The organism is Nonomuraea antimicrobica (assembly GCF_039536965.1).
GTDB lineage: Bacteria > Actinomycetota > Actinomycetes > Streptosporangiales > Streptosporangiaceae > Nonomuraea > Nonomuraea antimicrobica.
Genome location: NZ_BAAAZP010000101.1, coordinates 1 through 55,425 on the forward strand (window position 1 = coordinate 1; position 55,425 = coordinate 55,425).

Consider the following 55,425-nt stretch of genomic DNA (forward strand, 5'->3'; position numbering starts at 1 on the left):
CAACCCAACGAAGCCCTAGCAATCAACCGCTGAGGTCTCCATCAAAGCCGGGGCGGTTCACGCAGCTCACCGATCGCCTTGCCGAAGTACTCGGTGGTCCAGGTGATCACGGCGTTGGTGAGCAAGGTGAGACACCAGGCCTGCTCGGTCTGGTCCTGAAGGTGAGGCCGGACGATGGTGCCCTGCTGGGCGTAGTGCAGGTCGCGGCGCAGAGCATGCAGGCTCTCACCTTTGTTGAGCTGCCTTGAGATCTTGCGGCGGTAGACCGGATCGGACAGATGACGGGCGGTTATGTGGAATCTGATTTGTCAAGCGTGGCGCTACGGCTCGGCGGTGGATATCGACTGGCCGGTTCGGCGATGAACCCGGACAATCGTCTGTCGTGATGGGTATCTCCGGCTTCGAGCCGACCTTTCTCGTCGGGCTTGAAGCCATCCGCGAGGAACACGGACCGGGTCTGGCCGCGCTTGGTGGCCGGCGTCTGACTGGCTTCGCGCTCGTGCGTTTCACCGAGGACGGGGACTGGTATGCCGAGTGCCCCGTCGTCTTGGACTTCGACGGCGTCCAGGTAGAGATCAGCCATTCGAAGTTCGATGAACTGTCGATCAGCTGGAACACCATCAACACGACGACTGCGATCAGTGGCTGGGAGTGGTTCGAGCTGACTCCGGCGTGGTCCAGCGCCGACGAACGGCTCGAGCCGTTCGTCGGCCAGGAACTGCGCGAAGTTGCTCTCCTTGAATGGCGGCCATCAGGTCGTGACGTGGCGGCTGGCACCCTCGCGGTGGAGTTCGTCTTCAATACGGGCCGCTTCCACATCGCCAACGCTCTTGATGAGAACAGCATCGATCTCGGCGACGCCCATCCAGAATTCGTGCGGCACCCACTGGGCTGTGACGCGCAGCCTGACTAGGTTGGCCTCCGGGTTCGCCCCGAGCCCGTCCAGCACCCGGGTGTAGGCGCCCTCCAGCGCGCTGGCGAGCTCACCGACCTGGTTCAGCTACTCACCCGGATCGACGAGTTCCTGCGCAACGATGATGCCGTTACCGGTCGACTCGCCCGCTTCTGCTCCACCGGTTCCGACGACACCGGCATGACCGCCGCCTAACAACCTGATCGACGTCTTCAGCTTCACCGTCGAGCGCCTAAGCAGCGAAATCCCATGAATCTGGAACGGCGATGTCTTTCGCCGGACAGGTAGCGTGTGTCCGTGGCAGAGCACGAGTACAGAGCGGCCGACATAACCGTGCTCGAGTTCGACGCAGCAGTGCTCAAGCGGCCTGGAATGTACTTTGGCGTAGGACTGGATGATCCAAGACTCCTGGCTGTGGTGTTGTCAGCAGTCGCGCGCCATGCCCTGCACCCCGCCACCCGCGTCGCGGCGGAGCACTCGCTGTCCGCCCTGATCGACATCCTCGGCGACCTCCGCTTCAGATTGACGATGGACCAGCAGCACGCATGGCGAGACTCACCACCCCTGGGCTACTTCGGCTCCCTTCTGGGGCCCGAATGGTGGCTGCCGGCCGCCGTAGCAACGCTGTGCACCGAGACGTCAGTCGAGATGTGGTGCAGCGGCAGGGGCTTTCATCAGGAGCTTGCCGGCCTCCGCCCCCTCGCGGCGCCTCGGGTGTTCAAGCCGCCAGTCGGCAGCGGCACACGCATCACGTTCACTCTCAATCCGCACAACCTCCCGCCTGGGTCCGCCTTCCCCACCGACCTTGAGAGCCTCGACCCGCACGGCCAAGACTGCGTTGCGACGAACGAACCCGGTCTCCTCACCATTCGAGACCACCGTCACGACACTGCCACTGGTAGCCGTCAGTCCGGGGCGTCTCAGTAGAACTGTCACATCCGAGGTGGATGGGCATCTCTGCGTCACATCAATTGAGACGGGACACCAATCCGGCCCCTTGCTCCGTGCCGCTGTCCACAGCCGAAACCCGGCCTGGCGTGGCGGGCCGACACCGCCGATGATCTGCGCGAACTCAAACGCATGTACCTGGTTGCACGAGTCTTACCGACGCTCTTGTCGGTCGCCGCCCCGTTCACCCGCTTCCGTGGCGACCGCGCCGTTCCGTTCGCCCGCGAGCCGGCCCGGACCGTCCGAGATGTGGAGCGCGACCTGCGGTATCTGCCGGACGCGGGTCAGTGTCACCCGGTTCCGCTACGGTGATCCGCCATGGACGATCACTTTCCCCCGGCCGAGGACGTCCTGGTCCTCTCCGAGCCCCTGCGCCGAGATCTGCACCCCCGGCGGGGCGGCGCGCTCCCCGCGGAACCGAGCGTCTCCGACCGGGCGCTGGGCGAGGTCGCGCCCAGCGACACCGTCGACCCCGGCGCCGCGGACGTGGCGGCGAAGCTGACCGAGAAGCACCGCGGCCGCATCGAGGCCGTGCTGTCGGCGGGCAGGAGCGACAAGGCCCTGGTCGCGCACGCGCGGGCATACCTCAGCGGCGCCGATGACCCCGCCGGGGCGGCGGCGATCGCATCGATCGTCGACAGCACGCGGAACGGGAACGAGACGCCGCGAACCTTCACCTACGGGTGGATCGCCTCCCGCGGGCTCGCCTTCGCCGCCTGCGCGCTCGCCGAACTGAGCGGCATCACCTCCTCGACGGAAGACCTGCGCCCGCTGGACTCCCTTCGGCAGGTCGACTCGGTGAGCCTGCGCCGGGTCCGGGGGCTGCTGGCCTTCTGCCCCGAGGAGGAGTATCGGCGGGCGGTGGAACGCCTGGCCGCGCACCGCGGCACCCGCTCGCGGCGGTTCGTCGTCTCCTACTTGGTGCCCACCCGGCACGACTGGGTGGACGAGTGCTGCGCCGACCCGCCGTCCGCCGAGTGGGGCTCGAACGCCTTCTACCGCGAACGACTGTGGGCGTCGGTGAGCACGCCGCGGCACCTCGAACTGCTCGGCTGGAGACTGGAGGAGTCCGACTTCGACGCGTTCACGTACGGGATGCGCGCCACGATGGCCGACGGCTTGGGCCCGGCGGCCGCCCCGGTCCTGGTCGACGCCTGGGACCGGCTCAGGATCTACAAGCCGTGGCGGGAGCAGTTCGTTGAGCTGATCTCCCTCATTCCGAGCGACGAGGCGTTCAAGCTGCTGCTGGAGCGGTACGAGCGGGAGTTCGCGCGTGAGTACCTGCTTGCAGCGATGGAGCGCTTCCCCATACGGGCGGTACGGGTGCTGTCCACGGTGGCCGCGAGCGACTCGACGTCGGCGCTCCTCGCCGCCGGGCTGCTTCGCATGCACCTCAAGGCGCATCCCGAACTGCCCGGGCCGGACCCGGCGCCGCGGGTCCCGGACGCGCCCGGCGAGGACGTCCCGGCGGTGCTGACCTCGCCGGGGCGGGCGCCCCGGCTGCCCGCGTACGCCGATCCCGATGTCCTGCCGCAGGTGCTGCTCAAGGGCGGCGGCGGGGCCCTGCCTGCCGCCGCGACCAGGAGGCTCGTCGCGCTGGCCAGGAAGCCGGACGAGCGGCTGGACGCGGTCCGCGACGCCTGCGACCGGCGCTCGCTGGCCGACCTGGGCTGGGCGCTGTTCCTGTACGGCGACGCCTGGGCGCTGCCCGCGCTGGGATGGCTCGGCGACGGCCGGACGGCCCGCGACCTGGCCGCCCTGATCCCCGGCTGGGTAGCGCGGGGCACCAGGGCCCGCGCGGTCAAGGCGGTCGACGCCATCGCCCGGATCGGCACCGCGGAGGCGCTGCGGGTGCTGGACGAGTTGACGGAGACGGGCCCGGACCACGCGGTCCGGGACGCCGCGGCGAGGGCGCGCCCGTAACGACGCAGGTGCACCCGAGACGTGGTGGCACGCCCGTACCGCCCGCAGAGATCGCCGCCGGCGCGCCCGGCCGGCTCCGCGCGCTGGTCGAGCACAAACGGGAGCGGATCGAGGAATTGCTCGGGCATCCCGAGGGGGACGAGGATCTGGTCGTACGGGCCCGGCGCCACCTGGGCGGCGACCCTGGGTGGAGGCCGGAGGGCCGGTGCGGGCGACGGCCGCGACAGGCCCAGTCCCGCCGCCGCCACGTGCGGGCCGACGCCGCCGAGCACGAGGACAGGGCAAACCCGGCCCATCACCGACCAAAACGAACCTCAACGCCCTGCCGCTGATTTCTCACTCATCCTCCTCCCTGGCCACGAAGCGCCGCGCCCTCGCACGCGGGCGGGGGCGGCACTTGTTCGACGGCGGGGCGCGGGGTCAGGAGGGGGTGAGGCCCGGGTCGGGGTTGTCGGCCAGGGCCCGGACGGCGTCCGCGCGGGTCCGCCAGGCGACCTCCTCGGCGATCGCGTCGCGGCCGCCCTCCCCGGTCGTGGCGCTCGGCGGTGCCGGCGGTGCGGCCGTCCGGGGCGATCAGCCGGTAGCGGTGCTGGTCCCGCTCGCACAGCGTCTGGGTGAGCCACGTCGTGCTCGGTGTCCTTGGCCTTGGTGCGGGTGAGCAGCCGGTCTTTGTCCGCGACCGGCGGGGCCAGGCGCGTGCTGGCGGGCGGCGCGGCCGGCACGGCGTCCAACTCGGCTCGCCCGCCGGCCTCCGGGACGGCCGACCGGGCAGCAGCCGACCGGCCGACGGGGTGGCGGCGGGGGTGGCGGCGATTGGAAGCGTTGCGGTGCAGGTCCCGTCTCTCGGGTAACGGGTCGAGGCCGGCCGACTGGTAGGTGGCGACGGCGCCGACATTGGAGCTCGGGCAGCACACGACCACGCTGGACGAACCCAACTCCTGAAGTCCGCGCGCCGCGGCGACCGTGATCGCTCGGCCGTAACCGTGACCGCGGTCTGCCCGGTGCACCCCCATCGGCTCGATCAGCCCTGGCCCCAGCGGCAGGTCTCCGCTACCGAACGGGAGAAGTCGCCCGATGCATTCGTCCACCGGCGAGATCGCCCGCCGCCGGGTACCTTTTCAGCCGAGGCCCGCAAGCGTGACCGCGTCAGCTCCCGAATTCCTCGGCGACCCTCTGAACGATGGCCTCCATTTTGGGGTGCCGTTAACGAACGTGTCACCAGCCCCAAACGCGAATGATCATGCCGCGTGGTCGCGCTGCTCGACTTCGAGTTCGCCGTCGTCGCCCCCATCGCGATCGACCTCAACGAACTCATCAAGATCGCCTTCGGCCCCGGCGACCCCGGCGAACGCACCCCGCTGCAGCCCGTGGTCCGTCGCGTCGCCGCCGCGGAGCTGAACGCGGCGGGCGGCTCCGACGTGCTCACTGCCTTCGCCGAGGACGACGGCGGCAACTACGCCCCGCTCCCCCACCAGAGCTGAGCCCTGGGCCCGCCCTCTGTGCCGGGCGGGCCCAGGTGTGCCTGCTCCTCCAGATCACCCCGCCGATCGGGACCCGGTCTTCGCCTTCGCCTTCAGGGAGGTCTTCGAAACCGAAGGACTGCGGATCATCACAACGCCGCCGCAGACGCTGAGGATGGACGCCATCTGCGAGCGGGTCATCGGCACCCAATGTGGTGAACTTCTGGACCGGATCCTGCACCTCGGCGAACGCCACCTGGCCCGCGTGCTTCACGAATATTTGATCCACTACAACGGGCATCGGCCGTACCAGTCCCGGGCAGGCCCGTGCCGGTCCCGGCAACAATGTCCGCCGGACATCGCCACGCCGCCCTACCGCAGCTCAGACCGCGGACTCAATCTTCGAGCGGTACACGGGTCAGATCGTGAATCCTCCGTCGACGGTGAGCGTCGCCCCGGTGATGTACTGTCCGTCCTCTCCGGCCAGGAACGCCACGGCCGCGGCCACATCGGCCGGCGCCGCGTAACGGCCGAGCGCGGTGAACCCGTTGATCACTTCGGCATTGGGGCCGTCGGCGGGGTTCAACTCGGTGTCGGTAGCGCCCGGGCTCACCAGATTGACGGTGATCCCGCGCGGGCCCAGTTCGCGTCCGAGCGCCTTGGTCAGTCCGGTGAGCGCGGTCTTGCTCATCGCGTACAGGGAGAACCCGGGGAACACCACCCGATCGGCCACCATGCTGCCGATGGTGATGATGCGCCCACCGGCCCGCATGTGCGGCACGGCGGCCTGCGCGGCGACGAACGGCGCGCGGACGTTGACCGCGACCGTGTGGTCGAACTCCTCGAGTCTCACCTGTTCCAGCGGTCCGACGGGGAACCCGCCGGCGTTGTTGACCAGGATGTCCAGGCGACCCAGTTCGTCGGCGGTCCTGTCGATCGCGGCGGTCAGCGCTGCCGGATCGGCACTGTCGGCCTGGATGGCCACAGCCCGCCGCCCTGCTGCCTTGACCTGGTCCACGACCTCCTCAGCGCGACGCTCGTTGTTGTGAAAGGTGAGAGCCACATCGGCGCCCTGCTGCGCCAGACGCAGCGCCACGGCGGCGCCGATGCCCCGGCCGCCGCCGGTCACCAGGGCTACTTTGCCATCAAGTCGGTTGCTCATGGGTCGAGAGTCTGGCCGATCACGCCCCGGTACGGCTGGCAGTATTCAGACGTCACATTGCTACGGTCGCTGCATGGCGTCCGGCATGTCAGCGTAGGAAGTCGCGTCATACCTGGTTGCGATCGTCACACCATCGTCGATCGGAACGTACGCCGACGGGACTGGCTCGGTGGAGTCCCTCACGAATACTCACGTGCCGCTTGAACTGCACGGACGGAGTTTTCGGCAGGCACGGTATCCCACCCTCGCCGGTGCCCGCCGACGCGGTTGACATCTCCTTGATGCATATACAACACTGAGGGGTGTGAGTACCGCTTCCATTGACGAGATCGTGGGTGACTGCCTGGCGGTGCGCGTCCGGTTGATCGGCCGAGCGCTCACGAGCCTCTACGACAGCGCCCTTAGTGGTCATGGTTTGACCATCGCCCAGGTCAACCTCTTGGCCGCCCTGGGCAAGGTCGGCCCGTGTCCCCCGGCAAAACTTGGCGATGTGCTGCAACTGGAGAGGTCCACGGTCAGCCGGAATTTGAATCTACTGCTGAAACACGGCTGGATCGAGGTCCCGTCGTCTGATGCCAAGGGGATGCGGGAGGTTGTGCTCACCCGTGCGGGCCAGGCGAAAATCGAGTCCGTGATGCCCGAGTGGCGGCAGGCTCAGCGGCAGGCGGCGCAGCTTCTCGGGACGACAGGCGTGAACGCAGTCCATGGGATTGCGAGCAGCATGGGGTATGCGCCAGGGGTCTAGGAAAACAAGGCTGGCCCAGGCATCTCCATGGCCATACGTTGTATATACACCAAGAAAGAGGAGCGCATGAACCCGTTCTTCGCGAACAAGGTGGTGCTGGTCACAGGCGCATCACGAGGAATCGGTAGAGCCGTCGCGCTGGCGTTTGCCCGGGAAGGAGCACAGTTGGTTCTCGCGGCCCGCTCGGCCGACCGGCTTGCTCAGGTGGAGAGCGAAATTCGCGATCTCAACTCAGAAGCGCTGTCGGTGCCGACCGACGTGACCTCCCCCGGTGCTGTGACAGCCCTGGTGGACGCGGCGATGAACCGCTTCGGAAGAATCGACGTACTGGTGAACAACGCGGGCATCGGGAAGGTGGGCGGTATCGAATCGGCGGCGTTCGAAGACGACGTCCGCCGAACACTGCAGGCGAGCCTTTTCGGGATGATCAACGTAACGCAACGCGTACTCCCGATACTCCGGCAACAGGGGTCGGGCACGATCGTCAACATGTCGTCCGTGATGGGACGCAAAGCGTTTTCCCGATTCGGCTCATACGCAATTGTGATGCACGCGGTCTCCGCATTCTCTGACAGTCTTCGTCAGGAGGTGGCGAGTGGCGATATCCGGGTTTCGGTGATCCATCCAGCGCTCACCGCCACCGATCTGTTGAGGGAGGCGGAGGAAGCTGAGATGCCGCCCCCGTTCCGGCACATGACTCCGCTGTCGTCGGAAGATGTCGCGCGAGCTGTGGTGGCTGCGGTCCGGAGCCGGAAGCGACGCGTCGTGTTGCCGCGAACGGCAAACATGCTGCTGCTCGGCGAGGCGCTGTCACCTCGCATCGGCGACTTGATCGCCACCGCGCTGACGCTGCGGCCCATCGCCAGATTGCTCGGGATGAGCCGTGGGAAGACCTACCACGAGACCATCCTGAGTCACCCAAAGCCCATGAAGCGGCCTGGGTGAATCGACGGACGTGATGTACGGCGTCATCGGCAACTGAAGCCGGCGTTCGGTGACCGCTTCCGGCCCGGTAACCGGAGACTTGCCGGGCGCGGGCAGGCCCTTCACGCTCGTCCGGTAGCAGTCGGACCACCACCGGCACCCGGATCGCTCCCGAATACGCCGAGGAGGTGCGCCGCCGCATCGCCGCCGAGTTGGCCGTGTCGCTTACTTCGACCGTGACCTTCGCGACTCGGTGATCTGGCGGGTGCTGCTCGAAGTTGGCCTGTTGGCTGCCACGACTCTTCTCTTCGGTGGTGAAGTGTTCCGGCGGCAGGATGACACTTCCACCTGACCAGCCTGCGGGCGGGTACGTTCACAAGACTGGTCGCCGCAGGCATGAACCTCTACAGCAACGTCACCCACCAGGACATGAGCAGCCTCGGCCGTCGTGATAGGTCGCTGCCATGGTGTGTCCGCGTACAGATAAGCGTTCAGACAAGATCGCAGGAACACTCTGTGTAACAGAAGCAGGGTTGGTCTCCTGCACGGGTCAGGCAGGCCCGCACAGCACGACCATCCGCAGGCCACCCGGGTCCGGCGCGACGATCTCGGTTCTTGGCATCGCGGCTGCTGCATGAGCATGGACTGTCACAGCGATCTCTGTTGATCCGCAACAAGGAGACGCATGTGAATGGCTACATAGAGAGGCAGAAGTCGGCCAACGAGTTCTCCCTCACCGACCTGCCGCTGCGCCCTGACCTCCGCGGCCGCGTCCCCTACGGCGCGCCGCAGATCGACGCACCCGTCAGGCTCAACACCAACGAGAATCCCTATCCGCCACCGTCCACGCTGGTTGAAGCCATGGTGTCGGCGGTGCGATCGAGTACGGGCGAGCTGCATCGCTACCCCGACCGCAACGCCACCGAACTGCGCGCCGACCTGGCCGCCTACCTCGGTCACGGGCTGACGGCAGGTCACATCTGGGCCGCCAACGGCTCGAACGAGGTGCTCCAGCAGATCATGCAGGCGTTCGGCGGTCTCGGACGCTCGGCGATGGGCTTCGATCCCTCCTACTCCGTGCATGCGATCATCGCTGCCACCTCGGCCACGGAGTGGATCTCCGGCGCGCGTGACGATGACTTCCGACTCGATCCGGACAAGGCGGTGGCGGCGATCGAAGAGCTCCGGCCGGACATCGTCCTCCTGACCTCCCCCAACAACCCGACCGGGGAGGTGCTGGACCTTGAGGTGATCGAGAGGTTGGCCGCGGCCGCGACCGGCATGGTGGTCGTGGACGAGGCCTACTTCGAGTTCACGCGCCCCGGTACGCCGTCGGCGTTGTCGCTGCTGGCCTCGAATCCACGGCTGATCGTCACCCGGACACTCTCCAAGGCGTTCGGGATGGCAGGTACGCGGCTCGGCTACCTCGCCGCCCATCCTGCGGTCATCGAGGCGATGGAGCTGGTTCGTCTGCCATACCACCTGTCGGCGGTCACCCAGGCGATGGCGCGGGTCGCGCTCGCGCACCGGGACGAGGTGCTGAGCACGGTCGAAGCTGTATGCGCCGAGCGTGACGCGACCGCGGCCTGGCTGCGTGGCATAGGGCTGGAGGTGCTCGACTCTGACGCGAACTTCCTGTTGTTCGGGCGTCTTCCCGACAGGCACGCGGTATGGGAACGGCTGCTCTGGCGTGGCGTGCTGATCCGCGAGGTCGGACCACCCGGCTGGCTGCGGGTGACCATCGGGACCGCCAAGGAGATGGCGACTTTCAGAGCGGAGCTGGAGGACGTGCTCTGGTCGTGCGTTCGCGAGGCCCACGGGCGGCTCGGCGGCACTTCAACCGTTCCCGCAGTTTCTCCTCTGGCATGATGACCTTGTCGAGTTCCCGACGACATGCTGTCGGCACGAACGTGGAGACGAACCGCCAGACGACCTTGAGCCGCTGACGGTTCAGATACCGCGAGCCGATGACCTCGCGCAGGACCGCTTCGACCTCGGCCGGCAACCGGCCTCGTCCCTGACCGCTCGAACTCCACGCCATCGACTGCCGATCGACGCTTACCTGCAAATACATTCCTTGCATATGCATGTAAGCGTCGATCGGTCCTGAGCTTGGCCGGCACGCCCGGCTCCGTCTCCGCCAGCGCCTGGGATCGCGGTCATGCCTGAACAGGTATGGCAGGACTGAGAACATGCATTAGACGGACATGTGGCATGGCACTCATCCTCGACGTACATCAGCGTCTTGCCGGCTCGGGGGACAGTGCGACGCAGCCGATCTGGAGCACCACATGAATCGAAAACTGATAGGGCTGGCGGCCACCGTCGCGGCATCCCTGCTCATCACGGGATGTTCTGACTCGACTGATCAGCAGAGTACGGCACAACCCTCGAAGAAGACGCAGATCTACTTGGTCGACGGCAACACCACTCAGTACGGCGACGAATTCAAGGCCGGCACGTTCGACGGCGTGAAAGGCGTCATTCCCGGTGGGAAATCGACCGACGAGTTCCGCAAGCGGCTCCTCGCCGCCGACCCCGGGCTGAAGGACTTCGCCTACGCGGTGGAGGCGTACGACTCGGTGATCTTGACGGCGCTCGCGGCGGAGGCCGCGAAGAGCGACAGTTCGAAGTCGGTCGCCGCCAAGATGCGCGACGTCTCGAACGCGCCGGGAGACAAGTGCGCTTCCTTCGAGGACTGCTCGAAGCTACTGAAGGCGGGCTCGGAGATCGACTACGACGGGCTGAGCGGTCCGATCGATCTCAACAAGACCGGCAGCCCCTCGGCAGCCTCCGTCGGCATCTTCCAGTACGGCGCGGACAACACCTACCAGCCGGTCGGCAACGAGACGGGTGAGGCGTCCGCCGACCCGGTCCCCCTCCCGGCGCAGGAGATCAGTGGCGCCGCCGCGCCCGGTGACGGCCAACTGGTGTTCGGCTCCCTCTTGCCACAGACCGGTGACCTGTCCTATCTCGGTCCGCCGATGTCGGCAGGGGTCAAGGTGGCCGTCGCCGAGCTGAACGACCAGGGCGGAGTCCTGGGTGAGGACGTCAAGCTGGTCGGCGGGGACTCAGGTGACGGAACGCCCAACATCGCGCCGCAGGAAGTGGACAAGCTGCTCGACGCGGACGTGGACGTCATCGTCGGGACCGCTTCGTCGAGCGTTTCCCTCAGCGTTCTCGACAAGATCGTGAACGCGGGGATTCTCAACATCTCTCCCTCCGTGACGTCCCCGGCGTTCGACACCTTCCCCGACAAGGGGCTGTTCTTCCGCATGATGCAGTCGGACGCCCTGCAGGGCGGTGTGCTCGCCAACACGATGTCGAACGACGGCTACACCGACGTCGCGATCCTCGTCCGGCAGGACGCGTACGGGCAGGGACTCGCCGGGAGCATCAAGACGTCGTTCACCGAGTCGGGCGGCAACGTCGTCGCCACGCGCTTCTACGCCGCGGACTCGGGCGGATTCACGGCCGAGGTGAACGCCATCAAGGCGGCGGATCCGGACGCCATCGCGCTCGTCGGGTTCGACGAGACCAAGAAGATCGTGCCTGAGCTGATCAAGGCCGGCCTCTGGATGGGCCAGTAGCCCGACCCGCGATGCTGTGACGTCAGGACACGTGACACCACAGCACCGAACCTCTCTTTTCCCCCGAACTTGGAGTCTCCGTGCGGTTCCGTCCTGCCCTATGCCTTGTCTTGCTCGTCGTGGCCTTCTTCGGTGCCGGCTCCGTGGCGGTCGCGGCGACCTCCCCGGCGGTCACGGCCGGGGTGGACGGCCCCGGCGTCGTGAAGGTGACGGGCAAGCTGGTCAACCGTGACGACACGGGATCGGCACCGGTCGCCGGCGGCACGGTGACGGTGACCGACGCGTCGGGCGCGAAGCACTCCGCCACCAGTCTGGCGGACGGCAGCTTCTCGGTGGAGGTGCCGTTCAAGGTCGGGACCATCTCGATCGAGCTTGACGAGACGTCGCTCCCGGACGGCGTCGCGCTGCGTGAAGGTGGTCGCAACCCGATCACCAGGGCGGTTTCGAGCACCCTTCCCCTGACGGTCACCTTCGTCCTGGGGAAGGGTGACCGCCAGACGTTGAGCTGGGTGGACCAGGTCCCGCAGAGCCTGTTCAACGGTCTCTACTTCGGCCTGATCATCTCGCTCGGCGCGCTGGGGCTCTCGCTGATCTTCGGCACCACCGGTCTGACCAACTTCGCGCACGGTGAGATGGTGACCTTCGGCGCACTCGTGACGTACGCGCTCAACGTGATGGGCGCTGACATCTGGCTGGCCGGACTCCTCGCCGCGGGACTGGCCGCCGCGTTCGGGTTCGCGCAGGATCGGTTCTTCTGGCGCCCGATCCGGCGCCGAGGTACGAGCGTCCTCGCCATGATGATCATCTCGATCGGGGTGCAGTTCATCCTCCGGAACACCTACCAGTTCTTCACCGGTGGCAGGACGGAGACGTATCGCCAGTACACGACGCCAGAAGGCCACCGTCTCGGTCCGATCACCTTCTCCATCCGCGACCTGGTCTGCATGGCGATCGCGCTCGTGCTGGTCGTCGGTGTGACGGTGGCGCTCAGGAGGACCAGGCTCGGCCGGGCGACGCGCGCGGTGGCCAACAACGCGGCCCTCGCCGCGACGGCGGGCATCAACGTCGACCGGGTGATCGCGGCCGTCTGGTCCGTGGGCGCCCTGCTCGCCGGGACGTGCGGCCTGCTCCTCGGTTTCAGCCAGGCCGTGAAGTTCGACCTCGGCGCGCTCCAGCTCCTGGTGATGTTCGCCGCCATCACGGTGGGCGGACTCGGATCGGTGTGGGGAGCCGTCATCGGAAGTCTGCTCGTGGGCACCCTGATCGAGATGTCGACGCTGGTCATCCCGTCCGAGCTCAAGGTGGCGGCGGCGCTGTTCCTGCTCATCGGCGTGCTCCTCGTCCGGCCGCGAGGACTCCTCGGGCGCGCCGAGCGCATCGGTTGATCGAGAGGTTTGACATGGACATCCTGATGAGCGCCCTCCGGGCCGGTTTCTCCGTCGACGCGGCGTACTTCTGTCTCGCCGCCATCGGGCTCAACGTGCAGTTCGGATACGCGGGTCTGATCAACTTCGGCCAGGCCGGCTTCCTCGCCGTCGGCGCGTACGGGTTCGCGGTCGGCTCCGTCTCGCTGGGACTCCCCTTCTTCGCCGCCATCGGTCTCGGCCTGCTGTGCAGTGTCGCGCTGGGCCTCCTCCTGGGAGTGCCGACCCTGCGTCTGCGCGCGGACTACCTCGCCATCGCCACCATCGCCGCCTCGGAGGTCCTGCGGCTGTTCTTCGGCGCGGCGTTCCAGGGCGTCTTCCACGGACGCGACGGGATCTCCGGCTTCTCGGCGGGGTTCCAGGCGGCCAACCCGTTCCAGCAGCCGTTCCTCGGGTACCGGCCGACCGACCTGTGGGTCATGACGGTGGGCTGGGGTCTGGTCGTGGTGGTCAGCGTTTTCGTCTGGTCGATCATGCGCGCGCCATGGGGCCGGGTGCTCAAGGCGATCCGTGAGGACGAGGACGCGGTCCGCAGCCTGGGCAAGAGCGTCTACACGTACAAGATGCAGGCACTGGCGATCGGCGGTCTCATCGGCGCGCTCGGCGGGTTCATCGTCGCGCTGGGCCAGAACTCCGTGCAGCCGGACAACTTCAGCTTCGACCTGACGTTCATCGTCTGCACGATGCTCATTCTCGGCGGCGCGGCCCGGATCATGAGCCCAGTCGTGGGCGCGGTCCTCTTCTGGGCGCTCCTATCCCTGGTCAGCGGGATCCTGAGCGCGCTCACCGAAGGGCAGGACCCGGTCATCCCGACCTGGCTGATGACGGGCGACCAGATCGGAACGGTCAGGTTCATCCTCGTGGGAGTCGCCCTGGTGCTGCTGATGGTCTATCGACCCCAAGGAATCTTCGGAGATCGTAAGGAGATGGCGCTCAATGCCTGAACGCTCCAGCCCCCATCCGACCGTGATCCTCACGGCCGAGAAAGTGGAGCGGCGATTCGGCGGATTCACCGCCGTCGACGTGGACCACCTGGACATCCACCGGGGCGAGATCACCGCGCTCATCGGCCCCAACGGGGCGGGCAAGACCACGTTGTTCAACCTGCTGACCGGATTCGACCGTCCTGACGCCGGCCAGTGGACGTTCGACGGTCACCCACTGGCGGGTGTGGCCCCGCACAAGGTCGCTCGGCTGGGCATGGTCCGCACCTTCCAGCTGACGAAGGTCCTGTCCCGGCTGACGGTGCTGGAGAACATGAGGATCGCCGCGCCGGGTCAGCTCGGCGAGCGGCTGTGGACGGCCCCGTTCAGCGCGCTGTGGAAGCGGGGCGAGAAGGAGAACACCTCTCGTGCGCGTGCGCTCCTGGCGCGGTTCCTGCTGGACGACAAGCGCGACGAACTGGCCGGATCGCTTTCCGGCGGGCAACGGAAGCTGCTGGAGATGGCCCGCGCGCTCATGGTCGAGCCCCGGATGGTGATGCTCGACGAGCCCATGGCCGGGGTCAACCCGGCGCTCAAACAGTCGCTGCTCGGACACATCGTGTCGCTGCGCGACGACGGGGTGAGCGTGCTGTTCGTCGAGCACGACATGGACATGGTCCACGAGATCTCCGACCGCGTCGTCGTCATGGCCCAGGGCCGGGTGATCGCCGAGGGTACGGCACGAGAGGTCACGAACGACGAGCGGGTGGTCGGCGCCTATCTGGGTGAACGCTTCGGCAGCGACCTCGGCGAGACCGCCTCGGCGCTGAGCGGTGAGGGGGGCGGCCGGTGAGCGCGGCACGCGAACTGCTGGTCGCCGAAGATCTCGTGGCGGGGTACGTGCCGGGGGTCGACATCCTCAGGAAGGCCGGCCTCCGGTGCGACCAGGGGGAGCTGATCGGCATCATCGGGCCCAACGGGGCCGGGAAGTCGACCCTCCTCAAGTCGCTGTTCGGCCTCGTGCCGGTTCGCAGCGGGGCGGTCCGCCTACGCGGGGAGGACATCACCAATGAACGCGCGGACTCGCTCGTGGCCCGCGGTATCGGATTCGTGCCGCAGACCGAGAACGTCTTCACCAGCCTCTCGATCGAGGAGAACCTCCAGATGGGCTGCTACCAGGCGCCCGCGACGTTCGCCGAGCGGCTGGACTTCGTCGGTGGCCTGTTCCCCTCGCTGCTGGACAAGCGGAGCCAACCAGCCGGGTCGTTGTCCGGCGGGGAACGGCAGATGGTGGCGATGGGACGCGCGCTCATGATGAATCCCTCGGTGCTCCTGCTCGACGAGCCGTCCGCCGGTCTCTCGCCACACATGCAGGACGAGGTGTTCGTTCAGACCCGGAGCATCAATCGGGCCGGTGTCAGCGTCGTGATCGTCGAACAGAACGCACGGCGCTGCCTGGAGATCTGTGACCGCGGATACGTCCTGGACCAGGGGGCCAACTCCTTCACGGCGACGGGCCGGGAACTCATGCACGATCCCAAGGTCGTCGAGCTGTACCTGGGAACCCTGGGACGTGACGCATGACTCACTACAGGTATGCACGTATGGACATGGCGTACCCCGTAAGACCTATTTGTGGCACATGGCGCGGTCCGGTGAGCATATGACCATGACCGCAGCGTTCGCAGAGGGCATCGTCCACAACTTCGTCGGTGGACGATTCGTCGAGCCCGACACCACGTCGTTGTTCGACAACGTCGATCCCGCCACCGGCCACGTCGCCGCACGTGTACACGAGGCTGACGCCGCGCTGGTGGCGCGCGCCGTGCAGGCGGCACGTGACGCGCTCGGCGGTTCCTGGTCGCGGTGGACCACGAACGACCGTACGGCCCTGCTCCGCCGGGCGGCCGACCGCATCGAGGAGCGTTTCGAGGAGTTCGTCGCCGCCGAGGTGCGGGACACCGGCAAACCGGTGACGCACGCTCGTGACGTCGACGTCGCACGCGCCATCACGAACCTCCGGGCCTTCGCCGACATCGTCGGAGCGGCCGGTCAGGAGTCGTTCCTCACCGAACTGCCGGATGGACGCCGCGCGCTCAACTACGCGGTGCGCAAGCCGCTCGGGGTCGTCGCCGTGGTGGTCCCGTGGAACCTGCCGCTGCTGTTGCTGACCTGGAAGGTCGCACCGGCGCTCGCCTGCGGCAACGCCGTGGTGGTCAAGCCGAGCGAGGAGACACCCTCCACGGCGGCGCTGCTGGCCGAGGTGCTGCGTGAGGTGGGCCTGCCGGACGGCGTCTACAACGTGGTCCACGGGTTCGGCCGGGACTCCGCCGGGGAGTTCCTCACCGGGCACCCCGGCATCGACGGCGTCACGTTCACGGGTTCGACGGCGACCGGCGCGCACGTGATGCGGACCGTCGCCGCGCGGGTCCGGCCCGTGTCGTTCGAGCTGGGCGGCAAGAACGCGGCCGTCGTCTTCGCGGACGCCGATCTCGGCGCGACACTGGACGGGCTCACCCGGTCGATCTTCTCCAACACCGGCCAGGTGTGCCTGTGTACCGAGCGGGTCTACGTACAGCGCCCGATCTTCGACGACGTGGTCAACGGTCTCGCCGCCCGGGCCGAGGCGCTCGCCCTGGGCGACCCGCTCAGCGAGACGACGACGACCGGCCCACTCATCTCCCAGGCCCATCGGGACAAGGTGCTCGCCTACTTCGGCCTGGCCGAGGAGGCGGGTGCGAGGACCGTCGTCGGCGGCGGCGTCCCGGCGATGGGACCGGCCCTCGACGGCGGTTCCTGGATCGAGCCCACGATCTGGGTCGGTCTCGACCAGCGGGACCGTGTCATGCGGGAGGAGGTGTTCGGGCCGGTCGCCGGCCTGATCCCGTTCGACTCCGAGGAGGAGGCGATCGCTCTCGCGAACGACACCGAGTACGGTCTCGCGTCGTCCGTGTGGACCTCGGACCTCACCCGCGGCCACCGGGTCGCCCAGGCGATGCGGGTCGGCATGTCGTGGGTCAACACGTGGTACCTGCGGGACCTGCGCTCGCCGTTCGGCGGCATGGGCCTGTCCGGGATCGGCCGTGAGGGCGGCGAGGCCTCGCTCCATTTCTACACCGAGCCGACGAATGTGTGCGTGCAACTGTGAAGACGACGATTGACGATGCGGCCGACCGGCTGCTCACGGCGGCCAGAGACGCCGCCCCGTGCGCCCCGGTGCGGGACCTGATCGGCACCGGCGACATCGAGCGGGCGTACGCCGTGCAGGAGGCGGTCGCCGCCGAACGCGAGCGAGCGGGAGCCCGTGTCGTGGGGTGCAAAATCGGTCTCACCGCGAGGTCGGTGCAGGAGCAGTTCGGCGTCTTCGAGCCTGACTTCGGACTGGTGTTCGACGACATGCTGCACTCCCACGGCAGTGAGCTGGAGCGCGGCTCCTACCTTCAGCCCCGGGTCGAGGCCGAGGTCGCGTTCGTCCTCGAAGCGGACATCGAGCCGCCCCGGCCGTCGGTGGCCGACGTGATCCGGGCGACCGGCTTCGTCCTGCCGGCGATCGAGATCGTGGACTCGCGGATCGCGAACTGGGACATCACGATCAGCGACACGATCGCGGACAACGCCTCCAGCGGCGGGGTGGTGCTGGGAACGACCCCGCGATCGCTCGACGGCCTCGACCTCGCCGACGTCGGCATGGTCCTGGAGCACGACGGCGAGGACGTGGCGTTCGGCTCGGGCGCGGCGTGCATGGGATCGCCGGTGGTCTCGGCCACCTGGGTCGCGCGCGAACTCGCCCGCCGCGGCCGGCCGCTGCGGGCGGGCGACATCATCATGACCGGTGCGCTCGGGCCGATGGCCGAGGTGGCGGGCACCGGGCGTTTCACAGCTCGACTGGCCGGACTCGGCCAGGTCGAGGTCAGCTTCGTCGATCGGGAGATGTGATGGCCGCAGGGCGAAAGGCGGGGGCCGTCGTCATCGGCTCCGGCAATATCGGGACAGATCTCATGTTCAAGATCGAACGCCTCTCGGAGCGGCTCTCGATGGCGGCCATGGTAGGCATCGACCCGGAATCCGATGGTCTGGCGCGGGCCCGCAGGCATGGCGTCGCGACGACGGCGGAAGGCGTCGACGGGCTGGCGGACCTGCCCCAGTTCCGCGACGCGGCGGTGATCTTCGACGCGACCTCGGCCGGAGCACACGAGCGGCACGCCGCGTTCGCGCGCCGGCACGGAAAGCTCATGATCGACCTGACCCCGGCGGCCCTGGGACCCTACGCCGTGCCGACGGTCAACCTGGACGAGATGCACTTCGTCGACAACGTGAACATGGTGACGTGCGGCGGGCAGGCGACCATCCCGGTCGTCTCCGCCGTGGCCCGGGTCGCCCCGGTCGCCTACGCCGAGATCGTCGCGTCCATCGCGTCGCGCTCGGCCGGCCCTGGGACCCGCGCCAACATCGACGAGTTCACCGAGACCACGAGCCGGGCGATCGAGTCCGTCGGCGGTGCCGGAATCGGCAAGGCGATCATCATCCTCAACCCGGCGGACCCTCCCATCGTCATGAGGGACACCGTCTACTGCCTGGTGGAGGACTCCCCCGGCCGGGAACGGCTCGACCGGAACGCGGTGGCGCGCGCGGTCAGGGACATGGTCGCGCGGGTTCAGGAGTACGTCCCGGGGTACCGGCTCAAGCAGGACGTCCAGTTCGACCGGCTGGACGGCGTGTACGTCCCGGCGCTCGGCCGTACGTTCTCCGGGACCAAGGTCACGGTCTTCCTCGAAGTGTCCGGAGCCGGTCACTACCTGCCGGAGTACGCCGGCAATCTCGACATCATGACCTCGGCGGCCCTGCGGACGGCCGAGCGGATCCTTGAGCTGCGTGAGGGGGTTGAGCTATGAAGATCTACGTCCAAGATGTGACTCTACGTGATGGAATGCATGCGATGGGTCATTCTTACACGGCCGAACAGGTGCGCAGGATCGCGACGGCCGTCGACGCGGCGGGGGTCGACGCCATCGAGGTGGCGCACGGGGACGGCCTCGGTGGTTCGAGCGCGAACTACGGCTTCGGCGCCCATTCCGACCTTGAGTGGATCGACGCAGCGGCCGAGGTGCTGCAACGTGCCAGGCTCACCACCCTGCTCATCCCGGGGATCGGCACGATCAAGGATCTGGAGCGGGCGCACCGGCACGGCGTCACCAGCGTCCGGATCGCGACCCACTGCACCGAAGCCGACATCGCGGCACAGCACATCGACTGGGCCCGGTCGCATGACATGGACGTGTCCGGGTTCCTCATGCTCAGCCACATGCTGGACCCGGCGAGACTCGCCGCGCAGGCCGCGCTCATGGAGTCCTTCGGCGCCAACTGCGTCTACGTCACGGACTCGGGGGGACGCCTGACCGGCCGTGACGTCGCCGAACGCGTCGACGCCTACCGTGACGTGCTCGACCCGCGGACCGAGGTCGGGATCCACGCGCACGAGAACCTCTCGCTCTCGGTGGCGAACAGCGTGACCGCCGTCGAGCACGGGGCGGTGCGGGTGGACGTGGCGCTGGCCGGACAGGGCGCCGGTGCGGGCAACTGTCCCGCGGAGCCCTTCGTGGCGGTGGCCAATCTGCTGGGCTGGGAACACGGGTGCGACCTCTTCGCGCTGCAGGACGCCGCCGATGACATCGTCCGCCCGCTCCGCACGCGTCCCGTCAGGGTGGACCGCGAGACGCTGACCCTGGGGTACGCGGGCGTCTACTCCAGTTTCATCCTCCATGCCGGGCGAGCGGCCGAGAAGCACGGCCTCGACGTACGCGCCATCCTGATGGAGGCCGGGCGCCGCAGGCTCGTCGGCGGGCAGGAGGACATGATCGCGGACGTCGCGCTCGACCTCGCCGCCGCCGGACGGGAGGGCGACCGATGAGCCTGACGGACGGCGAGGTCGAGCGGCTCGCGCACGAGCTGGACGACGCCCAGACGTCGACACGCGCGGTCACCGGCCGATCGGGTGGCGAGGACTGGGACGTCGCGAGCGCGTACCGGGTGCAGCGGGCCCTCGTGTCCCGCCGCCGGTCACGCGGGGAACGGCCGATCGGTCTCAAGCTCGGGTTCACCAGCCGGGCCAAGATGCGCCAGATGGGGGTCCACGAGGTCATCGTCGGGCAGCTCACCGACGCGATGGACGTCCCGGACGGCGGTGAGCTGGGCCTCGGCGGCCTGATCCATCCGAGGGTGGAGCCCGAGGTCGCGTTCAGGATCGCCAGAGACGTGGACCCGGACGAGCCGTCGGCCTCCCTCGCGACCGCGGTGGACGCCGTGGCCCCCGCCCTGGAGATCATCGACTCGCGCTACCGGGACTTCCGGTTCTCCTACGCGGACGTGATCGCCGACAACACGTCCGCGGCGGCGTTCGTCGTCGGCCCGTGGAGCGCGGTGCGGCCACTGGACAACCTGGCGGTGCGGATGGACCTCGGATCCCGGACCGTGGCGGTCGGGAGTACGGGGGCCATCCTCGGAGATCCGCTGCGCGGCCTGCGGTTGCTCGCCGGGATCGCCCGCCGCCACTCGATCCCGCTCCGCGCGGGCGACGTCGTCCTCGCCGGGGCGGCGACCGCGGCGGTACCGCTCACCGAGGGCTTCGCCACCGCGCAGGTGTCGACCCTGGGCCGGGTGTCGGTGCGCGTGGCCGCGGGCCGGAGCGGGGGCGAGGCGTCATGACGGGCAGCCGCACGATCGACGGGCTCGCGCGTCCCCGCGGCAGGTTCCCGCACGTGAAGGTCGCGGGCGATCTGGTGTTCGTGTCCGGTACGAGCTCGCGACGGCCCGACAACACCTTCGTCGGCGTCGAGGTCGATGAGTTCGGCGCCACCGACCTCGACATCCGCGCCCAGACCCGTGCGGTCATCGAGAACATCGGCCGCATCCTCGGCGAGGTCGGGGCGACCCTGTCGGACGTGCTCCAGGTGACCGCCTACCTCACGTCCATGAACGACTTCGGCGGGTTCAACGAGGTCTACGCCGAGTTCTTCGACGAGGACGGCCCGACACGGACGACCGTCGCGGTCCATCAGCTCCCGCACCCGCACCTGCTCGTCGAGATGCAGGTCATCGCCCGCCGTCCACACCCGCACCCAGACGACCAAGGAGAACGCACGTGACGGACGCACTCATCCCGGTACCGATCAACTTCGCCTCGTGGATCAGTGAGCACGAGCACCTGCTGAAGCCGCCGGTGAACAACCGGACGATCCAGACCGGCAAGGACTTCATCGTCCAGGTCGTGGGCGGCCCGAACCAGCGGACCGACTTCCATCTCGACCCGTACGAGGAGTGGTTCTACCAGATCAAGGGCGACATGTATGTCGATCTCATGACGCCTGACGGCCCGCAGACGGTCCACATCAGGGAGGGCGAGGTGTGGCTCCTGCCTGGCAACCTGCCGCACTCGCCCCAGCGTCCGCAGGAAGGCTCCATCGGATTGGTCATCGAACGGATTCGCGAGGAGGGGACGCTGGAGAAGTTCCAGTGGTACTGCCCCACCTGTTCCAGCCTTGTCCACGAGGTGGAGCTTCAGGTGCGTGACATCGTCGAAGATCTTCCTCCCGTGTTCAAGGAGTTCTATGAGAGTGAGGACGGCCGGACCTGTGCCACCTGTGGAGCCGTGCACCCCGGCAAGGGCTGAAGGCGTGACCATGAGCGGCTCTATCGACGTACACACGCACTATGTTCCCCGTGGCTGGCCCGACCTCGGATCGGTGGAGGAGCCCGCCCCCTGGCTGCGCATCGACTCGGAGCGCGATGCCATGATCATGATGGGTTCCACGGAGTTCCGCGCCATCCAAGACAACTGCTGGGACGCCGAGGTGCGCATCGGCGAGATGGACGCCGACGGCGTGGACATCCAGGTCCTCTCGCCGACGCCGGCGTTCTTCTCCTATGGCCGGTCCGCCTCCCAGGCCGCCAAGATCTCGGCGATCTTCAACGATTTGGCGCTTGACATCTGCGCGCCCGCTCCGGACCGGCTGCTGCCGTTCTGCCAAGTGCCGCTGCAGGACACGGACGCGGCCTGCCGTGAACTGGAACGGTCGATCGCGAACGGCCATCGGGGGGTCGAGATCGGCAACCACGTGGGCGATCGGGATCTGGACAGCGCGGGCATCGTGACGTTCCTGCAGCACGCGGCCCGGCTGAACGTTCCCGTGTTCGTCCACCCCTGGGACATGGCCAGGTCGCCGCGGCTGGACCGGTGGATGGCGCAGTGGCTGACGGGAATGCCCGCCGAGACGCATCTGTCGATCCTCGCCATGATCCTCGGTGGCGTGTTCGACCGTATCGATCCCGGTCTGCGGATCTGCTTCGCCCACGGCGGCGGCTCGTTCGCGTTCTGGGTCGGGCGGATGGACAACGCGTGGCACCAGCGTCACGACGTCATCGGCACGTCCGAGCACCCACCGTCGCACTACCTCGGTCGCTTCCACACCGACTCGGTGGTCTTCGACCACCGGGCGCTGAAACTGCTGGTGGACACGATCGGCGTCGATCGGGTGATGCTCGGCAGCGACTACCCCTACCCCCTGGGCGAGCGTCCGGCAGGACGCGTGATCCACACGAGCCCCGACCTCGGGGAGGCCGAGCGCCGGGCGATCCTGCGCGGGAACGCCGAGACCTTCCTGGGTCTCTGACGTCTCAGTCGCGGGCCGGCGGGATCGGGGCGCCGGGTGATAGATCGGGTGGCAGATCGGATGGCAGGGAGAGGTCGCGTGCCGTACGGCGGAGGGTGTCGATCAACGCGGACGTCGCCGGGTTGAGACGGCGGTCGGCCTGCAGCGTGAGCCCGACGCTGTGCCCGATGCGCTTCAGGGAGATGGGGAGCATCGAGATCCGCGGATCCTCCCGGGCGATGAGGTCCGGCATCACCGCGATGTTGTGGGTCTCCAGGAGAAGGTGCCGGACCGTGAGGAACGACGTCGTCTCCACCCTGTTCTGCGGGAGCTCGAATCCGTTCTCCAGGAAGTACGTTTCGAGCTCACGCCGGAGCACCGTCTCGACCCCGGGCAGGATCCAGGGATACTCGGCGAGATCGTCCAGCCGAACATCGGAACGCCGGGCCAGCGGGTGCTGTGCGCCGACCACGACCCGTACCGACTCCTGGTACAGCGTGCGGCGCACGAGCCGTTCGTCCGACGGCGAGGTGAGACGGCCGACGACGACGTCGAGTCGTCCCGACTCCAGCTCGGCCAGCAGCATGTCCGTCCCGCCCTCGCGCACGATCACGGTGACCAGCGGGCGTTCGGCCTTGAGGGCCGCGATCGCCCGGGGGATCAGCAGGTTCGACCCGGTGAGGTGGGTCCCCACGACCACGGTTCCACGTTCCGCGTCGGCGATCTCGGCGACGTGGCGGGCCGCCTGGGAGAGCTGGGAGAGGACGGCGCGCGCGTGGGAGGTGAAGGCGACGCCGAAGTCGGTGGGGGTGAGCCCGCGGGGGCCTCGATCGTAGAGGGCGACGCCGAGGACCTGCTCGAGGTCTTGCAGGCTGCGGGTGACGACGGGCTGGGTCACGTGCAGGGCCCTGGCCGCGCCGATCACGGTTCCCTGAGTGCTCAGCACGTCGACCAGGACGAGGTGCCGCAGCTTGAGTCTTCCGTCGAGCAGCTTGGGGACGTGGTGCATGCGATCGAGTGTAGTCCGACCATGCCTGGGCGAACATGGAACATGGCGAGTAGTACTGATTTTGGCTATAGCATCACGGACATATGTCCACACGTAAGGTGAATGTCCTGATCCCACTATCGACCCGCATCGTGCTGGATGCTCTGACTGTCGGACTGGACGGCGGCTCATGGAAAGGCCGCCGGGATGCGAGGAGTGCGCGTTGAACGATCTGAACGGGATGATCGCGATCGTGACGGGAGGGTCGTCGGGAATCGGTGCGGCCACGGTGCGGCGGCTGATCGCCGACGGAGCGCATGTGGTCTCTGGCGACCTGGCACGGCCCGCCGACAACCCGCCGGAGCTTCACCACGTGAACCTCGACCTGGCCGATCCGGACGCGGGAACGGCTCTGGTGGACGCCACCTTGGAACGTTTCGGCCGCCTCGACATCCTCGTCAACAACGTCGGCATCGCGCCCACCCGGCCCTCCTTCGTGAGCACCACCGACGACGAGTGGGCGAGGACGTGGAGCGTCAACGTCATGAGCGCGGTGCGCGTCTCCCGAGCCGCGCTTCCCGCGCTGGAGGCGTCACGGCGGGGCGTGGTCGTGTTCGTCGCGTCGACCACCGGGCGGACGCCTGACCCGTACTTCGTCGACTACGCGGTCACGAAGGCCGGCCTGGTGACGCTGGCGAAGACGCTGTCGGAGGAGTTCGGCCCGCACGGCGTGCGGGTCAACTCGGTGTCGCCGGGCTCCATCCGCACGCCGCTGTGGGACCAGCCCGGCGGGTTCGTGGACGGCCTCTCGGCCCGTCTCGGCCTTCCCCGGGAGGAGGCCGTGCTGGCGTTCGTCCGTTCAGAGCGGCGGATCAGTCTCGGGCGTCCGGGACGCGCCGACGAGGTCGCCTCGGCCATCGCGTTCCTGGTGTCCGACGACGCTTCCTACATCACCGGGATCGACCTGGTCGTCGACGGCGGCTCGACGAAGTCGGTGTAACGGGACCGGTCCCGGCGCCGTGCTCGATCACCGCGGCGGCCGGTTTCGCCATGATCGAGCGGGCTGTGACGGCCGACGTGCCGTTCTCCTGGTTCACCGCCGATGAGGAGTTCGGGCAGAATCCCGGCCTGCGCGCCTTTCTGCTCGCCGTGAGGGTCGGCGGTTCCGCGTACCGGATGCCCTTGTGTGGATGTCCGGCGGATACTACGGCAACCCCTTGTCGGCGTGACCGTCGCCGCCGCGCCGCCGGTCGAAAGACGTACCCCTTGAAAGCGGGTCATCCACCCGAACGGCGGGCGAGGCGCTCGGTGTGAGCCGAGCGGCCCGCGGGCCGGCCCGCCGCGTGCGACGCCTCCTGGGCCAGGCCGTTGAGCGTGGTACGGACCACGCGCTCGGTCTGGAGATCGACCGCGCGCGGGTCGTCGAAGCGGACCAGGCCGTCGGCCAGCAGCACGGCCAGCCCGTGCAGCGCCGCCCACACGACGAACTCCGCCCCTTCCCGCGTGGGTCCCGGCAGTCCGCCGGCTTCGGCGAGCCGGTCGAGCTCCGCGGTGAGCACGTCGTGCGGGTGGGGGGAGATGGCGGAGTCCGGGGCGGTGGCGCCGCCGCGCAGCACGAGCCGGGCGACGGCTGGGTCGTCGAGCGACCAGCTCACATAGCTGCACCCCAGGGCGATCAGCCGCCGCTGCGGGTCGTCCCTTTGGCCGGGCGCGCGCTCGCAGTCCTGCCGCAGGCGCTCCCCGAGCCAGGCGAGCGTCCGCTCGGACAGAGCGCGCACCAGCGTGTCGCGGGAGGCGAAGTGGTGGTAGGCGGCGCTGGGGCTGACGCCGACACGCGCCGAGGCCTCGCGCAGGGACCAGCCGTCGGTGCCGCGCTCGCGTACGAGAGCCTCGGCGGCGTCAAGCAGTGCGCTGCGCAGGTCGCCATGGTGGTATCGCCCTTTTGCCATCGCCCGATCTTAACACTGCTCAGATGTCTGCTACGCTCGCACGCATCTCAACACTGTTCAGATTGGAGCTGGATCATGTGCCCCGCCGATGTGACGCCGAACCCGTCCCCTGACCTGAGCGTCTTTGCCGACGTACGGACGAGCCCGTCGCCGATCGTGCGCGGCGAGCCCGTCGAGGTGTCCGACGGCGTGTACGTCATCCCCGACAAGCGCGTCGAGCTCGTCCCGAACGTCGGCATCGTCGTGGGCGAGCGCGCCGCGCTGATCATCGACACCGGCATGGGCCCCCGCAACGGTACCCACGTCCTGGAGCAGGCCCGGCGCCTGGCCGGCGACCGGCACCTGTACCTGACCATCACGCATTTCCACCCCGAGCACGGGTTCGGGGCGCAGGCGTTCAAGAGTGCCGCGACGATCGTCTACAACGCCTCCCAGCGCGCGGAGCTGCACCGTAAGGGCGCCGCCTACGTCGAGATGTTCAAGGGTCTGAGCGCCGCCGCGGCCGCCGAGCTTGAAGGTGTCGAACTCGTCGACCCCGACCTGGTCTACGAGGGCCAGGCCGAGATCGACCTGGGCGGGCACAAGGCGGCGCTGCGGGCGGTCGGGCCGGCGCACACGGGCTCCGACCAGGTCATCGTCATCGACGACCGGGTGCTGTTCGGCGGTGACCTGATCGAGACCCGTATCTTCCCGATCGCGCCGTACTTCCCGCCGCACGACGTGGACGTGAACGGCCCTGGATGGATCGGCGTGCTCGATGATCTGATCGCCCGCGGCCCCGAGATCGTCGTGCCCGGCCACGGGGAGGTGGCAGACGTCTCATTGATCCGCGACGTCCGCGACTACCTCGACTACGTGTACGGGGAGGCCGCACGGCTGCGCGCGGCCGGAGTCTCCGCCGACGAGACGGCCGCGAAGATCGACGAACAGGCGCGCGCCCGCTGGAGCACCTGGGAACGCCCCGAGTGGATCGGCTTCGCCGCCCGTGCCTTCTACGCCGGCGCACATCGGTGACCGGCCGCAACGTGAGCGGTTCCGAAGCGGCTGGGCGGGAGGAAGAAGGACGACGGCAGCAGGGTATCGCGGCCTACGCGAGAATCTTCGACGTCCCCGAGCAGGAGGTGCCCGCCGTGTTCGCCGCGCGGGTGGGAACGGGGTTCACCGAGGAGGCGCTGCAAGCCGCCGGGGGTGCCGCATGGTCGCACCCCGCCCTCACCGGGCGCGACCGCAGCATCGCCGTCCTCACCGCCCTGGCCGCCCAGGGCGTCTCCGGCGACCGCCTGCTCACCCACCTGCGACTGGCCCGCGAGCACGGGCTCGGCGACGACGCCCTCACCGCCCTCATGACGCTCCTGGCCTGCTACATCGGATACCCCCGGGCCTCTCAGGCCATCGAGACCGTCCACGCCACGACGGCCGAGGCCGCCACGCGGCCCGCCCTCGCACACGCCCGGGACGCCGACGCCTCCACGCCTCACGCCTCCACCCAGACGGCCCATGACCACGTACGTCCCGCACCGAAATCGCAGAGCATATGAGCAAGCCCCGACGCGGTTATCACCCCCTCTGCGCACGGAGCACGACCGGCTGTCCGGACTGGCGCCCACCTTCAGCGAGGATGACCTGGCCCGGCCGTCCGGCGCGGCCGAATGGGACATCTCCCAGGTGCTCAGCCACCTGGGCAGTGGCACCGAGATCAGGCGGGCCACTCCCCCGGCCGCCTTGGGCCAAGGATCGAAGCCCGAGCGCGACGACATGGAGGCCATCTGGGCGACCTGGAACGGCATGACGCGCAGGCAGCGCGCCAATCGTCCTTGCGGTCGGGAGCCTGCGAGAGCCCTGGGTCTGGAAGCATGTCGACGTACCACGTACCACGAATCGCCTCTGGCCAAGTTGATCAGCTTCATCCGGAAAGCTTCGTGATCATCATTCAGTGCCGAGGCCTGCGCCCTGATCGCAGACGGCAAGAAGGCCGTGATCAGCGGCATCGACGTGGTCGAGGCGCCGTCCACCGCACCGGCTGCCCCGCCGCAGCGCCACCTCGCACTCGGCCTCGGCGGCCGCGTGCAGCCGTTCGCCGAGAAGTACGGCTACGAGCACCTGATGGACTTCACCAAGGCCCAGCTACGCCGGGAGTTGATCGGCCGGCTGGAGCACACACGCTGCCCGGTGTGCTGGATCGCACCACCTTCTACGACGAGAACGACAACGTGATGGCGGACCCGTTCTGACCTCCGGAGGGACCCGAGCGGCCCTCATGTCCAGACTGTCGGACGGCTCGGCGAGCAGGTGGTGCGTCGTGATCGACTGGGCGGCACACCCGCCGCCACGGCATCAGGAGGCCTCATGCCGCTCTCGCTCGACGGACTGGAGTTCGTCCCGGCCGCCCGACCCGCGCAAGTGACCAGGTGGCGTGCGACTGGCGAGGAGCAACCAGAGGCTTGGCGGCGATCCCCGGACTGAACCCGTCGCGGCTGGCCACTGCACGTGTTGCCACCTCAGCAGCGACGGCAGCAGAGGCCACGGCCACCGTCGCGGACCTGCGGCCTGGCGCGTCATCAAGGCCGCCGCCGATGTCACTGTCACCGCCACCAAAGTGGAGCTGTTCCCGATCCGCGTCGTGGTGGTGGTGAGCTCCCGCTCGAACAGCGCCTCGGCCGCGCTGGTCGGCCGCTCGATCTGCTTGGGCGTGGGCCGCTCGGTCCGGTCCTCAATCGGCGCGCAGCCGCTCCCCCGATGTCTCCACCGGGCACATCTTGTCGGCCAGCCACAGCGTCGGCTTGTCCTCACCGGCCACCGTCGGCCACCGCCCGGCACAGCGCGAACCGATTGTCACCCGCGAGTGGGGCGCCTGGTGATGGACTGCGAGACCCCGATCACGCCCGACCAGGGCAGCACCTACTGGTGTTCACCCCGGCAGACGGCGAGACCCGGCAGCGGCTGGAGCTGCTGCGGGTGCTCGGTCTTGAAGAGTTTCCCTCGGGGGTCACGGGGAGGATCGAACGTCGAGCTGACGTGTCGATACATGGATTGTTTGGTGTGGTGTGCGGGAGTGCCAATCAATGGTCTGTGCGTTAGAAATCTCAACGAGCGCACCGACGAGCAATCTCACTGATTCTGGATCAATATGTGAGAGACGAAGGGACGGTTACATGTCATTAGGGACCAAGATCAAGGCTCTGGCCTGTGCCGGCGCAACCGCGCTGGCCCTGATTGCTACACCCGGCACGGCACACGCCGGAACGGCCGGCGCCCAGATGGACGTGAGCGAAAGCTCCTTCTACGTGTCGTATGGCAACACCGTCGTCAGGGGATCCGTTAAATGGGGCAGCGGCTACTCCGCGACTATCACGGGCTCTCTGAAGGCCGCGTCCAATGGCCGAATCGCCTGCGTGCAGGGCTACACAGGCAGATGGACGTACGAGACCTCTGAATGGTGCACCCGGCAACTCCTTGCCGGACAATCAGAAAGCTTCAATTGGACGCTGAACCTGCCCTATGCGGGTGGTGTCCAGCACCTCTACGTCAGGTTAAGAGCTACGGAAGTAAGTAATGACTGGGACGACATGGTCGTAGGTGCCGACTACTGCAACCGTGATTCGATCTACTGCTCCAACGGCTGATCTTCACCGCAGGCTGGTACGCGGGCACCAGAGATCGTCCGCGAGCGACGCGCACAGTGGGTGGTGACGTCGCGGACGGACGCGGGGACGGTGCACACGAAGCATGTCGAGCGGGTGCCCGGTGAGCGACTGTCGCAGGTTCCGGCCGAGGCCCTGCGGGAGCGGCACAAGAAGGTCCCACGCTTCAAATGATCATGAAAAGAGGTGAGGCGCTGAGCGCGAATCTCAGCGCCTCACCTCGTGACCAACACTGGCCATCAGACCAGGTCAGTTGGGCCGCGAGCGGCCACCATGACGAGCATTCCGTGCGTGCTGGCAGTGTCCGCAGTCTGCCGGCACGCGAAGATCATTCCTCTCCGCTCAAGATCACCGAGCGGAGGCAACACCTGGGCGCGTGGGCCTGACAGCTCGCCCGGATCCCTGCTCCACCATCCGCACCGGCAGAACACTGACTTGTTCGGATGCTCCGGACAGCCTGGTGGAGAAGCCGGTGACGATGAGCAGCTGAACTGCCCGGCGTGTCCCTCAGCGTCGATCAGGCTTGCGTCATCGACAACAGCCCGCCCTGGGGGATCGTCAAAAAGCTCCTGGGATGGAGTGAGCAGTGCTCCTTCACGGGCGAGGGGCGATGACCCACGTCATCCAAGGCATGCCGCGGCTGAAATCCTCTCCTGCCCTCAGACCAGGAGCCCCAGGATTTCGGGCGCCTCCCAGGCCGTCAGCCGCCGCTCAGGGCCGGTTTCCTGATGCGCGAACTGGTTGATCAGGTCGGCGAGGGCTTGCCGGTCCTGCTCGGACAGATCCTGCAGGTGGACGTGAACGCCCGGCCTGCCCCGCGCAGCCCCGCCAGGTACGCGCGCGCCTCGACATGCAACTCGAGGTCCTCGTCCACCACCACCCACGACACCGACTCATCGGCGGCCACTTCCCTATTGAATAGGCGTGTTGTTCCTGTTCAGTAGAGGAGCTGATGTGGCGGACTGGCGCGTGTTCTGGGTGCCTCGGGAAGCCGTGCGGAGCGGGTGTTCGGCGGTCGGTTTTGGAGGGGTGGGAGGACCTTCCGGCGAGGGAGCGTGAGGTGGGTGTCCGGGCTGGAGACGCAATCTTCTTGTCGCCGGACTACCGGGTGGATACGCGTCTCGCCGCGTACGCACGATCGAGAGACTTCCGGTCCTGTACGCCGGAGACCCGGCGGAACTATGCGACGGACATCCGCCTGCTGCTGGACTTCCTGTGGAGCCGCGGCCGCGCCTGGACAGAGGCGCGGGAGCAGGATCTGGAGGACTTCGAGCATTGGCGCCGCCAGGAGAAATCGAACCCGGGCAGGATCGGCGGCACCAAGTGGGACCGCGAACTGGCCGCGTTCATGCACCTGTACAAGTGGGCCGTCAGGAACAAGATCGTGACGCGCAACCCGGTGGCGACCAAGCAAGTGATGGGCCGCTACGGGCAAGTGCTGACGGTCGCGGAGGGGCGGGCGAAGGACGCGCGGTCGAGCAACGTGCACTGGCTGACGCCGCGGACCTGGCGGCGGTGGATCGACGTCGGGTTGCGAGGCCACACGAAGGACGGGGTTCCCGAATCGGGCTGGGTGGGCCGCATAGAAGACCGGAACGTGGCCTTCGTGAAGGTGCTCGTCTCCTCGGGACTGCGCCGGAGCGAGGGTGGGTCGTTGCTGGCGTTCGAGGTTCCCCAGCGGCGGCTGAACGGCGGCCGGTACTACCGAGGCAAGATCTCAGCTGCGGTTACGCGGGTTGAAGAAGGCCCGGACGTTCTATGTCGCCTCGGAGGCCATCGGGGACGTCGAGGCCTACGTGGACTCCTCCCGGGCCTGGGCGGTGCGCCACGCTCAACGACAAGGCCTGTATGAGCAGTTGCCCGAGATGCGCCTCGTCACCAAGGTCACTCGCGGCCTGAACCCGGCGATTCATTGGGTGGACCGCGACGGCGTCGCTGGCAAGGATCTGCTGAGCAGGTTGCCCATCGCAGAGCGGGCATTGCTGTTCACCGAGGGCCCCCATGGACCGGAGCCGTTGTGGTTACGGCTGAATGAGCAAGGCCTGCCATTCCATCCGCATTCATGGAACGGGGTGTTCCGCACCGCCAACCAGCGCTGCAACGGCGGGGAGAACACGACCGAACCGCTGGCGGCCGAGACCATGGGCCCGCTGCTGGTCTGGGCGATGCGGATGGTCGACGACTTCGCCGACGACATCCTCGCCGCCTGGGCCGAGACGCAGCGGCTGAAGGCGGCCGCTTGCTCCAACCCTTCCACTCCGGCGGGGAAAGCGGCTCTGCACGCCTACCTCGACCCGCTGATCAACGGTATGGCTCCGCTCCCGGCCACGCCGAACCAGGGTCGCGTGGCCTTGGCCCGCCATTACGTGGGCGGCAAGGCCGGCGCCTCCGAATCTCAGATCCGGACGTTCTCCGAGCAAAACGATCTGAAAGCCGCAGTGGGCGGCCGGCCGGGCCCTTGCCCGTTGAATATTTTGGTGACCGGTTGGATCGCCGGAGGTCCGTGGCGGGAGGTGCTCGACTTCAATGAGGCCGCTGGCCTGATGCGGCACCTGGGAACAGCCGCTTTCGTGGTCTGCGCGTATTTGACCGGGATGAGCCCGGGAGAGGTTCTCGGCCTGCGGACTGGATGCTGTCCCGATCCCAAGCACGACGAGCACGGAAACGTCGGCCGACACCTGATCCGCGGCCGCGACTACAAGAACTCCGTCGACGAACACGGCAACCACCGATCGGCTGGGACGGAACGTGAGGTCCCCTGGGTTGCGATCACGCCGGTCGTCAACGCCGTCCGGGTCCCGGAACGCATGGTTCCGGAAGGCTGCCTGCTGTTCGACCACGACGCCCACGACCTGCGCAAGAGCCGGCCTGGCACAGGCTCACTCAAACCTATCTCGCTCGGGACACGCATCGAGGCGTTCATCGCATGGGCCAATGCGGAGGCAACAACCCACGGGCTCAGCGACCAGTTCGTCCCGCCCGACCCTCACGGTCCGGTCGGGACCCAGCGATTCCGCAGGTCGCTGGCCTGGCACATCGCCCGACGGCCGAACGGCCTTGTCGCGCTCGCCATCCAGTACGGGCATCTGCGAAGCACATTCGTCTCGGACGGCTACGCATCCCGCAGCCGTGGCGGCATTCACGAGCTTATCGACGTCGAGACCGTCCGGGCGGTCGCTGACACCGTCGCCGACCTGCGCGACGGCCTGCAGGCCGGGGAGGGCATCTCCGGGCCTGCGGCCCGGCGGGTCATCAAGGCCGTCGCCAGCGCCACGGTCTTCGCTGGAGCGACCATCACCGCGCTCACCGCCCGGCGCCTGATCGCCAACGAAGACGTCATGATCTATGACAACCCGCAGGCGTTTGTGCTCTGCCACTACAAAAGGGCCCAGGCGCTCTGCCACCGCGACGGTGTGAAGGACACCCCCAGCCTCGACCACTGTGTCCCCGGCTGCGGCAACATCGTCCGCACCGATCGCCACGCCACCGACCTCCGCGACCACGCCGACGTTCTGGACAAGCGCGCTGCACACACCCCCCAGCCGATCAGCGACCGACTCCACGCACGCGCCGGCAAGCTTCGTGCCCTGGCCGACAACCACAACCACAGCCAGATCACCCTCCAGGAGCCCTCCGCATGAGCCCCGCCCCCGACGAACGCGAACGCATCCGCGCCGCCATGGACCGCATCCTGACCGGCACCCCTCAGAACTCCAACGGCGCTCTCACCATCGTCGCACTCGCCCGCGAAGCCGACGTTCCCAGAAACGCGCTGACCCAGCGGCATCCCGACCTGCGGAACGAGTTCTACGAGCGCGTCAAAGCACGCGGGGCGACCCCTGACGTTGAAGTGCGCCTTCGCGACACGATCACCAAGCTGAAGAAGACGATCGCGAACAAGAACAAGGAACTCGCCCAGATCAGGGAGGATGTCCCCACCCTGGTTCGGGTCGTCCACCAGCTCACCCTTGAGAACCAGGAACTGCGGGCGCAGCTGGAACCGCCCGAACCGAACGTCACGCCGCTACACCGTCGGCGCTGAGATTGTCTTCAATCTACTGGCAAGACGCCGAGGAGCGGTCTTTCTCATACAAGTCCGATCATGGCCCGCGCACGCTTTCATGATCAATCGTTAGTTCGGCGCCCATACTGGTGCTCGTCTTCAGCGCCAGACCCTTATCTTGTCGGCCAGCCCCGCGAGGGACTCGACCGGGTGCTCGACCTCCGTCCACGGTGGCGTGAGGTCAGTGGGCTCGAAGCGGGGCACCACGTGCAGGTGGAAGTGGAAGACGCTCTGCCAGGCCGTCTCGCCGCTGGCGTGCCAGAGATTCACGCCAGGAGCCCCGAGCGCGCCGACGATCCGTCGAGACACCTCGACCGCAGCCCGCACATCACGTGCGCCGCCGTCTCCACCGGAATCTCCCCCAGATCCCGGTGGTGCGCTCTCGGCACGACCAGCGCGTGACCCTTGGTGGCCTGGGCGACGTCGAGGAAAGCGATGGCGTGCTCGTCCTCGTGGATGGTCTGCGAGGGCTCAGTACCGGCGACGATACGGCAGAAGATGCAGCTCATGAGCGGCATGATCACAGCGCACCTGGCTGGCACACAAATGCATTTTCTGGCATCCCGGTCGCAACGGAGAAATTTTCACCGAAGTAGCGTCTGATCTGCGGTAATACAGAGGCTTCGTGAATTGGATCTCGATTTGCTTACGGTGCGGAAGCCGAACGATGGACGATCAGCGATCGCGGTCTGCCCACAGATGCGCGAGACGCTCCATCAACTCTCCGACTGAGACCGGTACTCCCGAAGCTGCCACCAAGTGCCAAGTAGCTCTGTAGCGGATCGCGTGGGGAGCCGTCTGGAGTTCCCGTCTTTCTCGCCTTCGCCCGTGTCCGCCTCGTTCACGGTGGTCGGGTCATGACGACTGTGGGGGGCCGGGAGGCAGGTGACAGTCATGCGGGCGGCCGTCGCCTGTCGGGCGCGGGGCCATGCCGTGCAGCAGGGGGGCACGGCCCAGGCCGAGCCGCCGATAGCGGTGGTGTGCCGACCGATTCGAACTCGGCGGTCCGGTTGTGCTCGTCGAGCCAGATGATCGCGGACGCGGCCATGGTCCCGTCCGGGCCGGCTGGCTGTTCCACACCCAAGTCACCGGCGCCGGGGCGTGGTGTTGGGGGGTTGGGTGGGTCAGGTGTGGTGGGGGTGAAGAGCATGACCCAGTGGTCGTTCTCGGGGTCGTGGAGCATTTCGCTGTCGAAGGTGAGCGGGCCCTTTGCCGGGTGGTTGACGTGTTTCATCGCGGAACTCCAGGTCCCGATCTCCCCCTTCTGCCAGTGGCGGTCGAACTCGGGGTTGCATGTCGAGAGTTCGCGGAACAGGGAGCGGAGATACTCGTCTTCCGGGTAGTGGCTGAGTGCTTTGCGGAGTTCGGCGGTGGCCACCCGGGCTAGTTGTTCGGCCCCTTCGTTCCCGAGTACTTTGTCGAGTCCCGATGCGGTGAAGGCCTGGTAGGCGATGTTGCGGCCGTAGGGTCCGTCGTCGAAGAGGGGCCCGAACAGGTCCGCGGCGGCGGTGTTGAAGGCGAGCATGTCGAGCCGGCCGTCGTGGATGGTGACCGGCATGACGTCGTTCAGGCCGTCGAGTAGCTGCTGGAGGCCGGGGCGGATCTCGGTGGCGGGTGCCCGCGATGGCGGGGGGCGCTCGCCGGCGAGGCGAAAGAGGTGGTCCCGTTCGGCGTTCGAGAGCCGGAACGCTCGGGCCAGTGCGGTGAGGATCTCCCGCGACGGGCGGGCGGCGCGGCCCTGTTCGAGGCGGGTGTAGTACTCGACCGAGATGCCCGCGATGTCGGCGAGTTCCTGACGTCGCAGACCCGGGACACGCCGGTGGGACAGAGGGGAGGCTCCGGGCCGATCCCGGGGCGCCATCTGGGAGCGGTGGTGACGTAGGTACTCGCCCAGACCTGACCGCTCATCTCCCCGCATGGATTCATTGTCCCTCCCCGTGGGGCGAGCTCCCGGTCGGAGTGTGGCCCTGTGGGTACCAGGCTCGAGGCGATCTCCCTGACTGTCGGAGGCTGCGTCAGGGTCGGTGGTGACGCAGAACGCGGACGTCGACGCGGGGTCGACGCCACCGCCAGCACCCACCCGACCCCAGCCCAGGAGACTCCCCCATGACCACAGCCAACCGATCCCTGATCATGACCGGCGCCACCCGAGGGATCGGACTGCAGGCCGCGCGGGACGTCCTCAGACGCCGCCCCGACACCCACCTGGTCGTTCTCGGACGGGCCTCCTCCGCCGCCGAGACACTGCCGGGCCTGCGGGAGATCTCCCCACACGTCTCACACGTCGACATCGATCTGGCGAGCAAAGCCAGCGTCGCCGCCGCCGGCGCGCGCCTGGAAGACCTCCTCGACTCCGGCGCCCTGCCTCCGCTGTGGGGCCTGGTCTTCAACGCGGGTGTGCACCTGTCCAACGCGTTGGAGGCCACGGTCGACGGTTACGAGCGGACCTTCGCCGTGAACGTCATGTCCACCCACCAGCTCCTGCGGCAACTCCACCCCCACCTTCACCCACCGGCCCGCATCGTCGTCACGGTCAGCGACGCCCACTTCGGCGACCTCCGACACACCGGAGGAACCATGCCCTCGCCCCGGTGGGCCATCCCGGACATCTCCCGACCCGGAGCGTTCAACCGCTCCGGGAACGTCCGAGCCGGCCGCCGTGCCTACGTCACCAGCAAACTCGGCGGCATATACCTGGTCCACGAGTGGTCCCGCCGCCTGCCCGAAGGCGTCGACATCATCGCCTACAACCCCAGCCTCGTCATCGGAACCGGACTCGCCCGAGAAACCGGCGGCGCGTTCCCCTTCCTGATGCGGAGAATCGTCCCGATACTGGCGGCCACACCCCTGGTAGACACCCCCGCCCCCGCGGGCAAGAAACTCGCCGACGCCATCCTCGGCGCTACCCCCGCCCCGACCGGCGCCTACATCCACCGAACCAAAGCCATGCCGTCTTCCGCCGAGTCCTACGACCCCGACCGCGAACACGCCCTCTGGAACTGGCTGGAACAACTCCCACGGGAACAGACCCCACGAACAACCAACTGACAAACCGTCAAGGGGGCCCGCGGTGCTTCCCCACCCACCCACCCACCGCACCCACCGCACCCAGCCCACCAATCGCGGCGGGCCAGCGCACCCGCCGAACCGCCGGAGCCGCAGCACAGAGCCAAAACCACGGATACCCGGAACGGGCAGACGGTCGCCGCCGGGGCTCGGGCGACGACAGACGGAAACACAGCCCGGAGACACAGGAACCAACGGGGCACGGTCAGAGGAAGTCGTACAGGGGCGCGGAGGCACGGTAGACGCCGAAAGGCCGCAACCACGGGGGTGGGCCGCTGATGCCTGGCTGCCCATCCGCCCGGGATACTGGGGCGATGGACAGCTATGAGGGCACCGCGGCGCTCGAATGGTGGTCCAACCGGTCGACGTGCTTGTGCAGGCTCAGCGTGCGAGCCGCTGTCCGCTGCTCCAACTGCCCCTGGGAGAACATCTTCTCTGACGGCGCACCACTCCACGTTCCGTACCGGACAAAACCGGAACGAACGTAGCGGCAGTGATCAGCAACCCGCCACAGGAGATCAACTCTTTCGTTACCGCAGGTCAGAATCAGGACGCCGGCAAGACAGCCGCAAGAACTTCAACACGCAGACTTGACGGGGAAGGCCACCGCTCGTTCAGCCCAGTAGTGCCGCTCTGCCGCACCCGACCTGCCCAACATGCCGTACGGACCCCCAGATACCTTGCCGCACTACTGCGAGTCACCAAAGATGACCGCACCCGCCCGGACACGCTGATCGGTGACAAGGGCTACTCCACCCGCAAGATCCGGCTCGACCTGCGCCGGTGTGGGATCAAGGCGGTCATCCCCGAGCGGCGCGACCAGATCGCCAACCGCAAGCGCAGGGGTAGCCGCGGAGGCCGCCCGCACGCCTTCGACGCCCTCGCCTACAAGCAACGCAATCTGGTCGAGCGCTGCGTCGGCAAGCTCAAGCAATGGCGTGCCATCGCCACCCGCTTCGACAAGCCGGCCAGCCGCTACCTCGCGGGTGTCACCATCGCCTCTCTCATGTTCTGGCTCCGGCACGCCGAATTGTCAGCCACTCCCCTGGCGAACTGGTGTCACCGGCCGCCGACGAAGGCCGCGGCGGGGATGAACAGCTCGTGCCCGGTGCCGAACCGCACCCGTACGCCTTCCCGGGTCCACTGTGTGGAGATTACCGGCTGGTCGGCGGCGCCTGCGAAGCCCACGTCGATGAAGTGGCCGTATTGAAGCGACGGATCGCGTCCCGCGTACAGACGGTAGGTGTCCTCCAGCAGCGAGTGGTAGCGGATGAACGCCACCACGTGCGAGGACTCGTCGTCGTAGGCGACGGTGGCCGGCTGCCGGTCGGTGTAGAGGGTCTGCTGGGTGGGCCAGGTCAGCGCGATCATCGCCCCTGCGCACAGCACGGCGCCCGCAACCAGGCCGGCCGCCAGCAGGCCGAGCCGTCTCAGCCAGGGCCCGGCCTGGTCGCGGGTTCCAGATGGCGCGGGCGTGCGGACCACCATGAGATGCCTCCCGATCATTGTGCCGACGTGACGACCCTTCCAGCCCCGCCTTTCACTCCCCTTTCGCCCGGCTTGCCATCAGTTTCTCCCGAGGGGACCGTCGCCTTTGGGCGTCGGGGGAATCGGAAGCGGGAGGGCCGTCAAGGCCCGAGCGTGCCTTGACCTGTCGGGTCTGCGCATCAGACATCTCCGTACATAGCGCATTGGATGTGTGGCGCTGTGACAATGATCGTGTGAGTCGTCAGGTGCGCACCTCCTCCGGCGCGGCGTATGACCTTGGGTACCACGTCGTGTGGTGCCCGAAGTACCGTCGCCCGGGTCCTTGGTGGTCGGGTCAAGACGCGCCTTGAGGAGTTGATCCGCGCCAGGGCCGGCGAACATGGCTGGGAGATCGTGGCGCTTGAGGTGATGCCCGACCAGGTGCGCCTGTTCGTCAAGGCGCACCCGAAGAACTCGCCGTCGTACGTGGCCAACCAGTTCAATGGGTTCACCTCCCACCATCTGCGTGCCGAGTTCGGCCGCCTGCGCTCCCAACTGCCCACGCTGTGGTCGAGGTCCTACTTCGTGGCCACGGTCGGCGCGGTGTCCGCCGAGACGGTTCAGCGCTACATCGAGACGCAGTACGAGCGAACGCCGCTTTGGAGCACCGCCGCGCGGCCTACCGCAAGGCGGGCGTGACGGTCCGGTATGGCGACCAGTCGGGCGAGTTGAAGCACATCCGTGCCGACGACCCTGACGGGCAGGCGCGTTGGTCGTTCTCCTCCCAGCAGGCCACCCTGCGCCGTCTGGACAAGGCATTCCGCGCGTTCTTCGACCGCATGAGGCAAGGCCGGACGCCGGGTTTCCCGCGCTTCAAAGGGCGCGGCTGGTTCGACACCGTGGAGTGGCCCAAGGACGGCGACGGCTGCCGCTGGGATTCCCGGCCCGAGCACCCGACCGCGACGTTCGTCCGCCTCCAGGGCATCGGACATGTCCGCATCCACCAGCACCGCCGCGTCCTGGGCACAGTGAAGACGATCGGCGTGAAGCGGGAAGGTTCCCGCTGGTACGTGGTGCTGTCGTGCGACGATGTGCCCGCCGAACCGTTCCCGGCCACCGGCGCGGTGGTCGGTGTGGACATGGGCGTCGCCTCGCTCGTCACCACCTCCGATGGTGTACACGTCACCAATGCGCGTCACCAGGCCGCCTCCGCTGACCGTCTGGCCGCGGCGCGGCGGGATCTGGCTCGTAAGAAGCGCAGGTCCAAACGTCGCCGTAAGGCTGTGGCCCGTGTCGCCGTGCTGCACGCCAAGGTGCGCCGTCAGCGTCTCGACGGCGCGCACAAGGCGGCGCTGGCGCTGGTCCACGACTATGACGTGATCGTGCACGAGGACTTGCTGATCACGAACATGACCAAGCGGGCCGCACCCAGACCGGACGGCGCGGGCCACTTCCTGCCGAAACGTGCGCGCAATGTGGGCACGTGGCGAAGGAGAACCGCGTCACCCAAGCCGAGTTCCGATCTTCGGCGTGCGGGTATCAGGCGCACGCCGACGTGAACGCGGCTGTCAACATCTTGAGGGCAGGGCTTGCCCTTCGCCGGGCTGCAGAAGCGGCTTAGCGAGAAGCCGCCTCCTTCAGGAGGTGGAGGAGTCACCCTGCCGGCTCTTGCCTCCGGGCTCGGCCGGCACGGGGTATTCGCCAGTCAGCCGTCGTGCGAGGAACGCCGCTCTGTGTTCGCGCTCCGGATTCCAGCAGCTGAGATGCGCTCAGTGGTGGGAGGATCGGTGCCGAGATAGAGACGCATGCCGGGCTTCGTGCCCGACGCGCGAACCACGACCCGGCCGTGACGGTCGTTGTCGAAGATGGTCACGTCCTGTGCTCGGCGCTGGAGTGCCAGCCGGGACCGCCGCTCGGACGGTCGGCCTGGTCGGCGCCCGCTGTGGTGGTGCGGTCAGGACGGACCGTTGGGGCACCCGCCCTTGCGCTATTGTAATTGCGAAGATGCGTAATTGCTTTGAGTGTGGTGTTCGCAGAATGTGTCGTGCGGGCGGATGTGAGGAGCTGGTGAGCACGGTGTTTGCTGCTGCGGTGCGGGAACGGGCCGGCCTGGCCTGGCAGGCGCTGCAGGCCGCCCGCGACGCTGATGACGCGCACGCGATGCTGGTGGCCGAGGCCGAGTGGGAGGACGCTTGGCGGCTGGCCCAGGCGCACGGGGTCCCCATCGAGCAGGGCCGGCCCGGGTCGCAGGAGGAGGCGGGGCGTGATGTCGATACCGCTGTATGAGGCCAAGGCCGAGCTGTTTCGGCTGCTGGGCCATCCGGTGCGGATCCGGGTGCTGGAGCTGCTGCAGGACGGGCCGATGCCGGTGCGGGAGTTGCTGGCCGCGATTGAGGTGGAGCCGACCGGGTTGTCGCAGCATCTGGCGGTGCTGCGCCGCTCGGGCATGGTGAGCGCGCAGCGCGAGGGGGCCACCATGGTCTACGCGCTTGCCGGTGGCCGGGTGGCCGGGCTGCTGCGCGCGGCTCGCGAGCTGCTGACAGAAAAGCTGGCGGGACAGAGCGAGCTGCTCAGCGAGTTGCTGGAGGACAATGCCGGAAGCGGCGCCTCGTGAGCCCGTTGCCCTCGGCGGGCTGGGCCTGCCTGACCGCCGTCGGTCACCGCCCGCGCCGGCTGCCGGTCGGGCTGACGGCGGCGATCGTGAAGGTGGGCGTTCCGGCTGCTGCCGAGGCCGGGGTTTCCACCAGGTCGCGGCACGTGAGCGCGTTGCAGAGCGGGCTGTCGGCCGGGTTGCGGCAGCCACCGTATCAGCCCCGACCCGGGTGATCTTCTGCTGATCGTCCGGGTCCTGGCTGGTGAGCGGTGGAGAGGCGACGATGGGGTTGTGGCGGAAGATCGCGCAGACGGGCCGGGTGGCCGAGCCCGCGCCGGAGCGCGCACCAGGTGAGCCGCCGGCGAAGGCGGCGGAGCTTGCCGGATCGGTCCAGATCAGACATGTGGACGCGGGGTCGTGCAACGGGTGCGAGGTGGAGATCGCTTCGGCGTTCGGCCCGGTCTATGACGCCGAACGGTACGGCGCGCGGCTGGTGGCTTCGCCGCGGCATGCGGACGCCCTGCTGGTGACCGGGCCGGTGGCCCGCAACATGGAGGTGGCGCTGCAGCGCACCTATGACGCGGTTGCTGAGCCGCGGCTGGTGATCGCGCTGGGTGACTGCGCGCGCAACTGCGGGGCGTTCGCCGGCGCCTACGGGGTGGTCGGAGCGGTGAGCGACGTGGTGCCGGTGGATGTGGAGGTGCCGGGGTGCCCGCCGGAGCCTGAGGCGATCGTGACGGCGTTGCGGGGGCTGACCGGCCGATGAACCTGGTCGGCACGCTGTATGTGGTGGCGCTGTCCGGCTGCGCGGTCGCCGCACTGGCCGCCCTGATCGCCCCGCCGCGGGCGCGGCTGCATCTGGCGGGCTGGTGTACGGCAGAAGCTGGCGCTGTGGGCGCGGCGGCCGGTGCGGCGGCCGTTGTGGCCGCGGGGCCCGGTCCGAGCTGGTCGGCCTGGCTGCCGGAGCTGCTGCCGCTGGCCGGGGTGCGGCTGGCGGTCGACCCTCTGGGCGGGGTGTTCATCGCGGTCACCGGGGTGGTGGCGGTGTGTGCGGCGATCTACGGGATCGGCTACTGCGGCCACGGCCTGGACGGACGCGTGGTCCAGTCCGTGCTGCCGCTGTTCGTGGCGGCCATGCTGGTGGTGCCCGCCGCGGCCAGTGTGAGCACGTTCCTGCTCGCCTGGGAGCTGATGGCCGTCTCGTCGCTGCTGCTGGTGCTGGCCGAGCACCGGCGGCGGGAGGCGGTGGGCCGGGCTGGGCTGTGGTACGCGGTCATGACCCACCTCGGCCTGGTGACGATCCTGACCGGGCTGGTCGCGTTCGCCGCCGGGGCCGGTGGGGAGAGCTTCGAGCACCTGCGCGCCGCCGAGCTGCCACCGGCCGCCAAGACCGTCGTGTTCCTGGCGACGTTCGCCGGGTTCGCCGCCAAGGCGGGCATCGTGCCGCTGCACGTGTGGCTGCCACGGGCGCACCCGGAGGCGCCGAGTCACGTCTCGGCGCTGATGAGCGCGGCAATGGTGAACCTGGGCGCCTACGGCGTCATCCGCGTCGGACTGGATCTGCTGCGCGACGGGCCGACCTGGTGGTGGCTGCTGGTGCTGGCGGCCGGAGCGGCGTCGGCGCTGTTCGGGATCTTGCAGGCGGTGGTGACCTCGGACCTGAAACGGCTGCTGGGCTACTCCACGACGGAGAACATGGGCCTGGTGCTGGTCGGGGTGGGCGCGGCGGGCTTCTTCGCCGCGTCCGAGCTGCCGGTGCCGGCGGCGTTGGCACTGGCCGCGGCGCTGCTGCACGTGGTCAACCACGCCGCGTTCAAGACAGTGCTGTTCCTGTCGGCAGGGTCGGTGCTGCACGCGACGGGCACCCGGGACCTGGACGCGCTGGGCGGGCTGCGCACGCGGATGCCGTACACCACCGTCGTGTTCGCGGTCGGGGCCTTGTGCGCCTCGGCGCTGCCACCCGGCAACGCCTTCGTCAGCGAGTGGCGGCTGCTGCAGAGCCTGATCCACGCCCTGCCGGGCTCCGGGGTGGCGGGTGCGGTGACGATGCCGCCGGCCGTCGCGATCATCGCGCTGTCGGCGGGGCTGGCGGTCGCCACCTTCGTCAAGGCCTTCGGCGTGGGCTTCTTGGCCCGGCCGCGCAGCGCGGAGGCCGAGCGGGCCGGTGAAAGCTCGCCGGCCATGCTGGGCGCCATGACACTAGCGGTGGCAGCCTGCGTGGCTTTGGCACTGGCTCCCACGCTGGTCGTGCCCGCGCTCGGCCAGGCGGTCGGCGCGGTGTTCCCGGGACGGGACGTGGTGAACGGGGAGCTGGCACTACGGCTGAACGGGATCTCCGGGATGATCTCGCCGCTGCTGATCGCCGTCGCCCTCATGACCGCTGTCGTCGCCGTACTGGGCCTGGTACGGGTGACGGCGACGCGGCGGGTGCGGCGCGCCGCACGGCTCTGGGACTGCGGCGCCGGGCCGATGTCGGCCCGGATGGAGTACACCGCCACGTCGTTCGCCGAACCGTTGCAGCGGGTCTTCGACAACGTGCTTGCCCCCGAAAACGACGTGGACGTCACCCCGGTGAAGGAGTCGGCCTACTTGGTGGAACGCGTGCGCTTCCACGCGCAGGTGCCGGACCGGATCGAGCACCGGCTCTACGATCCGCTGATCGCCGCCGCGGCGGCCGTCGGAAGGGGAGCCCGCGCCCTGGCCACCGGCAGCGTACACCGCTATCTCGGCTACGGGTTCTGGACGCTGATCGCGGCGCTCGCCGTCTTGGTGGTCCTGTGGTGATGGGCGTGATCGGAGCGGTGCTCCAGGTGATCGTCGTCGTGGCCGGCGCGCCGCTGCTGGTGGGGGTGATGCGGCAAGTCCGCGCCCGGCTGGAGGGACGCGCCGGGGCCGGCGTCTGGCAGCCGTGGCGGGACCTGCGCAAGCTGATGCGCAAGGAGCCGATCACCCCGCACGGCACCGGCTGGGTGTTCCGCGTGGCCCCGCTGCTGCTGGCAGGCACCACGCTGGTGGTGGCCGCAGCGGTGCCGCTGGTGACCACGGCCTCGCCGATGGACGGCGTCGCCGACCTGTTCGCGGTGACCGCGCTCCTGGCGCTGGGATCGGTGGCGCTCGCGCTGGGCGGGCTGGACACCGGCACGGCATTCGGCGGGATGGGCGCCAGCCGGGAGATGACCGTGCTGGCACTGGTGGAGCCGACGATCCTGGTCTCGACCTTCGCGCTGTCGATCAGAGTCGGCTCCACCAGCCTGGGAACGATCGTCACCGCGACCGTGCAGGACCCGCTGACGGTCATCTCCCCGGCGAGCCTGCTGGCCGCGGTCGCGCTGGCCATCGTCACGATCGCCGAGACCGGCCGCATCCCGGTCGACAACCCCTCCACGCACCTGGAGCTGACGATGATCCACGAGGCGATGGTGCTGGAGTACGCCGGACCGGACCTGGCGCTGGTCGAGTGGGCGTCGGCGATGCGGCTGTCGGTGCTCCTGGGCCTGCTGTCCAGCCTGTTCTTCCCGCTGGGGATCGCAGGCGCGGACGCGGGAGTGCTCGCCCTGCTGGTGGCGGTGATCGCGCTCGTGGCGAAGGTGGGGGTGCTGGGAGTGGTCTTGGCGGTCGGTGAGGTGTTCATGGCCAAGCTCCGGCTGTTTCGCGTTCCCGAACTGCTGGCCGGATCGTTCCTGTTGGCGCTGCTGGCCGTGGCCGCTTCCTTCTTCCTGGCCTGAACGTGGGCGTGAACATGACTGACGCGATGTACATCCAGCTACTCGACCTGGCGTGCGGGGCGTTCCTGCTCACGGGCGTGCTGGTGCTGTGGCGGCGCGAGCTGTCGGCGATCGTGTGGCTGTTCGCCCTGCAAGGGGTGGCCCTGACCGCGCTGATCGTCGTCATGGGCGCCCGGGAGGGCGACCTCGAGCTGATCCTGGTCGGTGCCGGGGTGGGCGCCTTGCGTGCCGCGCTGCTGCCGTACCTGATGCGCCGCGCGCCGGCGGCGAGCGGTGCGGGCCGCGAGACGCAGCCGCTGGTCAACGTGGCCACCTCGCTGCTGGCAGCGGCGGTGCTGGCGATGCTGGCCTACGCCCTGTCCCAGCCGCTGATACGGCTGTCGCCCACACCGGCCACGCAGGCCGTGCCGGTCGCGCTGACCGTGCTGCTGATCGGGTTCTTCGTCCTGGTGACACGCAGGCGGGCGCTGTCGCAGGTCGTGGGGTTCCTGCTGATGGACAACGCCATCACCGCCACCGCGTTCCTGACCACCAGCGGCGTCCCGCTCGTCGTCGAGCTCGGGATCTCCCTGGACATCCTGCTGGCCGTCCTGGTGCTGCAGGTGCTGACCACCCGGATGCGGGCCGCGTTCGGCGGCACCGACCTCGACGAACTACGGGAGTTGCGCGACTGATGGGAAGCCCGCTGATGATCGCTCCGGTCGCGGTGCCCGCGGCCGCCGCCTGCGTCTACGCCGTGCTCGGCTGGAACCGGGTCACCGCCTGGCTGGGCGCGCTGTCCGCGGCCGGGCTGCTGGCCTGCGCCATCGCCCTGACCACGGCAGGCAGGCGCGACGCTCTGAGCGGGCTACTGGTCAGTGACGCGCTCAGCGCGTTCATGCTGCTCGTGATCGGCGCCGTCGCGCTGCTGGCCATGCTGGCCAGCCCCGCCTACCTGGCAGCCGAACTGGCCGCCGGGCACACCCAACCGCGCGCGATGCGCCGCTACGGGGCGCTCACCCAAGCCTTCATCGCCGCGATGGCGCTGGCCGTCCTGGCCTCCAGCCTCGGCCTGCTGTGGGTGGCCATCGAGGCGACCACGATCCTGACCGCCTTCCTGGTCGGTCACCGGCACACCCGCCAGGCCACCGAAGCCGCGTGGAAGTACGTGGTCATCTGCTCGGTCGGCATCGCGCTCGCGCTGCTCGGCATCGTCATGGCCTACTACGCCGCCACCCACGCCGGCGTGCCGTCCCTCGACTGGGCGGTACTGGCCGAGCACGCCGGCCGGCTCGACCCCGGCGTCATGCGCATCGCGGTCATGCTGCTCGTGCTCGGGTTCGGCACCAAGGCCGGGCTGGCGCCGATGCACGCCTGGCTGCCCGACGCGCACAGCCAGGCCCCCGCCCCGGTGTCGGCGCTGATGTCGGGAGTGCTGCTGTCAGTGGCCTTCTACGCCATCCTGCGCGTCAAGGTCATCGCCGACGCGGCGCTCGGCGCGGAGTTCATCCGGGCACTGCTCATCATCGTGGCGCTGGCCTCCCTCGCCGTGGCAGCGCTGCTGCTGCTCGGCCAGCGCGACTACAAGCGGCTGCTGGCCTACTCCAGCATCGAGCACATGGGCCTGCTCGCCCTCGGCGCGGCGATCGGCAACACCCTCGCCCTCGCCGCCGTCCTGCTGCACATCCTCGGGCACGGGCTCGGCAAGTCGGTGTTGTTCCTGTCCGCCGGACACCTGCACCAAGCGCTCGGCAGCAGCAGCATCCACGCGGTACGCGGCCTGGCGGCCAGAGCGCCGCTGCTGGCCGGGACGTTCGCGCTCGGGATACTGGCCCTGCTCGGCCTGCCCCCGTTCAGCCTGTTCGCCAGCGAACTGGGCATCGCGCGAGCGGGCTTCGCCGCCGGGCTGGGCTGGGCGGTCGCGGCGGCCCTGGTGCTGATGCTCGTCATCGTCGCCGCCATCGGCCACCACACCCGGCGGATGCTTCTCGGCGGCGAGACGGGCAAGGCCATCACACTGCCGCGCACCGTAGCCGTCCCGCTGGTCACGGGCCTGGCCGCCTGCGCCATCCTCGGCATCACCCTCGGACCGCTGCACCCCTTGCTGCAAGCCGCCGCCACCATCGCCGGAGCAACGCCATGACCATCCGCGCCGCCGCCGACACCAGCCCCGCCGAACTGCCCGAGCACGCCGCCCGGCTGCTGGCCGACGGCCACCGGCTGGCGCTGGTATCCGCACGCCAGGATGCCGACGGGTTCGCCCTGGCGTACCTGTTCGTCGCCGGTCGCCCTGATCGCCGTACCGAGCTGCGGCTCCGCGTCCCCCTCGATCAGCCGGCGGTGCCCAGCCTCGCCCACCTGTCCTTCCCCGCAGGCCGGTTCGAAAGGGAGATCCGCGACCTGTACGGGATCACGCCACTCGATCATCCGTTCCCCCGGCGGCTGGTGCGCCACCACCACTGGCCGCGCGGCTGGTACCCGATGCGCGCCGACGCCGGGCCGCCACCCTCCTTCGGCGACCCCGAAGGCCCGTACCCGTTCGTCACCGTGCAGGGCCAGGGCGTCTACGAGATCCCCGTCGGACCCGTCCACGCCGGCCTCATCGAACCAGGACACTTCCGCTTCTCCGTGGTCGGCGAGACCATCATCAAGCTCAAAGCCAGGCTCTGGTTCGTGCACAAAGGCATCGAAAAACTCTTCGAAGGCCGCCAACCCGCCGACGGACTGGAACTGGCCGAGCGCGTCAGCGGCGACACCTCCGTCGGCCACGCGCTCGCCTACTGCCTGGCCGTCGAAGAAGCCACCCGAACCCCGGTCAGCGCGCAAGCCCAGCGAGCCCGCGCCGTGCTACTGGAGCTGGAACGCCTCTACAACCACATCACCGACCTGGGCGCGCTCTGCAACGACGTCGCCTACGGCATCCTGCACGCACACACCGGGCGTATCCGCGAACAACTCCTGCGCCTCAACGCCGAGGCCACCGGACACCGGCTGCTGCGCGGCGGTGTCCGCCTCGGCGGAGCCCACCTGAAGACCCCGCCCGACCCCGATCGGCTGCACACCATCGGCGCCGACGTGGCCGAACTCGTCGAACTCGCCCTGCGCCACACCGTGGTCGCCGACCGCTTCACCGGCACAGCCGTCCTGTCCACCGACGCCGCCCGCGACCTCGGCACGCTCGGCTACGTGGCCCGCGCCAGCGGACTGGATCTCGACGCCCGCCGCGACCACCCTTTCACCGACCTGGGCGACTTCACCCCCGCCCGCCGCACCGGCGGAGACGTGCTGGCCCGCTTCCAGATCCGGGCCGACGAGATCGCCGCCTCCATCGCCCTGATCACTCACCTGGTCGACGAGCCCGCCGCCCCCGCAGATTCACCCCCGGCCGAAGGATCGTCCACGGGCGTGGGACTCGTCGAGGGCTGGCGCGGCACGATCACCCACCGCATCGAACTCGCCCCCGACGAAACCCTCACCCGCGTGAAAATCGTCGATCCGTCCTTCTTCAACTGGCCCGCTCTCCCAGTAGCCCTCAACAGCGCGATCGTCCCCGACTTCCCCCTGGCCAACAAAAGCTTCAACCTGTCCTACGCCGGCAACGACCTGTAAGCGCGGCCGCGCATCAGTCGCGCCGACCCCGTAGCGCTTCAAAATTCGCACACGAGGTCTGATCTGGTGTTTCTTCGGGTGAGCCAGAAGCCCACCCCTAGATCCCGAGGACTGTGCGGATGACGTCGCGATCTTTCTCCTTCTCCGCCTCAGAAAGCAGCATGTAGGGGCGGCGCTGCTCCTCGGTGGCCCAGGACGCGTTGCGGGCCAGCCACTTGTCGTGCACTACCGAACTCGCTTCCTCCATGAACCGCTCGCTCCGGACGTCCACGCCGTTCACACGTGCCTCGTCGACGAGCTGCAACCCGATGCGCGCGGACTCCCGGTTCTCGTGCTGCCAGTCGGCGGGCAGAGAGCGGTAGCGGGTGTTGGCGATGTCGACCTGATCGGTGCTGTGCTTCTTGATCCAGGCTGAGTCCGTGGTGGCCTTCCACCTGGATTCGTAGGTGTTGTCGGAAAGTTTGCGTGGCGCACGCCATTTGTCGTGGAAGCGGCTGGCGATCTGGTTGACCCTGCGGTTGGTCAAGGTCGTGGACATGCCTCGCAGCAGTGCGCCGATGCGGGCGATGACCTCACGCAACCTGAACAAGAATTTGGCGGCCAGCGCTCTCAGCCTGGGCAGGAGCTGAGGCGCGTGTACGGCGACCGCGATGGCAAGCAGTCCCAACCCGGCCAGCAGTCCGCCGGCCCAGACCAGTACGCCTCTGGTGCACCGCAGGGTGTCGGCGGTGACCGACAGGCGGTGGGCGAGGTCTTCAGCGGTGGTGGCGGTTCCGTCGCGACCGGTCACGTAGGCGTTCGCCGCGTCGGCGGCCGGACCGCTGTTCGCCGAGGCGAGCCGGAGGGCTTGCCTGCTCTCGGTGGCAAGTGCCTGGTGACGTGTGGCGGCCTCGTCCAGTTCGGTGATGTGCCGATCGATGGCCTCCAGCCCAGGCAGGGGCGGGACACCCAGCAACGCCAGCCCGCTCGCTACGGCCTGCTCGATCACGCGTGCCCGCCGTCGGCGCGGGAGCTGTCGGCGAGCTCGCCGTTGGCGAGTTCAGTTCCCCTGTTGACCACCGCCATGGCGATCTGTCCGGCTCCGGCGCGATCGAGCGAGCCGGCGAGCTGTTCGCACGAGGCGTGAAGACTTGCCCTGAGCTCGCGATAGCCGGCGGCGAATTCTTCATACGGCAACGGCGCCTCATCGGCGAAGCTCAGCCCATTGACATACGCCGTATACTCGCCGGCCAACCTGCTCATCGCCCTGCCGGAGGAGTCACGCCCGTCCGCGTCGATCGAAATCCCGGCTGTGCGCTCGGTCATCCCGAGATCTTCTTGAGAACGTCCCAGCTCGTTCAAGGGCACCTTCTTTACCATGATCGCAGCGAGTATAGGCGAGCGAAGAGTCACCGTCGACGGCGGGTGGTGGCGGGGGTGCAGGAACGCGGATGCATTACCCCTACTGGGTTGCCGGCCCCGCCGACCTGGCCGCCCGGATCCGCGGCCACTGAGCGATCAAGAGCCGGACAGGCCCCCGGGCTCTTGCGCAGCAGTGCGTCGACCGCTCCGGCCGGGCGCGAGGTCGCCGCGGGCGCGGGCCCGTCGCACGAGATGCAGGGCGGCGCGGCCGTGCGAACAAAGGCTTCGCCTCCAAGGAGTTCGAGGCCGACCTCGCCTTCCAGGACTCGGGGGTGACCGGCCAGCACCGAGGTGGTGTCGGCGGCGTGGACGAACCCGGCGCGCTCGAAGTTCCTCCGGATCCCGGCGTACGCCATCGTCACGTCGACCTCGGCGCCACCGCTGTCCAGCGGGTACGCCTCGATCGCCGGTGCGCCATGGGCACGAGCGAACTCGACCGCACCGGCAATCAGGGCATGCGAGATCCCCCTCTTACGATGACCAGGGCGCACGCGGATACACCACAGCGACCAGACCGGCAGATCGTCAACATGCGGAATCCTACGGCTGCGCGCGAAGGAAGTGTCCGAGCGCGGCGCCACGGCGGCCCAGCCGACCGGCTCGCCGCCGTCGTACGCGAGCACCCCCGGTGCGGGCGCGCGGGCCGATCCAGGGAGCGCAGGCGCTCTGTTTTGGAGAATGTACGGGCGGAGCCCGTGCCTTTGGTGCCTGAAGGTGATTTAGCCTCCGCCAACGCCCTTTACAATGTAGATTTCTTAGGGAAGGTGGGGGGTGCTCGCCCTGGTGGCCGCCGACAACACCGCGGAGGAGAGCGATGACGATCTGGACGAGGATGAGGGCTCGGTCCTGTCACTGATCAAGGCGATGCCGGGCAACGTGAGCCTGGATTCGATGCTGACGGAGAGCCGCAAGCCGAACGCGATCAGGGCCATCGAGTTGCCAGCCGGGTTGTTCGCCGACGTGGAGCCGAAGGTGCCGTCGAAGACGTCGGCGAGCATGGCCACCACGCCGGGTTGGCGGATGTGCAGCGCGCCCGCCTGCGGATCTGCCGGGTTGGCCTGGACGAAGGCGACGCGCCGGTTGACGATCGCCAGGTGGCGGATCGGCTCGGTGGTCACGCGGTGCAGGTCGCTCAGGGCGTGGCAGTACCGGGCGTAGGGTTCTTGGTCCGGGTCCGCCAGCGCCTGGGCGGGAAACAGGGTGCGGCTGTGCAGTCCGCGGGCCAGCAACCGCCGGAAGGGGGTGTCGTCGTAGCCGGATGTGGCGCTGCGAGCGCGGATCTTCAGGTGGGTCAACTCGCCGGGGTCGTCGGCCGGCATGGCGCGCAGCCGCCGGGTGATGGCCGGCCCGTCGGGGATGTGCTCGACCATCTGGACGGGGCGGCCGCTGCGGTGTTCTTCGGTCAGTTCGGTGAGCACGTCCCAGGCCATGTTCAGTACGGTGAGCTGGCGCCGGGTCTGCTCCAGGCGCCGTCGTACGAGCAGGTCCATCGCGTCGGCCAGCGTGAGCGCGGTCATGGCCTCGTCGACCAGGCGAGCGCGGTGAGTTCCGTGAACACGCGGCGTGCTTCAGGCATGACCAGGTCGGCGGCGAGGGTGTCCGGATTGATGCGGGGGTTACGCAGCAGGTAGCGGTACAGGCGTTCCTGCTCGGTGGTCAGCCCGAGGCTGGTCAGCCCGTCGTCCAGCGACGGAGTTTCTCGGGGTTGCGTACCGCCCAGATGTGCTTGATTCGATCGCCCGCGACCTCGAACGCGAACACCGTCACGGTGACGCCGTCCTGCTGAGCCACCAGACCGGGCTGACCGTTGACCGTACGCTCCAGGAACGTCATGTTGCCGGGCCTCCGCTCGGCGATCTCGACCCAGGCGCGCGCGATCTGCTCGCCACCTTCGATGGGGCGCAGGAAGGTGATGGCGAGGCCGCCGCCGTCGGCGATCGCCGTGGCGTCGGGGTCGAGCAGGCCGATCAGGGCGTCGATGTCCTTGGCCTCCCATGCCTGCTTGAAGTCCCGGACGATGCGGGCCTGCTGGGCTGTCGGACTCGAGGGGCTCTGCGATTCGCGAATGCGGCGGCGGGCCGAGGAGGCCAGTTGGCGGCATGCCGCCGGAGTCCGGCCGACGATCTCGGCCACTTCGGCGAAGGAGTGGCAGAAGACATCGTGCAGGACGAATGCGACGCGTTCGGCCGGGGTCATCGATTCGAGCACGACCAGGAAGGCCATGTTGACCGACTCGTCCAGGGTGACCCAGTCGGCCGGGTCGGCCGTCGCACCGCCCGGTCGCGCGCCGATCCACTCCGTACGCTGGGGCAGCGGCTCGGGGATCCACTCCCCCACATACCGCTCCCGCCTCGCGCGCGCCGAGCCGAGCACGTCCAGGCAGATGCGCCCGGCGACCCTCGTCAGCCAGGCGCCGGGGGACTCGATGGCGTCCTGCTGCTGCCGGGACATGGCGTACCAGCGGGCGTAGGTCTCCTGCACGACATCCTCGGCCTCGGCCAGGGAGCCGAGGAGCCGGTAGGCGAAATTGATCAACTGGCGCCGCTCGCTCATGATCGCACTCAGGCCGTGTCCTGACTCGGATCGGGTGGTCATGGTGTCGATGGCTCCCTAGGTCGCTTCTGCCCTCACCTGTTCGACCGTTCGACGAGATAGCGCGCCGACCTGTGAGGTCGGCGCGTCGCCTGACATTCCGCGGGTTCGTGTCGTCGTACTGCCGAGACGAACACATCATCATCCAGCGAACAGGAAACTCAGAGACGTCATGACTACCTCAATGCCGGCTCAGGGTTCGCCGGTCCGGCACCGGCGCAGGGCCTGGAGCGGGCGGCCGCTGCGCTGACGGGACACGGTTTCACCGTGGAAATCCTCGATGACGCCGCCGCCGCGCGTATCCGCGTCCAAGAGCTGATACCCGAGGGCGCCAGCGTGTTCACCGGGACCGGCGAGACCCTCCGCCTGTCCGGCATCGAGGAGGACATCAACGCCGGCGGACGCTACGACGCCGTCAAGCCACGCGGCCTGGCCATGGACCGTGCCACCCAGCTGCGCGAGATCTGGCGGCTAATGTCCACCCCCGACGTCATCGTGGCGCAGAAGGTGGTGGCCGACCTGCCCGCCGCGCTGCGCCGCGCCGAAGAGCACTGCCTTCCGCTGGAAACGACCGTGCCATGAGGATGTACGGCAAGCCCAGTGCTCTCAACCGCCTTCTCATCCTCAACGCGGAGCCCTATCCGGGGCGCGGCACCGTCCTGTTGCTCCGTGAAACCATCGGATTCTGAACCACCAGCGTTCCTCAGCCGGTCCGGCACGCAGATATCCACGTCCAAGAGCCGTCGCCGCAGGCCATCGCTGAACCCCGGAGAGTGCCCGACGCCACACCGGTGCCGGGCACTCTGGACCCGTGGCCGGGTCTCAACGGCGGCAGCGCCCGCGACGCCCCCGAACGTAGGCGACTCGTCAGGGCTCGAGGTCGGTAACGCCCTTGCCGCTCGCGATGTCGAGCGGCACAGAGGCCTGGTCGTGCGCGATCAACCAATGGTCGTCGCTCTTCCGGAAGCAGAACGTGGCCCGGACCCACATGCCACTCGTCGCCGTCCCGTTCCGCAGCGTGCCGCTGAGCCGGCCGAAACCGTGGCCGAATGCCACGTCACCGCCCACGGTGACGGTCAGGTCGCGAAGCTCATAATTCACATCCTGGAAGAGCGTGAACGCCCTCGTCCAGTTCTCCATCTTCGCCTCTATCCCCACGTGCTGCAGCGGCGGCTCGATGTCGAAGGAGACGACGTCTGTCGCGTAAAGCCGCCTCAGGCCGTCGAGGTCCTTGGCGCGGATTCCTTCGACGATCTTCTCCACCTGCTGCTTGATCTTGGCTTCGTCTACCTCGCGGTGCGCAGGCATCGCTACCCATCACTTCCCATCGGTGTGGAATCTCGGCTTTTCACCAGACCGACGACACAGCACCCCGGGATGTCAGGCCCGATGAAACCCCCGGACCGAAACGAGGACGCGGCTACGCCTTGCGGGCTTGGACGATGGCCGAGTGAAGGCCGCCGCCTGCCGCATGCGTCCTGGTGATCCGCACATCGGCAAAGCCTGCCGCCTGTAGCAGGTCGACGTGTTCGGCCTCGGTGACGGAGAACACCTCCATCAGCTCGGCGATGGTGTAGTTGCCGGTGGCGTACATGCGTACGAGCTCGGCCTGCTGCCGCGTAGTCAGTTTCGGCGCTCGGCCCTTCAATCGGCCCCGCGAGCGGGCGATCGCCATGCCCTCGCGGGTGCACCTTCGCTGAGCTGCTCAGCGCCGGCGGAGAAGAGCCGCCGACCCCTGGGCCTTCGAGAAAGTGGCTCATCACGCCGCCCGGCCGCCCAGGTACCAATCGTGGTCAGTCTGCGTCGTCCCTGCCCGAGGCGCGCAACTACCTGGAGTCAGCGGTCAACGCCGGGCTCGTCCCCGAGCTCGCGAGCCGCTGATCATCCCTCAGCTCGGCTGCGGAACTGCCCATGCGGCGTCGCGCTTGGCCACCAGATCGCCGATGTCGTCCTCCCCCAGGAACGGATGGTCGTCGTAGGCGCGCAGCCGCCTGAGCATCTCATCGCGGCTGACACCGGGACAGGTCGGCCCGGCTTGGGGCTGAACGGCCGCGTCGGCTCGATGAGGTGCTGAATCCAGTCGGCCACCCGGTCCGGCTCGGGCACAATCTCCTCCCGCCGGACGCCCAGCGGGTTCTGGTGAGCGAGTTCGCCGGGCTGCCGATCAGGATCACGGTGCTCGCTGGGGCGCCAACCAGCAAGCCTCGGACCAGGGCACCTGCAGGTGCCCCTCAAGGCCATAGTGGACCGACACCTCGCCGCGGTACTCGCCGTTGTAGATGGACGTCGCATAGCCGATGAGGTTGACCGCATCGCCATGTCGGCGGATCGTCTCGACGATCGATCACCCGGATGTACGAGATCTGTGCAGGGCGACGCGAATCGCTACTCTCTGTCACTCCTGCACTGTGTCGTAGCCATCAGCCGCGCGACCCCCATTTCCGCGGCGGCGTGCCGCAGGTTGGCCGAACGGGTCGGGCCGCGCAAGCCAAGCTGGAAGCAGGAAGCTGATATCCCTGGTCAGGACCTATATGGCGGCTGGTACCACGTCGCTCCCCCGCGGTTGGACACGTCTTGGCAATGAGGAACGGTGCAGTCAGGCGCGGCGGCCTCGGCACCTGCTGCGTACAACGCTCCGGCCTGTGGCCTCTATGGCTTGCGTGCGACCCCGCACCACTGGTCGACCTCGACCGGCAGGCTGCCGTCGTACTCTGGCTCGGTGCGCCACCGTGAGCACGAGACCCAGCCTGGTTCCACCACCTCAAGGCCGTCGAAGAACTCGGCGATCCGCTCCGGGGTCCGCAGCTTCAGTTTCGGCTGAGCGTCGATATTCCATACGCGGACCGCTTCGGCGGTGGCCTCGCCGTTGACCGCTGTGGTGGTGTTGGCCACTGCCACGTAGCTTCCGGACGGCACGGCGGTCAGTAGCCGGTCGATGATGCGCTGCAGTTCGTCGTCGTCGCTGATGAAATGCATGACGCCCAGCAGCATGATCGCCACCGGCTGGGAGAAGTCCAGCGTCTTGGCCGCCTCCCGCAGGATGATCTCCGGGTCATGCAGGTCGGCGTCGAGATAGTCGGTGGCACCTTCCGCAGAGCTGGTCAGGAGGGCTCGTGCGTGCACCAGTACCAGCGGATCGTTGTCGACGTACACGATCCGCGACTCTGGGGCCACCCGCTGCGCGACCTCGTGGGTGTTGTCCTGGGACGGTAGCCCTGTGCCGATGTCAAGAAACTGCCGGATCCCCGCCTCGGCCGCCAGGTACCGCACAGCCCGCCCCAGGAACAGCCGGTCGGCCCGTGCCAGCTCGATCACCACGGGAAAGATCTTCTGAACCCGGTCCCCGACCTCGCGATCCGCCGGAAAATGGTCTTTGCCGCCCAGCCAGTAATTCCAGATCCGTGCCGTGTGCGGCACGTGCGACCGGAGTTTGTCCTCGACGACGGGTTCGTCGGCCATCATCAGCCCTTCCAGAAACAGTGGCGAAGTTGCTAGATCACCGGACTCCAAGCGTATCGGCCGCGGACCGTCGGCCAGTGGGATGCTGCGCACCACCGCCCAGCGCGCCCGCGAGGCCGCGCGCCAGAGCACCAAGTACACCCAGGCCCTCCGCAACGGCGCGGGCTACCACCCCGCCGCGGGTACGACAGCCACCGCCAGCGAGGACGACCGCTCAGGCGGCCACGAGTTCGAGT

At 68.4% G+C, this 55,425-nt stretch carries 61 protein-coding genes and 3 pseudogenes (1 of these 64 only partly in view); 45 read left to right on the forward strand and 19 right to left on the reverse strand.

Translation table 11 applies throughout. The features are described 5' to 3' along the window. Positions 1-41: 41 nt before the first annotated feature. Positions 42-305, reverse strand: a complete 264-nt coding sequence (locus tag ABD844_RS53280) for a Tn3 family transposase (RefSeq protein WP_425568675.1) — start codon at positions 303-305, stop codon at positions 42-44. Between the two features lie 77 nt (positions 306-382). Between ABD844_RS53280 and ABD844_RS27800 the strand changes: the two genes are divergently transcribed. Continuing rightward, positions 383-913, forward strand: coding sequence for a hypothetical protein (locus tag ABD844_RS27800; protein ID WP_344884196.1), 531 nt, complete (start codon positions 383-385; stop codon positions 911-913). A gap of 87 nt (positions 914-1,000) precedes the next feature. Here the strand turns inward: ABD844_RS27800 and ABD844_RS27805 are convergent, their stop codons facing one another. Continuing rightward, the gene (locus tag ABD844_RS27805; RefSeq protein ID WP_344884200.1) at positions 1,001-1,135 is read right to left on the reverse strand and encodes a hypothetical protein; all 135 of its coding nucleotides are present in this window, start codon (positions 1,133-1,135) and stop codon (positions 1,001-1,003) included. 75 nt (positions 1,136-1,210) lie between these two features. On the opposite strand from ABD844_RS27805, the gene ABD844_RS27810 reads away from it, so the two are divergent. From ABD844_RS27810 to ABD844_RS27820, 3 genes are all read left to right on the forward strand, one after another. Beyond that, entirely contained in the window at positions 1,211-1,840 is a 630-nt protein-coding gene (locus ABD844_RS27810; RefSeq protein WP_344884203.1) for a hypothetical protein, read from the forward strand. A gap of 339 nt (positions 1,841-2,179) precedes the next feature. Further along, complete coding sequence (locus ABD844_RS27815) at positions 2,180-3,784, forward strand: hypothetical protein (RefSeq protein WP_344884207.1); 1,605 nt, start codon at positions 2,180-2,182, stop codon at positions 3,782-3,784. Positions 3,785-5,031: 1,247 nt separating this feature from the next. Beyond that, on the forward strand, positions 5,032-5,265 hold the full coding sequence (locus ABD844_RS27820; protein WP_344884210.1) for a hypothetical protein: 234 nt from the start codon (positions 5,032-5,034) through the stop codon (positions 5,263-5,265). Between the two features lie 397 nt (positions 5,266-5,662). Here the strand turns inward: ABD844_RS27820 and ABD844_RS27825 are convergent, their stop codons facing one another. Continuing rightward, entirely contained in the window at positions 5,663-6,406 is a 744-nt protein-coding gene (locus tag ABD844_RS27825; RefSeq protein WP_344884213.1) for an SDR family NAD(P)-dependent oxidoreductase, read from the reverse strand. A gap of 304 nt (positions 6,407-6,710) precedes the next feature. Between ABD844_RS27825 and ABD844_RS27830 the strand changes: the two genes are divergently transcribed. The 16 genes from ABD844_RS27830 (at position 6,711) to ABD844_RS27905 (ending at position 22,678) form a co-directional block, all read left to right on the forward strand. Next, the gene (locus tag ABD844_RS27830) at positions 6,711-7,151 is read left to right on the forward strand and encodes a MarR family winged helix-turn-helix transcriptional regulator (protein ID WP_344884216.1); all 441 of its coding nucleotides are present in this window, start codon (positions 6,711-6,713) and stop codon (positions 7,149-7,151) included. A gap of 66 nt (positions 7,152-7,217) precedes the next feature. Then, positions 7,218-8,096, forward strand: a complete 879-nt coding sequence (locus tag ABD844_RS27835) for an SDR family NAD(P)-dependent oxidoreductase (RefSeq protein ID WP_344884219.1) — start codon at positions 7,218-7,220, stop codon at positions 8,094-8,096. Between the two features lie 678 nt (positions 8,097-8,774). After that, positions 8,775-9,944 (forward strand): histidinol-phosphate transaminase, encoded by a 1,170-nt coding sequence (locus ABD844_RS27840; protein ID WP_344884709.1) that lies wholly within the window; start codon positions 8,775-8,777, stop codon positions 9,942-9,944. 422 nt (positions 9,945-10,366) lie between these two features. After that, positions 10,367-11,665 carry an ABC transporter substrate-binding protein gene (locus tag ABD844_RS27845; RefSeq protein WP_344884223.1) on the forward strand — a complete coding sequence of 433 codons (1,299 nt, stop codon included), beginning with the start codon at positions 10,367-10,369 and terminating at the stop codon, positions 11,663-11,665. A gap of 119 nt (positions 11,666-11,784) precedes the next feature. Next, positions 11,785-13,050 (forward strand): branched-chain amino acid ABC transporter permease, encoded by a 1,266-nt coding sequence (locus ABD844_RS27850; RefSeq protein WP_344884226.1) that lies wholly within the window; start codon positions 11,785-11,787, stop codon positions 13,048-13,050. Between the two features lie 14 nt (positions 13,051-13,064). Then, positions 13,065-14,033 carry a branched-chain amino acid ABC transporter permease gene (locus tag ABD844_RS27855; RefSeq protein WP_344884229.1) on the forward strand — a complete coding sequence of 323 codons (969 nt, stop codon included), beginning with the start codon at positions 13,065-13,067 and terminating at the stop codon, positions 14,031-14,033. Further along, the gene (locus tag ABD844_RS27860; RefSeq protein WP_344884232.1) at positions 14,026-14,865 is read left to right on the forward strand and encodes an ABC transporter ATP-binding protein; all 840 of its coding nucleotides are present in this window, start codon (positions 14,026-14,028) and stop codon (positions 14,863-14,865) included. Before ABD844_RS27855 ends, ABD844_RS27860 begins: the two co-directional genes overlap by 8 nt. After that, a complete protein-coding gene (locus tag ABD844_RS27865; protein ID WP_344884235.1) occupies positions 14,862-15,596 on the forward strand; it encodes an ABC transporter ATP-binding protein in 735 nt (244 codons plus the stop codon). Before ABD844_RS27860 ends, ABD844_RS27865 begins: the two co-directional genes overlap by 4 nt. 85 nt (positions 15,597-15,681) lie before the next feature. After that, on the forward strand, positions 15,682-17,160 hold the full coding sequence (locus tag ABD844_RS27870) for a 2-hydroxymuconic semialdehyde dehydrogenase (protein WP_344884238.1): 1,479 nt from the start codon (positions 15,682-15,684) through the stop codon (positions 17,158-17,160). Then, positions 17,157-17,948: a 2-keto-4-pentenoate hydratase gene (locus ABD844_RS27875; protein ID WP_344884241.1), complete on the forward strand. Its 792-nt coding sequence runs from the start codon at positions 17,157-17,159 to the stop codon at positions 17,946-17,948. The genes ABD844_RS27870 and ABD844_RS27875 overlap by 4 nt, the downstream gene beginning before the upstream one ends. Then, entirely contained in the window at positions 17,948-18,904 is a 957-nt protein-coding gene (locus ABD844_RS27880; RefSeq protein WP_344884244.1) for an acetaldehyde dehydrogenase (acetylating), read from the forward strand. Before ABD844_RS27875 ends, ABD844_RS27880 begins: the two co-directional genes overlap by 1 nt. Beyond that, a complete protein-coding gene (dmpG, locus tag ABD844_RS27885) occupies positions 18,901-19,920 on the forward strand; it encodes a 4-hydroxy-2-oxovalerate aldolase (RefSeq protein ID WP_344884247.1) in 1,020 nt (339 codons plus the stop codon). Before ABD844_RS27880 ends, dmpG begins: the two co-directional genes overlap by 4 nt. Continuing rightward, complete coding sequence (locus tag ABD844_RS27890) at positions 19,917-20,714, forward strand: 2-keto-4-pentenoate hydratase (RefSeq protein ID WP_344884250.1); 798 nt, start codon at positions 19,917-19,919, stop codon at positions 20,712-20,714. Before dmpG ends, ABD844_RS27890 begins: the two co-directional genes overlap by 4 nt. Then, positions 20,711-21,154: a RidA family protein gene (locus tag ABD844_RS27895; RefSeq protein ID WP_344884253.1), complete on the forward strand. Its 444-nt coding sequence runs from the start codon at positions 20,711-20,713 to the stop codon at positions 21,152-21,154. Before ABD844_RS27890 ends, ABD844_RS27895 begins: the two co-directional genes overlap by 4 nt. Continuing rightward, positions 21,151-21,678 carry a 3-hydroxyanthranilate 3,4-dioxygenase gene (locus tag ABD844_RS27900; protein ID WP_344884256.1) on the forward strand — a complete coding sequence of 176 codons (528 nt, stop codon included), beginning with the start codon at positions 21,151-21,153 and terminating at the stop codon, positions 21,676-21,678. Before ABD844_RS27895 ends, ABD844_RS27900 begins: the two co-directional genes overlap by 4 nt. Positions 21,679-21,688: 10 nt before the next feature. Beyond that, positions 21,689-22,678 carry an amidohydrolase family protein gene (locus ABD844_RS27905; RefSeq protein ID WP_344884259.1) on the forward strand — a complete coding sequence of 330 codons (990 nt, stop codon included), beginning with the start codon at positions 21,689-21,691 and terminating at the stop codon, positions 22,676-22,678. Between the two features lie 4 nt (positions 22,679-22,682). Here ABD844_RS27905 and ABD844_RS27910 read toward each other — a convergent pair whose 3' ends face one another. Then, the gene (locus ABD844_RS27910; RefSeq protein WP_344884264.1) at positions 22,683-23,666 is read right to left on the reverse strand and encodes a LysR substrate-binding domain-containing protein; all 984 of its coding nucleotides are present in this window, start codon (positions 23,664-23,666) and stop codon (positions 22,683-22,685) included. A 202-nt stretch (positions 23,667-23,868) separates the two neighbouring features. Between ABD844_RS27910 and ABD844_RS27915 the strand changes: the two genes are divergently transcribed. After that, positions 23,869-24,645, forward strand: coding sequence for an SDR family NAD(P)-dependent oxidoreductase (locus ABD844_RS27915; RefSeq protein ID WP_344884267.1), 777 nt, complete (start codon positions 23,869-23,871; stop codon positions 24,643-24,645). A gap of 277 nt (positions 24,646-24,922) precedes the next feature. On the opposite strand, the gene ABD844_RS27920 is transcribed toward ABD844_RS27915, so the two are convergent. Then, positions 24,923-25,594 (reverse strand): TetR/AcrR family transcriptional regulator, encoded by a 672-nt coding sequence (locus ABD844_RS27920; RefSeq protein WP_344884269.1) that lies wholly within the window; start codon positions 25,592-25,594, stop codon positions 24,923-24,925. A gap of 75 nt (positions 25,595-25,669) precedes the next feature. Between ABD844_RS27920 and ABD844_RS27925 the strand changes: the two genes are divergently transcribed. From ABD844_RS27925 to ABD844_RS27940, 5 genes are all read left to right on the forward strand, one after another. Then, positions 25,670-26,608 carry an MBL fold metallo-hydrolase gene (locus ABD844_RS27925; RefSeq protein ID WP_344884273.1) on the forward strand — a complete coding sequence of 313 codons (939 nt, stop codon included), beginning with the start codon at positions 25,670-25,672 and terminating at the stop codon, positions 26,606-26,608. Positions 26,609-26,619: 11 nt separating this feature from the next. Then, positions 26,620-27,132: a carboxymuconolactone decarboxylase family protein gene (locus ABD844_RS27930; RefSeq protein WP_344884276.1), complete on the forward strand. Its 513-nt coding sequence runs from the start codon at positions 26,620-26,622 to the stop codon at positions 27,130-27,132. Then, positions 27,092-27,517 (forward strand): maleylpyruvate isomerase N-terminal domain-containing protein, encoded by a 426-nt coding sequence (locus ABD844_RS53285; RefSeq protein ID WP_425568668.1) that lies wholly within the window; start codon positions 27,092-27,094, stop codon positions 27,515-27,517. The genes ABD844_RS27930 and ABD844_RS53285 overlap by 41 nt, the downstream gene beginning before the upstream one ends. 51 nt (positions 27,518-27,568) lie before the next feature. Beyond that, positions 27,569-27,808, forward strand: a complete 240-nt coding sequence (locus tag ABD844_RS27935; protein ID WP_344884279.1) for a hypothetical protein — start codon at positions 27,569-27,571, stop codon at positions 27,806-27,808. Positions 27,809-28,746: 938 nt separating this feature from the next. Further along, positions 28,747-29,217, forward strand: a complete 471-nt coding sequence (locus tag ABD844_RS27940) for a hypothetical protein (protein WP_344884282.1) — start codon at positions 28,747-28,749, stop codon at positions 29,215-29,217. A 763-nt stretch (positions 29,218-29,980) separates the two neighbouring features. Here the strand turns inward: ABD844_RS27940 and ABD844_RS27945 are convergent. After that, positions 29,981-30,142, reverse strand: coding sequence for a hypothetical protein (locus tag ABD844_RS27945; RefSeq protein WP_344884284.1), 162 nt, complete (start codon positions 30,140-30,142; stop codon positions 29,981-29,983). Positions 30,143-30,325: 183 nt separating this feature from the next. Between ABD844_RS27945 and ABD844_RS27950 the strand changes: the two genes are divergently transcribed. Genes ABD844_RS27950 through ABD844_RS27960 form a run of 3 tightly spaced genes read left to right on the forward strand, consistent with a single transcriptional unit; the run spans position 30,326 to position 33,277 of the window. Beyond that, positions 30,326-31,087 (forward strand): site-specific integrase, encoded by a 762-nt coding sequence (locus ABD844_RS27950; RefSeq protein WP_344884287.1) that lies wholly within the window; start codon positions 30,326-30,328, stop codon positions 31,085-31,087. Beyond that, positions 30,972-32,876 carry a hypothetical protein gene (locus tag ABD844_RS27955; protein ID WP_344884290.1) on the forward strand — a complete coding sequence of 635 codons (1,905 nt, stop codon included), beginning with the start codon at positions 30,972-30,974 and terminating at the stop codon, positions 32,874-32,876. Before ABD844_RS27950 ends, ABD844_RS27955 begins: the two co-directional genes overlap by 116 nt. Next, positions 32,873-33,277, forward strand: coding sequence for a hypothetical protein (locus ABD844_RS27960; RefSeq protein ID WP_344884294.1), 405 nt, complete (start codon positions 32,873-32,875; stop codon positions 33,275-33,277). Before ABD844_RS27955 ends, ABD844_RS27960 begins: the two co-directional genes overlap by 4 nt. A gap of 120 nt (positions 33,278-33,397) precedes the next feature. Here ABD844_RS27960 and ABD844_RS27965 read toward each other — a convergent pair whose 3' ends face one another. From ABD844_RS27965 to ABD844_RS27975, 3 genes are all read right to left on the reverse strand, one after another. Further along, positions 33,398-33,568 (reverse strand): HIT family protein, encoded by a 171-nt coding sequence (locus ABD844_RS27965; RefSeq protein ID WP_344884297.1) that lies wholly within the window; start codon positions 33,566-33,568, stop codon positions 33,398-33,400. Further along, a complete protein-coding gene (locus ABD844_RS27970) occupies positions 33,565-33,807 on the reverse strand; it encodes an HIT family protein (RefSeq protein WP_344884300.1) in 243 nt (80 codons plus the stop codon). Before ABD844_RS27970 ends, ABD844_RS27965 begins: the two co-directional genes overlap by 4 nt. Before the next feature lie 383 nt (positions 33,808-34,190). Beyond that, on the reverse strand, positions 34,191-35,216 hold the full coding sequence (locus ABD844_RS27975; RefSeq protein ID WP_344884303.1) for a helix-turn-helix domain-containing protein: 1,026 nt from the start codon (positions 35,214-35,216) through the stop codon (positions 34,191-34,193). A 188-nt stretch (positions 35,217-35,404) separates the two neighbouring features. Between ABD844_RS27975 and ABD844_RS27980 the strand changes: the two genes are divergently transcribed. Both ABD844_RS27980 and ABD844_RS27985 read left to right on the forward strand, forming a co-directional pair. Continuing rightward, a complete protein-coding gene (locus tag ABD844_RS27980) occupies positions 35,405-36,346 on the forward strand; it encodes an SDR family NAD(P)-dependent oxidoreductase (protein ID WP_344884307.1) in 942 nt (313 codons plus the stop codon). Between the two features lie 643 nt (positions 36,347-36,989). Next, positions 36,990-37,298: pseudogene (locus ABD844_RS27985) on the forward strand (transposase); the annotation flags it as partial. 125 nt (positions 37,299-37,423) lie between these two features. On the opposite strand, the gene ABD844_RS27990 reads toward ABD844_RS27985, so the two are convergent. Continuing rightward, complete coding sequence (locus ABD844_RS27990) at positions 37,424-37,852, reverse strand: hypothetical protein (RefSeq protein ID WP_344884310.1); 429 nt, start codon at positions 37,850-37,852, stop codon at positions 37,424-37,426. 245 nt (positions 37,853-38,097) lie between these two features. Here ABD844_RS27990 and tnpA point away from each other — a divergent pair. The 3 genes and pseudogenes from tnpA (at position 38,098) to ABD844_RS28005 (ending at position 39,452) form a co-directional block, all read left to right on the forward strand. Beyond that, positions 38,098-38,530: pseudogene (tnpA, locus tag ABD844_RS27995) on the forward strand (IS200/IS605 family transposase). Further along, positions 38,527-39,195: pseudogene (locus tag ABD844_RS28000) on the forward strand (RNA-guided endonuclease InsQ/TnpB family protein); the annotation flags it as partial. The pseudogenes tnpA and ABD844_RS28000, both read left to right, overlap by 4 nt. Positions 39,196-39,314: 119 nt before the next feature. After that, a complete protein-coding gene (locus ABD844_RS28005) occupies positions 39,315-39,452 on the forward strand; it encodes a zinc ribbon domain-containing protein (RefSeq protein WP_344884316.1) in 138 nt (45 codons plus the stop codon). A gap of 84 nt (positions 39,453-39,536) precedes the next feature. Here the strand turns inward: ABD844_RS28005 and ABD844_RS28010 are convergent, their stop codons facing one another. After that, on the reverse strand, positions 39,537-39,704 hold the full coding sequence (locus ABD844_RS28010; protein ID WP_344884319.1) for a hypothetical protein: 168 nt from the start codon (positions 39,702-39,704) through the stop codon (positions 39,537-39,539). A 194-nt stretch (positions 39,705-39,898) separates the two neighbouring features. Here ABD844_RS28010 and ABD844_RS28015 point away from each other — a divergent pair, with 194 nt between their 5' ends. The 9 genes from ABD844_RS28015 to ABD844_RS28055 are packed head-to-tail and all read left to right on the forward strand — an operon-like array spanning position 39,899 to position 47,737. After that, complete coding sequence (locus tag ABD844_RS28015; protein WP_344884322.1) at positions 39,899-40,117, forward strand: hypothetical protein; 219 nt, start codon at positions 39,899-39,901, stop codon at positions 40,115-40,117. Beyond that, positions 40,098-40,445, forward strand: coding sequence for an ArsR/SmtB family transcription factor (locus ABD844_RS28020; protein WP_344884325.1), 348 nt, complete (start codon positions 40,098-40,100; stop codon positions 40,443-40,445). Before ABD844_RS28015 ends, ABD844_RS28020 begins: the two co-directional genes overlap by 20 nt. Beyond that, a complete protein-coding gene (locus ABD844_RS28025) occupies positions 40,442-40,657 on the forward strand; it encodes a hypothetical protein (RefSeq protein ID WP_344884327.1) in 216 nt (71 codons plus the stop codon). Before ABD844_RS28020 ends, ABD844_RS28025 begins: the two co-directional genes overlap by 4 nt. 50 nt (positions 40,658-40,707) lie before the next feature. Next, on the forward strand, positions 40,708-41,190 hold the full coding sequence (locus ABD844_RS28030; protein ID WP_344884330.1) for an NADH-quinone oxidoreductase subunit B family protein: 483 nt from the start codon (positions 40,708-40,710) through the stop codon (positions 41,188-41,190). Next, a complete protein-coding gene (locus ABD844_RS28035; protein ID WP_344884333.1) occupies positions 41,187-43,208 on the forward strand; it encodes a proton-conducting transporter transmembrane domain-containing protein in 2,022 nt (673 codons plus the stop codon). Before ABD844_RS28030 ends, ABD844_RS28035 begins: the two co-directional genes overlap by 4 nt. Further along, complete coding sequence (locus ABD844_RS28040; protein WP_344884337.1) at positions 43,208-44,149, forward strand: respiratory chain complex I subunit 1 family protein; 942 nt, start codon at positions 43,208-43,210, stop codon at positions 44,147-44,149. The genes ABD844_RS28035 and ABD844_RS28040 overlap by 1 nt, the downstream gene beginning before the upstream one ends. Before the next feature lie 14 nt (positions 44,150-44,163). Continuing rightward, positions 44,164-44,823, forward strand: a complete 660-nt coding sequence (locus ABD844_RS28045; protein WP_344884340.1) for a hypothetical protein — start codon at positions 44,164-44,166, stop codon at positions 44,821-44,823. Between the two features lie 14 nt (positions 44,824-44,837). Then, positions 44,838-46,271: a proton-conducting transporter transmembrane domain-containing protein gene (locus ABD844_RS28050; RefSeq protein ID WP_344884343.1), complete on the forward strand. Its 1,434-nt coding sequence runs from the start codon at positions 44,838-44,840 to the stop codon at positions 46,269-46,271. Then, a complete protein-coding gene (locus ABD844_RS28055; protein WP_344884346.1) occupies positions 46,268-47,737 on the forward strand; it encodes a hydrogenase large subunit in 1,470 nt (489 codons plus the stop codon). Before ABD844_RS28050 ends, ABD844_RS28055 begins: the two co-directional genes overlap by 4 nt. A 97-nt stretch (positions 47,738-47,834) precedes the next feature. Here the strand turns inward: ABD844_RS28055 and ABD844_RS28060 are convergent, their stop codons facing one another. The 5 genes from ABD844_RS28060 to sigJ form a co-directional block, all read right to left on the reverse strand. Continuing rightward, on the reverse strand, positions 47,835-48,725 hold the full coding sequence (locus ABD844_RS28060; protein ID WP_344884349.1) for a hypothetical protein: 891 nt from the start codon (positions 48,723-48,725) through the stop codon (positions 47,835-47,837). Next, positions 48,722-49,096: a hypothetical protein gene (locus tag ABD844_RS28065; protein WP_344884352.1), complete on the reverse strand. Its 375-nt coding sequence runs from the start codon at positions 49,094-49,096 to the stop codon at positions 48,722-48,724. The genes ABD844_RS28060 and ABD844_RS28065 overlap by 4 nt, the downstream gene beginning before the upstream one ends. A gap of 29 nt (positions 49,097-49,125) precedes the next feature. Further along, entirely contained in the window at positions 49,126-49,761 is a 636-nt protein-coding gene (locus ABD844_RS28070; protein ID WP_344884355.1) for a GNAT family N-acetyltransferase, read from the reverse strand. Between the two features lie 132 nt (positions 49,762-49,893). Continuing rightward, a complete protein-coding gene (locus tag ABD844_RS28075) occupies positions 49,894-50,655 on the reverse strand; it encodes a hypothetical protein (protein WP_344884358.1) in 762 nt (253 codons plus the stop codon). A gap of 154 nt (positions 50,656-50,809) precedes the next feature. Continuing rightward, positions 50,810-51,733, reverse strand: coding sequence for an RNA polymerase sigma factor SigJ (sigJ, locus tag ABD844_RS28080; protein WP_344884361.1), 924 nt, complete (start codon positions 51,731-51,733; stop codon positions 50,810-50,812). A 264-nt stretch (positions 51,734-51,997) separates the two neighbouring features. Here sigJ and ABD844_RS28085 point away from each other — a divergent pair, with 264 nt between their 5' ends. After that, entirely contained in the window at positions 51,998-52,312 is a 315-nt protein-coding gene (locus ABD844_RS28085; RefSeq protein WP_344884364.1) for a hypothetical protein, read from the forward strand. 285 nt (positions 52,313-52,597) lie between these two features. On the opposite strand, the gene ABD844_RS28090 is transcribed toward ABD844_RS28085, so the two are convergent. The 3 genes from ABD844_RS28090 to ABD844_RS28100 all read right to left on the reverse strand — a co-directional run bounded on the left by ABD844_RS28090 (position 52,598) and on the right by ABD844_RS28100 (position 55,189). Continuing rightward, complete coding sequence (locus tag ABD844_RS28090) at positions 52,598-53,038, reverse strand: YybH family protein (RefSeq protein ID WP_344884366.1); 441 nt, start codon at positions 53,036-53,038, stop codon at positions 52,598-52,600. Between the two features lie 112 nt (positions 53,039-53,150). Then, on the reverse strand, positions 53,151-53,405 hold the full coding sequence (locus ABD844_RS28095) for a hypothetical protein (protein WP_344884369.1): 255 nt from the start codon (positions 53,403-53,405) through the stop codon (positions 53,151-53,153). Positions 53,406-54,379: 974 nt separating this feature from the next. Further along, positions 54,380-55,189 (reverse strand): SAM-dependent methyltransferase, encoded by an 810-nt coding sequence (locus ABD844_RS28100; RefSeq protein WP_425568677.1) that lies wholly within the window; start codon positions 55,187-55,189, stop codon positions 54,380-54,382. 82 nt (positions 55,190-55,271) lie between these two features. Here ABD844_RS28100 and ABD844_RS28105 point away from each other — a divergent pair, with 82 nt between their 5' ends. Continuing rightward, positions 55,272-55,425 carry the 5' portion of a hypothetical protein gene (locus ABD844_RS28105; RefSeq protein WP_344884375.1) on the forward strand. It continues 74 nt past the right edge of the window, so only the first 154 of its 228 coding nucleotides appear in the window; it begins with the start codon at positions 55,272-55,274; its stop codon lies off the right edge, out of view.

Bases quoted from the DNA above. Each gene is read 5' to 3' on its own strand.
- ABD844_RS27825 (WP_344884213.1), bottom strand. From the start codon at position 6,406: ATGAGCAACCGACTTGATGGCAAAGTAGCCCTGGTGACCGGCGGCGGC.
- ABD844_RS28055 (WP_344884346.1), top strand. From the start codon at position 46,268: ATGACCATCCGCGCCGCCGCCGACACCAGCCCCGCCGAACTGCCCGAG.
- ABD844_RS27920 (WP_344884269.1), bottom strand. From the start codon at position 25,594: ATGGCAAAAGGGCGATACCACCATGGCGACCTGCGCAGCGCACTGCTT.
- ABD844_RS27860 (WP_344884232.1), top strand. From the start codon at position 14,026: ATGCCTGAACGCTCCAGCCCCCATCCGACCGTGATCCTCACGGCCGAG.
- ABD844_RS27960 (WP_344884294.1), top strand. From the start codon at position 32,873: ATGAGCCCCGCCCCCGACGAACGCGAACGCATCCGCGCCGCCATGGAC.
- ABD844_RS27855 (WP_344884229.1), top strand. From the start codon at position 13,065: ATGGACATCCTGATGAGCGCCCTCCGGGCCGGTTTCTCCGTCGACGCG.
- ABD844_RS27990 (WP_344884310.1), bottom strand. From the start codon at position 37,852: ATGGTGGTCCGCACGCCCGCGCCATCTGGAACCCGCGACCAGGCCGGG.
- ABD844_RS27835 (WP_344884219.1), top strand. From the start codon at position 7,218: ATGAACCCGTTCTTCGCGAACAAGGTGGTGCTGGTCACAGGCGCATCA.
- ABD844_RS28100 (WP_425568677.1), bottom strand. From the start codon at position 55,189: ATGGCCGACGAACCCGTCGTCGAGGACAAACTCCGGTCGCACGTGCCG.
- ABD844_RS28065 (WP_344884352.1), bottom strand. From the start codon at position 49,096: ATGGTAAAGAAGGTGCCCTTGAACGAGCTGGGACGTTCTCAAGAAGAT.
- ABD844_RS27925 (WP_344884273.1), top strand. From the start codon at position 25,670: ATGTGCCCCGCCGATGTGACGCCGAACCCGTCCCCTGACCTGAGCGTC.
- dmpG (WP_344884247.1), top strand. From the start codon at position 18,901: ATGAAGATCTACGTCCAAGATGTGACTCTACGTGATGGAATGCATGCG.
- ABD844_RS28020 (WP_344884325.1), top strand. From the start codon at position 40,098: ATGTCGATACCGCTGTATGAGGCCAAGGCCGAGCTGTTTCGGCTGCTG.
- ABD844_RS28095 (WP_344884369.1), bottom strand. From the start codon at position 53,405: ATGGCGATCGCCCGCTCGCGGGGCCGATTGAAGGGCCGAGCGCCGAAA.
- ABD844_RS27870 (WP_344884238.1), top strand. From the start codon at position 15,682: ATGACCGCAGCGTTCGCAGAGGGCATCGTCCACAACTTCGTCGGTGGA.
- ABD844_RS27905 (WP_344884259.1), top strand. From the start codon at position 21,689: ATGAGCGGCTCTATCGACGTACACACGCACTATGTTCCCCGTGGCTGG.
- ABD844_RS28075 (WP_344884358.1), bottom strand. From the start codon at position 50,655: ATGACCGCGCTCACGCTGGCCGACGCGATGGACCTGCTCGTACGACGG.
- ABD844_RS28040 (WP_344884337.1), top strand. From the start codon at position 43,208: ATGGGCGTGATCGGAGCGGTGCTCCAGGTGATCGTCGTCGTGGCCGGC.
- ABD844_RS28090 (WP_344884366.1), bottom strand. From the start codon at position 53,038: ATGCCTGCGCACCGCGAGGTAGACGAAGCCAAGATCAAGCAGCAGGTG.
- ABD844_RS27940 (WP_344884282.1), top strand. From the start codon at position 28,747: ATGTCATTAGGGACCAAGATCAAGGCTCTGGCCTGTGCCGGCGCAACC.
- ABD844_RS27980 (WP_344884307.1), top strand. From the start codon at position 35,405: ATGACCACAGCCAACCGATCCCTGATCATGACCGGCGCCACCCGAGGG.
- ABD844_RS27845 (WP_344884223.1), top strand. From the start codon at position 10,367: ATGAATCGAAAACTGATAGGGCTGGCGGCCACCGTCGCGGCATCCCTG.
- ABD844_RS27815 (WP_344884207.1), top strand. From the start codon at position 2,180: ATGGACGATCACTTTCCCCCGGCCGAGGACGTCCTGGTCCTCTCCGAG.
- ABD844_RS27975 (WP_344884303.1), bottom strand. From the start codon at position 35,216: ATGCGGGGAGATGAGCGGTCAGGTCTGGGCGAGTACCTACGTCACCAC.
- sigJ (WP_344884361.1), bottom strand. From the start codon at position 51,733: ATGACCACCCGATCCGAGTCAGGACACGGCCTGAGTGCGATCATGAGC.
- ABD844_RS53285 (WP_425568668.1), top strand. From the start codon at position 27,092: ATGACCACGTACGTCCCGCACCGAAATCGCAGAGCATATGAGCAAGCC.
- ABD844_RS27910 (WP_344884264.1), bottom strand. From the start codon at position 23,666: ATGCACCACGTCCCCAAGCTGCTCGACGGAAGACTCAAGCTGCGGCAC.
- ABD844_RS28045 (WP_344884340.1), top strand. From the start codon at position 44,164: ATGACTGACGCGATGTACATCCAGCTACTCGACCTGGCGTGCGGGGCG.
- ABD844_RS28030 (WP_344884330.1), top strand. From the start codon at position 40,708: ATGGGGTTGTGGCGGAAGATCGCGCAGACGGGCCGGGTGGCCGAGCCC.
- ABD844_RS28035 (WP_344884333.1), top strand. From the start codon at position 41,187: ATGAACCTGGTCGGCACGCTGTATGTGGTGGCGCTGTCCGGCTGCGCG.
- ABD844_RS27970 (WP_344884300.1), bottom strand. From the start codon at position 33,807: ATGAGCTGCATCTTCTGCCGTATCGTCGCCGGTACTGAGCCCTCGCAG.
- ABD844_RS27890 (WP_344884250.1), top strand. From the start codon at position 19,917: ATGAGCCTGACGGACGGCGAGGTCGAGCGGCTCGCGCACGAGCTGGAC.
- ABD844_RS28050 (WP_344884343.1), top strand. From the start codon at position 44,838: ATGATCGCTCCGGTCGCGGTGCCCGCGGCCGCCGCCTGCGTCTACGCC.
- ABD844_RS27895 (WP_344884253.1), top strand. From the start codon at position 20,711: ATGACGGGCAGCCGCACGATCGACGGGCTCGCGCGTCCCCGCGGCAGG.
- ABD844_RS27880 (WP_344884244.1), top strand. From the start codon at position 17,948: ATGGCCGCAGGGCGAAAGGCGGGGGCCGTCGTCATCGGCTCCGGCAAT.